At 53.3% G+C, this 56955-nt stretch carries 59 protein-coding genes and 1 tRNA gene (1 of these 60 cut by a window edge); 44 read left to right on the plus strand and 16 right to left on the minus strand.

Annotated features, from left to right (window positions below; genetic code table 11):
• The first annotated feature begins 53 nt into the window (after positions 1-53).
• Positions 54-129, plus strand: a tRNA-Gly gene (locus J4613_RS06860).
• Positions 130-398: 269 nt separating this feature from the next.
• Here J4613_RS06860 and queG read toward each other — a convergent pair.
• A complete protein-coding gene (gene queG, locus J4613_RS06865) occupies positions 399-1538 on the minus strand; it encodes a tRNA epoxyqueuosine(34) reductase QueG (RefSeq protein WP_023137590.1) in 1140 nt (379 codons plus the stop codon).
• Here queG and nnr point away from each other — a divergent pair.
• From nnr to J4613_RS06975, 22 genes are all read left to right on the plus strand, one after another.
• Positions 1537-3084 (plus strand): bifunctional ADP-dependent NAD(P)H-hydrate dehydratase/NAD(P)H-hydrate epimerase, encoded by a 1548-nt coding sequence (gene nnr / locus J4613_RS06870; RefSeq protein WP_000968675.1) that lies wholly within the window; start codon positions 1537-1539, stop codon positions 3082-3084. The two genes, queG and nnr, sit on opposite strands and share 2 nt — an antisense overlap.
• Positions 3056-3517, plus strand: coding sequence for a tRNA (adenosine(37)-N6)-threonylcarbamoyltransferase complex ATPase subunit type 1 TsaE (gene tsaE, locus J4613_RS06875; RefSeq protein WP_000981984.1), 462 nt, complete (start codon positions 3056-3058; stop codon positions 3515-3517). Before nnr ends, tsaE begins: the two co-directional genes overlap by 29 nt.
• 16 nt (positions 3518-3533) lie before the next feature.
• Positions 3534-4856, plus strand: a complete 1323-nt coding sequence (gene amiB / locus J4613_RS06880) for an N-acetylmuramoyl-L-alanine amidase AmiB (RefSeq protein WP_000640354.1) — start codon at positions 3534-3536, stop codon at positions 4854-4856.
• A gap of 9 nt (positions 4857-4865) precedes the next feature.
• A complete protein-coding gene (mutL, locus tag J4613_RS06885) occupies positions 4866-6722 on the plus strand; it encodes a DNA mismatch repair endonuclease MutL (RefSeq protein ID WP_001122550.1) in 1857 nt (618 codons plus the stop codon).
• A complete protein-coding gene (gene miaA, locus J4613_RS06890; protein ID WP_001000737.1) occupies positions 6715-7665 on the plus strand; it encodes a tRNA (adenosine(37)-N6)-dimethylallyltransferase MiaA in 951 nt (316 codons plus the stop codon). Before mutL ends, miaA begins: the two co-directional genes overlap by 8 nt.
• Positions 7666-7747: 82 nt before the next feature.
• Entirely contained in the window at positions 7748-8056 is a 309-nt protein-coding gene (hfq, locus tag J4613_RS06895; RefSeq protein WP_001051875.1) for an RNA chaperone Hfq, read from the plus strand.
• Positions 8057-8127: 71 nt separating this feature from the next.
• Positions 8128-9408: a ribosome rescue GTPase HflX gene (gene hflX / locus J4613_RS06900; protein WP_000460338.1), complete on the plus strand. Its 1281-nt coding sequence runs from the start codon at positions 8128-8130 to the stop codon at positions 9406-9408.
• 214 nt (positions 9409-9622) lie between these two features.
• Positions 9623-10882, plus strand: coding sequence for an FtsH protease activity modulator HflK (hflK, locus tag J4613_RS06905; protein WP_000312505.1), 1260 nt, complete (start codon positions 9623-9625; stop codon positions 10880-10882).
• Between the two features lie 2 nt (positions 10883-10884).
• A complete protein-coding gene (hflC, locus tag J4613_RS06910) occupies positions 10885-11889 on the plus strand; it encodes a protease modulator HflC (RefSeq protein WP_001232418.1) in 1005 nt (334 codons plus the stop codon).
• 78 nt (positions 11890-11967) lie between these two features.
• Entirely contained in the window at positions 11968-12165 is a 198-nt protein-coding gene (locus J4613_RS06915) for a DUF2065 family protein (protein WP_001089290.1), read from the plus strand.
• 102 nt (positions 12166-12267) lie between these two features.
• Positions 12268-13566, plus strand: a complete 1299-nt coding sequence (purA, locus tag J4613_RS06920; protein ID WP_000527960.1) for an adenylosuccinate synthase — start codon at positions 12268-12270, stop codon at positions 13564-13566.
• A 207-nt stretch (positions 13567-13773) separates the two neighbouring features.
• On the plus strand, positions 13774-14199 hold the full coding sequence (gene nsrR, locus J4613_RS06925) for a nitric oxide-sensing transcriptional repressor NsrR (protein WP_001177632.1): 426 nt from the start codon (positions 13774-13776) through the stop codon (positions 14197-14199).
• Positions 14200-14236: 37 nt separating this feature from the next.
• Positions 14237-16675, plus strand: a complete 2439-nt coding sequence (gene rnr, locus J4613_RS06930) for a ribonuclease R (protein WP_000076357.1) — start codon at positions 14237-14239, stop codon at positions 16673-16675.
• Between the two features lie 90 nt (positions 16676-16765).
• Complete coding sequence (gene rlmB, locus J4613_RS06935; protein ID WP_001293274.1) at positions 16766-17497, plus strand: 23S rRNA (guanosine(2251)-2'-O)-methyltransferase RlmB; 732 nt, start codon at positions 16766-16768, stop codon at positions 17495-17497.
• Positions 17498-17628: 131 nt separating this feature from the next.
• On the plus strand, positions 17629-18033 hold the full coding sequence (locus tag J4613_RS06940) for a YjfI family protein (RefSeq protein WP_000312604.1): 405 nt from the start codon (positions 17629-17631) through the stop codon (positions 18031-18033).
• 14 nt (positions 18034-18047) lie between these two features.
• On the plus strand, positions 18048-18746 hold the full coding sequence (locus J4613_RS06945; protein WP_000511981.1) for a PspA/IM30 family protein: 699 nt from the start codon (positions 18048-18050) through the stop codon (positions 18744-18746).
• The gene (locus tag J4613_RS06950) at positions 18746-19816 is read left to right on the plus strand and encodes an ion channel (protein ID WP_079802107.1); all 1071 of its coding nucleotides are present in this window, start codon (positions 18746-18748) and stop codon (positions 19814-19816) included. The genes J4613_RS06945 and J4613_RS06950 overlap by 1 nt, the downstream gene beginning before the upstream one ends.
• Positions 19789-20472, plus strand: coding sequence for a YjfK family protein (locus J4613_RS06955; protein WP_000090290.1), 684 nt, complete (start codon positions 19789-19791; stop codon positions 20470-20472). Before J4613_RS06950 ends, J4613_RS06955 begins: the two co-directional genes overlap by 28 nt.
• 17 nt (positions 20473-20489) lie before the next feature.
• Positions 20490-20888, plus strand: coding sequence for a DUF350 domain-containing protein (locus J4613_RS06960; RefSeq protein WP_000547737.1), 399 nt, complete (start codon positions 20490-20492; stop codon positions 20886-20888).
• Positions 20889-20897: 9 nt separating this feature from the next.
• A complete protein-coding gene (locus tag J4613_RS06965; RefSeq protein WP_111742508.1) occupies positions 20898-21536 on the plus strand; it encodes a DUF1190 domain-containing protein in 639 nt (212 codons plus the stop codon).
• Positions 21537-21538: 2 nt separating this feature from the next.
• Positions 21539-22702, plus strand: a complete 1164-nt coding sequence (locus J4613_RS06970; protein ID WP_000943948.1) for a glutathionylspermidine synthase family protein — start codon at positions 21539-21541, stop codon at positions 22700-22702.
• 84 nt (positions 22703-22786) lie between these two features.
• Positions 22787-24409 (plus strand): isovaleryl-CoA dehydrogenase, encoded by a 1623-nt coding sequence (locus tag J4613_RS06975; protein ID WP_052935873.1) that lies wholly within the window; start codon positions 22787-22789, stop codon positions 24407-24409.
• A 44-nt stretch (positions 24410-24453) separates the two neighbouring features.
• On the opposite strand, the gene yjfN is transcribed toward J4613_RS06975, so the two are convergent.
• Together yjfN and bsmA are read right to left on the minus strand one after the other, a co-directional pair.
• Positions 24454-24729, minus strand: a complete 276-nt coding sequence (gene yjfN, locus J4613_RS06980; RefSeq protein ID WP_001518964.1) for a DUF1471 family protease activator YjfN — start codon at positions 24727-24729, stop codon at positions 24454-24456.
• Between the two features lie 130 nt (positions 24730-24859).
• Complete coding sequence (gene bsmA / locus J4613_RS06985; protein WP_052934716.1) at positions 24860-25189, minus strand: biofilm peroxide resistance protein BsmA; 330 nt, start codon at positions 25187-25189, stop codon at positions 24860-24862.
• 183 nt (positions 25190-25372) lie between these two features.
• Here bsmA and yjfP point away from each other — a divergent pair, with 183 nt between their 5' ends.
• Positions 25373-26122 carry an esterase gene (gene yjfP, locus J4613_RS06990; RefSeq protein ID WP_052934715.1) on the plus strand — a complete coding sequence of 250 codons (750 nt, stop codon included), beginning with the start codon at positions 25373-25375 and terminating at the stop codon, positions 26120-26122.
• Here yjfP and ulaR read toward each other — a convergent pair.
• Both ulaR and ulaG read right to left on the minus strand, forming a co-directional pair.
• A complete protein-coding gene (gene ulaR / locus J4613_RS06995; RefSeq protein WP_000133618.1) occupies positions 26119-26874 on the minus strand; it encodes an HTH-type transcriptional regulator UlaR in 756 nt (251 codons plus the stop codon). The two genes, yjfP and ulaR, sit on opposite strands and share 4 nt — an antisense overlap.
• 104 nt (positions 26875-26978) lie before the next feature.
• Positions 26979-28043, minus strand: a complete 1065-nt coding sequence (gene ulaG / locus J4613_RS07000; protein WP_000049161.1) for an L-ascorbate 6-phosphate lactonase — start codon at positions 28041-28043, stop codon at positions 26979-26981.
• 361 nt (positions 28044-28404) lie between these two features.
• Here ulaG and ulaA point away from each other — a divergent pair, with 361 nt between their 5' ends.
• From ulaA to J4613_RS07030, 6 genes are read left to right on the plus strand one after another with little or no spacing between them, the layout of a single operon-like run.
• Positions 28405-29802, plus strand: a complete 1398-nt coding sequence (ulaA, locus tag J4613_RS07005; RefSeq protein WP_000404873.1) for a PTS ascorbate transporter subunit IIC — start codon at positions 28405-28407, stop codon at positions 29800-29802.
• A gap of 15 nt (positions 29803-29817) precedes the next feature.
• Entirely contained in the window at positions 29818-30123 is a 306-nt protein-coding gene (ulaB, locus tag J4613_RS07010; RefSeq protein WP_000218358.1) for a PTS ascorbate transporter subunit IIB, read from the plus strand.
• Positions 30124-30132: 9 nt separating this feature from the next.
• Positions 30133-30597, plus strand: coding sequence for a PTS ascorbate transporter subunit IIA (gene ulaC / locus J4613_RS07015; RefSeq protein ID WP_000776531.1), 465 nt, complete (start codon positions 30133-30135; stop codon positions 30595-30597).
• A 13-nt stretch (positions 30598-30610) separates the two neighbouring features.
• Positions 30611-31261 (plus strand): 3-keto-L-gulonate-6-phosphate decarboxylase UlaD, encoded by a 651-nt coding sequence (gene ulaD, locus J4613_RS07020; RefSeq protein WP_000056761.1) that lies wholly within the window; start codon positions 30611-30613, stop codon positions 31259-31261.
• A gap of 9 nt (positions 31262-31270) precedes the next feature.
• Positions 31271-32125 (plus strand): L-ribulose-5-phosphate 3-epimerase UlaE, encoded by an 855-nt coding sequence (gene ulaE / locus J4613_RS07025; protein WP_000949531.1) that lies wholly within the window; start codon positions 31271-31273, stop codon positions 32123-32125.
• Entirely contained in the window at positions 32125-32811 is a 687-nt protein-coding gene (locus J4613_RS07030; RefSeq protein WP_001170771.1) for an L-ribulose-5-phosphate 4-epimerase, read from the plus strand. Before ulaE ends, J4613_RS07030 begins: the two co-directional genes overlap by 1 nt.
• A 128-nt stretch (positions 32812-32939) precedes the next feature.
• On the opposite strand, the gene yjfY is transcribed toward J4613_RS07030, so the two are convergent.
• Positions 32940-33215 (minus strand): DUF1471 family protein YjfY, encoded by a 276-nt coding sequence (gene yjfY, locus J4613_RS07035; protein ID WP_023195975.1) that lies wholly within the window; start codon positions 33213-33215, stop codon positions 32940-32942.
• Positions 33216-33408: 193 nt separating this feature from the next.
• Between yjfY and J4613_RS07040 the strand changes: the two genes are divergently transcribed.
• The 6 genes from J4613_RS07040 to J4613_RS07065 all read left to right on the plus strand — a co-directional run bounded on the left by J4613_RS07040 (position 33409) and on the right by J4613_RS07065 (position 36199).
• Positions 33409-33615 (plus strand): hypothetical protein, encoded by a 207-nt coding sequence (locus J4613_RS07040; RefSeq protein ID WP_001541376.1) that lies wholly within the window; start codon positions 33409-33411, stop codon positions 33613-33615.
• 70 nt (positions 33616-33685) lie between these two features.
• The gene (rpsF, locus tag J4613_RS07045) at positions 33686-34081 is read left to right on the plus strand and encodes a 30S ribosomal protein S6 (RefSeq protein WP_001216673.1); all 396 of its coding nucleotides are present in this window, start codon (positions 33686-33688) and stop codon (positions 34079-34081) included.
• A gap of 6 nt (positions 34082-34087) precedes the next feature.
• Positions 34088-34402, plus strand: a complete 315-nt coding sequence (gene priB / locus J4613_RS07050) for a primosomal replication protein N (protein WP_001519453.1) — start codon at positions 34088-34090, stop codon at positions 34400-34402.
• Positions 34403-34406: 4 nt separating this feature from the next.
• Positions 34407-34634 carry a 30S ribosomal protein S18 gene (rpsR, locus tag J4613_RS07055; protein ID WP_000135199.1) on the plus strand — a complete coding sequence of 76 codons (228 nt, stop codon included), beginning with the start codon at positions 34407-34409 and terminating at the stop codon, positions 34632-34634.
• Positions 34635-34675: 41 nt separating this feature from the next.
• Positions 34676-35125, plus strand: coding sequence for a 50S ribosomal protein L9 (gene rplI, locus J4613_RS07060; protein WP_001196059.1), 450 nt, complete (start codon positions 34676-34678; stop codon positions 35123-35125).
• A 147-nt stretch (positions 35126-35272) separates the two neighbouring features.
• Positions 35273-36199: a DMT family transporter gene (locus tag J4613_RS07065; protein WP_000381075.1), complete on the plus strand. Its 927-nt coding sequence runs from the start codon at positions 35273-35275 to the stop codon at positions 36197-36199.
• Between the two features lie 49 nt (positions 36200-36248).
• Here J4613_RS07065 and J4613_RS07070 read toward each other — a convergent pair whose 3' ends face one another.
• A complete protein-coding gene (locus J4613_RS07070) occupies positions 36249-36884 on the minus strand; it encodes an OapA family protein (protein ID WP_001119448.1) in 636 nt (211 codons plus the stop codon).
• A 219-nt stretch (positions 36885-37103) separates the two neighbouring features.
• On the opposite strand from J4613_RS07070, the gene fklB reads away from it, so the two are divergent.
• Entirely contained in the window at positions 37104-37724 is a 621-nt protein-coding gene (fklB, locus tag J4613_RS07075) for an FKBP-type peptidyl-prolyl cis-trans isomerase (RefSeq protein ID WP_000235161.1), read from the plus strand.
• A 295-nt stretch (positions 37725-38019) separates the two neighbouring features.
• The gene (gene cycA / locus J4613_RS07080; protein WP_000228322.1) at positions 38020-39429 is read left to right on the plus strand and encodes a D-serine/D-alanine/glycine transporter; all 1410 of its coding nucleotides are present in this window, start codon (positions 38020-38022) and stop codon (positions 39427-39429) included.
• Positions 39430-39540: 111 nt separating this feature from the next.
• Here the strand turns inward: cycA and ytfE are convergent, their stop codons facing one another.
• The 3 genes from ytfE to J4613_RS07095 all read right to left on the minus strand — a co-directional run bounded on the left by ytfE (position 39541) and on the right by J4613_RS07095 (position 42200).
• Positions 39541-40203 (minus strand): iron-sulfur cluster repair protein YtfE, encoded by a 663-nt coding sequence (gene ytfE / locus J4613_RS07085; protein WP_000331471.1) that lies wholly within the window; start codon positions 40201-40203, stop codon positions 39541-39543.
• Between the two features lie 102 nt (positions 40204-40305).
• Positions 40306-41271: a DMT family transporter gene (locus J4613_RS07090; protein ID WP_000623275.1), complete on the minus strand. Its 966-nt coding sequence runs from the start codon at positions 41269-41271 to the stop codon at positions 40306-40308.
• Positions 41272-41351: 80 nt separating this feature from the next.
• Positions 41352-42200, minus strand: coding sequence for an SDR family oxidoreductase (locus J4613_RS07095; RefSeq protein WP_000560615.1), 849 nt, complete (start codon positions 42198-42200; stop codon positions 41352-41354).
• 87 nt (positions 42201-42287) lie between these two features.
• Between J4613_RS07095 and J4613_RS07100 the strand changes: the two genes are divergently transcribed.
• Positions 42288-42674: a helix-turn-helix domain-containing protein gene (locus J4613_RS07100; protein WP_001201297.1), complete on the plus strand. Its 387-nt coding sequence runs from the start codon at positions 42288-42290 to the stop codon at positions 42672-42674.
• A 57-nt stretch (positions 42675-42731) separates the two neighbouring features.
• Here J4613_RS07100 and J4613_RS07105 read toward each other — a convergent pair whose 3' ends face one another.
• The gene (locus J4613_RS07105; protein ID WP_111742506.1) at positions 42732-44675 is read right to left on the minus strand and encodes a bifunctional 2',3'-cyclic-nucleotide 2'-phosphodiesterase/3'-nucleotidase; all 1944 of its coding nucleotides are present in this window, start codon (positions 44673-44675) and stop codon (positions 42732-42734) included.
• A gap of 267 nt (positions 44676-44942) precedes the next feature.
• Here J4613_RS07105 and cysQ point away from each other — a divergent pair, with 267 nt between their 5' ends.
• Positions 44943-45683: a 3'(2'),5'-bisphosphate nucleotidase CysQ gene (gene cysQ, locus J4613_RS07110; protein ID WP_000893398.1), complete on the plus strand. Its 741-nt coding sequence runs from the start codon at positions 44943-44945 to the stop codon at positions 45681-45683.
• On the opposite strand, the gene J4613_RS07115 is transcribed toward cysQ, so the two are convergent.
• Positions 45673-46230, minus strand: coding sequence for a YtfJ family protein (locus J4613_RS07115; RefSeq protein WP_000175301.1), 558 nt, complete (start codon positions 46228-46230; stop codon positions 45673-45675). The genes cysQ and J4613_RS07115 overlap by 11 nt on opposite strands.
• A 326-nt stretch (positions 46231-46556) precedes the next feature.
• Between J4613_RS07115 and J4613_RS07120 the strand changes: the two genes are divergently transcribed.
• Complete coding sequence (locus J4613_RS07120; RefSeq protein WP_000689229.1) at positions 46557-46763, plus strand: DUF1107 domain-containing protein; 207 nt, start codon at positions 46557-46559, stop codon at positions 46761-46763.
• Between the two features lie 84 nt (positions 46764-46847).
• On the opposite strand, the gene J4613_RS07125 is transcribed toward J4613_RS07120, so the two are convergent.
• Together J4613_RS07125 and msrA are read right to left on the minus strand one after the other, a co-directional pair.
• Positions 46848-48191 carry a hemolysin family protein gene (locus J4613_RS07125; protein WP_000934974.1) on the minus strand — a complete coding sequence of 448 codons (1344 nt, stop codon included), beginning with the start codon at positions 48189-48191 and terminating at the stop codon, positions 46848-46850.
• Positions 48192-48373: 182 nt separating this feature from the next.
• The gene (msrA, locus tag J4613_RS07130; protein WP_000051472.1) at positions 48374-49012 is read right to left on the minus strand and encodes a peptide-methionine (S)-S-oxide reductase MsrA; all 639 of its coding nucleotides are present in this window, start codon (positions 49010-49012) and stop codon (positions 48374-48376) included.
• A gap of 212 nt (positions 49013-49224) precedes the next feature.
• Here msrA and tamA point away from each other — a divergent pair, with 212 nt between their 5' ends.
• Genes tamA through J4613_RS07145 form a run of 3 tightly spaced genes read left to right on the plus strand, consistent with a single transcriptional unit; the run spans position 49225 to position 55081 of the window.
• A complete protein-coding gene (gene tamA, locus J4613_RS07135) occupies positions 49225-50958 on the plus strand; it encodes an autotransporter assembly complex protein TamA (RefSeq protein WP_001120230.1) in 1734 nt (577 codons plus the stop codon).
• Complete coding sequence (gene tamB / locus J4613_RS07140; RefSeq protein WP_000060826.1) at positions 50955-54734, plus strand: autotransporter assembly complex protein TamB; 3780 nt, start codon at positions 50955-50957, stop codon at positions 54732-54734. Before tamA ends, tamB begins: the two co-directional genes overlap by 4 nt.
• Before the next feature lie 2 nt (positions 54735-54736).
• Positions 54737-55081: a gamma-glutamylcyclotransferase gene (locus J4613_RS07145; RefSeq protein ID WP_001219167.1), complete on the plus strand. Its 345-nt coding sequence runs from the start codon at positions 54737-54739 to the stop codon at positions 55079-55081.
• Positions 55082-55134: 53 nt separating this feature from the next.
• Here J4613_RS07145 and J4613_RS07150 read toward each other — a convergent pair whose 3' ends face one another.
• Together J4613_RS07150 and J4613_RS07155 are read right to left on the minus strand one after the other, a co-directional pair.
• Entirely contained in the window at positions 55135-56343 is a 1209-nt protein-coding gene (locus J4613_RS07150; RefSeq protein ID WP_000200803.1) for an MFS transporter, read from the minus strand.
• Positions 56340-56955, minus strand: the 3' portion of a protein-coding gene (locus J4613_RS07155; RefSeq protein ID WP_000977208.1) for a metallo-dependent hydrolase. 548 nt of this gene lie beyond the right edge of the window; only the last 616 of its 1164 coding nucleotides appear in the window; its start codon lies off the right edge, out of view; its stop codon occupies positions 56340-56342. Before J4613_RS07155 ends, J4613_RS07150 begins: the two co-directional genes overlap by 4 nt.

Here is a 56955-nt window from a genome sequence, read left to right on the forward strand (position 1 = left end):
CTCAGGCGAGTGAAGGCAGCCAACGCAGTAGCGGTTCGAAAGACGAAGATTATGCGGGAATAGCTCAGTTGGTAGAGCACGACCTTGCCAAGGTCGGGGTCGCGAGTTCGAGTCTCGTTTCCCGCTCCAATTCTTATCTACAGTAAAATTATCCACAACGAATATCGCGTTGGGGCACGTTTTGTTCCGCTTTCGTCAGATCCTTGTAAACAGACTTATCCACAGGGCGGCCCATTACTCCTGGAATGCAAAAAATTATACCTGACGCGTAGAATTTCTATAATTTACTGAAAAATATAGAAAAAATAAGATTTCAAAACGTTAGCGTTATTGTCTGTTCCTTTTTTCCCTCTTGAATCGCAATGTGTTTTTATTTTTATACACAGCCTGTGAATAATTCAGGCATCGCGCACCAGCCCTTTTTCAATCACCCTGACCAGACGCTGTTTTTTCGGTAGCTGCACTTCAATGATGCAGGCGTTGCGCTTTTCAATTTGTTGCGCAATCGCCCATTCGATATGCTCATCAAGAAGTGGATGCTCACCCTTGCGGCTTTCCAGCGCCGTAATGACGGCATTACTACACGGCGCATTCCCCAGCGCGACGGCAACATTGCGCAGCCAGCGTAAATGACCAATGCGCCGAATCGCAGAACCTTCAGTGACTTTCAGAAACTGCGCTTCGCTCCAGCTAAACAACTCAACCAAATCTGGGTTATGCAGCGCCTTGCGTGGGCTAAAATCTGCTTCGTCGGTCAACTGAGAGTAACGATTCCACGGACAGATAAGCTGGCAGTCATCGCAGCCGTAAATACGGTTGCCTATCAGTGGGCGAAATGCTTCCGGAATAGCGCCTTCCAGCTCAATGGTGAGATAAGAAATACAGCGCCGCGCGTCCACCGTATACGGTTCGACAATCGCCCCGGTCGGGCAAATGGTCATACAGGCGACGCATTTGCCGCAACCTTCCTCGACCGGCTGGTCGACCGGCAGCGGTAAATCAATCAGCAATTCCCCCAGGAAAAAGAATGAGCCCGCCTCCCGATTAAGGATAAGTGAGTGCTTACCCGTCCAGCCAAGTCCGGCTTTTTCCGCTAATGGGCGTTCAAGAATAGGCGCAGAGTCGACAAACGGTCTAAAATTCAGCGAACCGCAGTACTGCTGGATCTGCTCGCCCAGTTTTTTAAGGCGGCTGCGTAACAGCTTGTGATAATCACGCCCCAGCGCATATCGGCTAACGTAGCCCAGCGTGGGATCCTTCAACGTACTGGCAAACGCGGCGTTGGCGGGCAGATAGTTCATGCGCACGCTGATGACACGTAGCGTACCGGGTAAGAGTTCATGAGGCCGGGCGCGCATCATACCGTGGCGCGCCATCCATGCCATCTCGCCGTGGTATTGTTTGTCCAGCCACGCCTGCAGCGCAGGTTCGGATGCGCGCAGATCGGTATCAGTAATACCGACCTGCTGAAAGCCCAGCTCCAGCCCCCACTGCTTAATATTTTGCGCTAACTGATTGAGATCGAGGGGCTTTGACATGATGGACCATAACATGAAGAAAAACCCTGTAAGTATACCACACTCCATTTGGCCCGCCGATGACATCAAACGGCTGGAACGCGACGCGGCGGATGCCTTCGGACTCACACTCTATGAATTGATGCTGCGCGCTGGCGACGCGGCATTTCGGGTAGCCCGTGACAGTTATCCTGACACCCGACACTGGCTGGTGTTGTGTGGTCATGGCAACAACGGCGGCGATGGTTACGTCGTGGCGCGACTAGCGCAAGCGGCGGGCATTAGCGTAACGTTGCTGGCGCAGGAGAGCGACAAACCGTTGCCTGAAGAAGCGGCGCAGGCGCGCGATGCCTGGCTGAATGCCGGCGGCATCATCCATGCTGCCGATATTATCTGGCCGGAAGCGACGGATCTGATTATCGACGCGCTGCTTGGCACCGGCATAGCCCAGGCACCGCGCGACCCGGTAGCCGGTCTGATTGAACAGGCGAACGCCCATCCTGCGCCGGTTGTCGCCGTCGATATCCCGTCAGGTCTGCTGGCGCAAACGGGCGCCACGCCTGGCGCGGTGATAAGCGCCGCGCATACGGTCACGTTTATCGCCCTGAAACCAGGCCTGCTGACCGGCAAAGCGCGTGACGTTACCGGCATATTGCATTATGACGCGTTGGGACTGGAAGGCTGGCTGGCGAGCCAGACGCCGCCGCTCCGGCGTTTTGACGCGACGCAGTTGGGGCAATGGCTAACGCCGCGTCGACCGACCTCGCATAAGGGCGATCATGGTCGTCTGGCGATTATTGGCGGCGACCAGGGAACAGCGGGCGCAATTCGGATGGCTGGCGAGGCGGCGCTGCGTACGGGGGCTGGGTTGGTCAGAGTACTGACTCGCGGTGAAAACATCGCGCCGTTGCTGACGGCCCGCCCGGAACTGATGGTACATGAACTCACGCCTCAGTCGCTGGAAGAGAGCCTGACCTGGGCTGACGTTGTGGTGATCGGCCCGGGGCTTGGACAGCAGGAATGGGGCAAAAAAGCCTTACAGAAAGTAGAAAACGTCCGTAAACCTATGCTGTGGGATGCGGATGCGTTGAACCTACTGGCAATCAATCCTGATAAACGTCACAATCGCGTGATTACGCCGCATCCGGGAGAGGCTGCCCGCCTGTTAGGATGTTCTGTGGCAGAAATTGAAAGTGATCGCTTACTTTCAGCACAGCGTCTGGTAAAACGGTACGGAGGCGTGGTCGTGTTAAAAGGCGCAGGAACGATTATTGCCGCTGAACACCACCCTCTGGCTATCATTGACGCTGGTAATGCAGGGATGGCGAGCGGCGGGATGGGCGATGTCCTGTCCGGCATCATCGGCGCATTGCTCGGACAGAAGTTTACCCCGTATGATGCGGCATGTGTGGGATGTGTGGCTCACGGCGCGGCGGCGGACTTACTGGCAGCGCGTTATGGCGCTCGCGGCATGTTGGCGACCGATCTTTTTACTACGCTGCGGCGTATTGTTAACCCTGATGTGATTGACGTAAACCATGATGAATCGAGTAATTCCGCTACCTGACGAACAGGCGACGCTAGACCTGGGGCAACGGGTAGCCAACGCCTGTGATGGCGCGACCGTTATTTATCTGTATGGCGATTTAGGTGCCGGTAAAACGACGTTTAGCCGGGGATTTTTACAGGCGTTAGGCCATAACGGTAATGTAAAAAGCCCCACCTATACGCTGGTAGAGCCTTATGCGCTTGATAACATGATGGTATATCACTTCGACTTATACCGTCTTGCGGACCCGGAGGAGCTGGAGTTTATGGGCATTCGCGATTATTTCGCCAACGACGCCATTTGTCTGGTGGAGTGGCCGCAACAAGGTAAAGGCGTTCTCCCCGACCCGGACGTCGAAATCCATATTGATTACCAGGCGCAGGGGCGTGAGGCTCGCGTAAGCGCGGTATCCTCATCGGGTCATTCGTTACTGGCGCGTTTAGCCGATTAGCTATAAAGGTGGCGGGATGATTTATCGCATCAAAAATGCCGTAATAGCAGCCTTAATCCTGCTGTGCGCGCAGGCGGGCGCCGCCAGTCTCTCTGATATTCAGGTGTCCAACGGCGAGCAGCAGGCGCGCATTACGCTGAGTTTTATCGGCGAGCCGGAATATGCTTACTCACAGGACGGTAAACGTACCGTGGCGCTGGATATCAGGCAGACCGGCGTGATTCAGGGGCTGCCGCTTCAGTTTAGCGGTAACAATCTGGTGAAAACGATCCGTGCCGGAACGCCGAAAGATGCGCAATCTTTACGGTTGCTTGTCGATCTGACGGAAAATGGTAAAACCGAGGCGGTGAAGCGGCAAAACGGCGGCAACTATACGGTCATTTTCACCATTAATGCCGATGTTCCGCCGCCACCACCACCGCCTGTCGTCGCGAAACGGGTTGAAAGCGCGCCCCGCCCGACGGAGCCTGCCCGTAATCCGTTTAAATCTTCTGATGATCGCCTGACCGGCGTAACCAGCAGCAATACCGTTACGCGGCCTGCGGCGCGCGCGTCAGCAGGCGCTGGCGATAAAGTGGTGATTGCTATTGATGCCGGGCATGGAGGTCAGGACCCCGGCGCAATAGGTCCGGGCGGTACGCGCGAGAAAAATGTCACCATCGCCATCGCGCGTAAGTTACGCACATTACTGAATAACGATCCGATGTTTAAAGGCGTGCTGACGCGTGACGGCGACTATTTTATTTCGGTGATGGGGCGGTCTGACGTGGCGCGTAAGCAAAACGCCAACTTCCTTGTCTCTATTCATGCGGATGCCGCGCCAAATCGCGACGCCACCGGCGCCTCCGTCTGGGTATTGTCCAATCGTCGCGCGAACAGCGAAATGGCAAACTGGCTTGAGCAGCATGAGAAGCAATCCGAACTGTTAGGCGGCGCTGGCGATGTGCTGGCGAACAGTCAGTCAGACCCTTACCTGAGCCAGGCGGTACTGGATTTGCAATTCGGTCATTCGCAGCGGGTAGGGTATGATGTGGCGACGAACGTACTAAGCCAACTCGACGGCGTGGGGTCGCTGCATAAACGTCGCCCGGAACACGCGAGCCTGGGCGTGTTGCGTTCGCCGGATATCCCGTCCATTTTGGTGGAGACGGGCTTTATCAGTAATCACGGCGAAGAGCGATTGCTGGCGAGCGACCGCTATCAGCAGCAGATTGCTGACGCTATATACCGGGGGTTGCGTAAGTACTTTGCAGCGCATCCGATCCAGTCTGCGCCGCAGGGCGGCCCAGGCCAGACGGCCAGTACCAACCAGCCTGGCGCCATAACCGCCGCGAATTAAGGAGATTTCATGCCGATTCAGGTTTTGCCGCCGCAGCTTGCGAACCAAATCGCCGCTGGCGAAGTGGTGGAACGCCCTGCGTCGGTTGTTAAAGAGCTGGTAGAGAATAGTCTGGATGCAGGCGCCACCCGCGTTGATATCGATATCGAGCGTGGCGGCGCGAAGCTTATTCGTATTCGTGACAATGGCTGCGGCATTAAAAAAGAGGAGCTGGCGCTGGCGCTGGCCCGTCATGCCACCAGTAAAATCGCCTCGCTTGACGATCTGGAAGCGATTATCAGTCTGGGATTTCGCGGCGAAGCGCTGGCCAGTATCAGTTCGGTCTCGCGTTTGACGCTAACGTCGCGCACGGCGGAGCAGGCGGAAGCCTGGCAGGCGTATGCGGAAGGGCGCGACATGGACGTGACGGTAAAACCCGCCGCGCACCCGGTCGGCACCACCCTGGAAGTTCTGGATCTCTTTTATAATACGCCCGCCCGGCGCAAATTCATGCGTACCGAAAAAACGGAATTTAATCACATCGATGAGATCATCCGTCGTATTGCATTGGCCCGTTTTGACGTCACGCTTAACCTGTCGCACAACGGCAAATTGGTACGGCAGTATCGCGCTGTCGCAAAGGACGGGCAAAAAGAGCGCCGGTTAGGCGCCATCTGCGGCACGCCGTTTCTCGAACAGGCACTGGCGATCGAGTGGCAGCATGGCGATCTGACCCTGCGCGGCTGGGTCGCCGATCCGAATCACACCACCACGGCGTTAACGGAGATCCAGTACTGCTATGTGAATGGCCGCATGATGCGCGACCGCTTGATCAACCATGCCATTCGCCAGGCCTGTGAAGATAAACTGGGCGCGGACCAACAGCCTGCGTTTGTGCTGTATCTGGAGATTGACCCGCATCAGGTGGATGTCAATGTTCATCCCGCCAAGCACGAAGTGCGTTTTCATCAATCCCGGCTGGTGCACGACTTCATCTATCAAGGGGTGCTGAGCGTCCTGCAACAGCAGACGGAAACGACGCTGCCGTTGGAGGAGATTGCGCCAGCGCCGCGGCATGTCCCGGAAAACCGTATCGCCGCCGGGCGCAACCATTTTGCTGTACCCGCCGAGCCAACTGCGGCGCGCGAGCCCGCGACACCGCGTTATTCCGGCGGCGCATCGGGCGGCAACGGCGGGCGTCAGTCCGCGGGTGGTTGGCCGCACGCTCAGCCAGGTTATCAGAAGCAGCAGGGCGAGGTTTATCGCGCGCTTTTACAGACGCCGGCGACGAGCCCCGCGCCGGAGCCGGTTGCGCCTGCGCTTGACGGACATAGCCAGAGTTTTGGTCGCGTACTGACGATAGTCGGCGGTGACTGTGCGTTGCTGGAACACGCGGGGACTATCCAGCTCTTGTCGCTGCCGGTTGCGGAGCGTTGGCTGCGTCAGGCGCAGCTTACACCGGGTCAAAGTCCGGTTTGCGCGCAGCCGTTGCTGATTCCGCTGCGTTTAAAAGTGAGCGCCGATGAAAAAGCCGCGCTGCAAAAAGCCCAATCTTTGTTGGGAGAATTGGGTATTGAATTTCAGTCAGATGCGCAGCATGTGACCATTCGGGCAGTGCCTTTACCCTTACGACAACAAAATTTACAAATCTTGATTCCTGAACTGATAGGCTACCTGGCGCAACAGACCACATTTGCAACGGTCAATATTGCACAATGGATAGCGCGTAATGTGCAGAGCGAACATCCGCAGTGGTCGATGGCGCAGGCCATATCGCTGCTGGCGGATGTTGAGCGGCTATGTCCGCAGCTGGTAAAAGCGCCGCCGGGTGGCCTGTTACAACCTGTTGATTTACATTCGGCGATGAACGCCCTGAAGCATGAATGATGTAAGCAAGGCGAGCCTGCCTAAGGCGATATTTTTGATGGGGCCGACGGCCTCCGGCAAAACGGCGCTGGCGATAGAACTGCGTAAAGTTTTGCCAGTAGAGTTGATAAGCGTTGATTCCGCCCTCATTTATCGGGGAATGGATATTGGCACGGCTAAGCCGAATGCCGATGAGCTGAAAGCGGCGCCGCATCGACTGCTGGATATACGCGACCCGTCGCAGGCGTATTCGGCGGCGGATTTTCGCCGCGACGCGTTAGAGCAAATGGCGGAGATCACCGCTGCGGGGCGTATCCCGCTGTTAGTGGGCGGTACCATGCTGTATTTTAAGGCATTGCTGGAAGGGTTATCGCCGCTGCCTTCAGCAGATCCGGAAGTCAGATCCCGGATAGAGCAGCAAGCAGCGGAGCTTGGATGGGAGGCGTTGCATCAGCAACTTCAGGAGATAGATCCGGTTGCCGCCGCGCGAATTCATCCAAATGATCCGCAAAGACTTTCCCGGGCACTGGAAGTTTTTTTCATTTCGGGTAAAACTTTAACGGAGCTAACGCAAACGTCAGGAGACGCGCTACCGTACCAGGTGCATCAGTTCGCTATCGCCCCGGCGAGCCGTGAACTGCTCCATCAGCGCATTGAACTGCGTTTTCATCAGATGTTGGCTTCAGGTTTTGAAGCAGAAGTCCGGGCGCTTTTTGCCCGAGGAGATTTGCATACGGACTTGCCTTCCATCCGTTGTGTGGGATACCGCCAGATGTGGTCATACATTGAGGGCGAAATCTCATATGATGAAATGGTTTATAGAGGTGTTTGCGCCACGAGACAGTTGGCGAAGCGCCAGATGACCTGGTTGCGCGGTTGGGAAGGGGTGCGCTGGCTTGACAGTGAGAATCCCGATCGGGCGCGAAAAGAAGTATTACAGGTTGTTGGTGCTATCGCAGACTGAATGTGTACAATTGAGACGTATCGTGCGCAATTTTTCAGAATCGAAAGGTTCAAAGTACAAATAAGCATATAAGGAAAAGAGAATGGCTAAGGGGCAATCTTTACAAGATCCGTTCCTGAACGCATTGCGTCGGGAACGTGTTCCAGTTTCTATTTATTTGGTGAATGGTATTAAGCTGCAAGGTCAAATCGAGTCCTTTGATCAGTTCGTGATCCTGTTGAAAAACACGGTCAGCCAGATGGTTTATAAGCACGCGATTTCTACTGTTGTCCCGTCTCGCCCGGTTTCCCATCACAGCAACAATGCCGGTGGCGGCGCCAGCAATAACTACCATCACGGTAGCAACGCGCAGGGTTCTACTGCGCAACAGGACAGCGAAGAGACTGAATAAGTTCACGCGCTGTTTATCCATGTCGGGGGCGTCGGATAATCGCCCCCGCTGGTTATTAAGAGGGTTTACGCTTGTTTGACCGTTATGATGCCGGTGAGCAGGCGGTACTGGTACACATCTATTTTTCGCAAGACAAAGATATGGAAGACCTCCAGGAGTTTGAATCTCTGGTCTCTTCCGCCGGTGTCGAAGCAATGCAGGTGATTACCGGTAGCCGTAAAGCACCGCACCCGAAGTACTTTGTAGGTGAAGGTAAGGCAGTTGAAATTGCGGAAGCCGTGAAAGCGACTGGCGCAGCGGTCGTATTGTTTGATCATGCATTGAGTCCAGCCCAGGAGCGAAACCTGGAGCGTTTGTGCGAGTGCCGGGTTATCGATCGCACCGGTCTTATCTTAGATATTTTTGCCCAACGTGCGCGTACCCATGAAGGTAAGTTGCAGGTTGAGCTGGCGCAGCTACGCCATCTGGCTACGCGTCTGGTGCGTGGCTGGACCCACCTTGAACGTCAGAAAGGCGGGATTGGTTTGCGCGGTCCGGGTGAAACCCAGCTCGAAACCGACCGTCGTTTACTGCGTAATCGCATTGTGCAGATTCAGTCGCGCCTGGAGAAAGTTGAGAAGCAACGTGAGCAGGGGCGGCAGTCGCGCATCAAGGCCGACGTTCCGACGGTATCGCTGGTGGGCTATACCAACGCCGGAAAATCCACCCTTTTTAATCAGATCACTGAAGCGCGGGTCTATGCGGCAGATCAGCTATTTGCGACGCTGGACCCCACGTTACGTCGTATTGATGTAGCGGATGTCGGTGAAACCGTTCTGGCGGATACGGTAGGCTTTATCCGCCATTTACCGCACGATCTGGTGGCTGCCTTTAAAGCTACCCTGCAGGAGACGCGTCAGGCGACGCTGCTGCTGCATGTGGTCGATGCGGCGGATGTTCGTGTGCAGGAAAACATCGAGGCGGTAAACACCGTTCTCGAAGAGATTGACGCTCACGAAATCCCCACCTTAATGGTGATGAACAAAATCGATATGCTGGACGACTTTGAACCGCGTATCGACAGAGATGAAGAGAATAAACCCATCCGCGTTTGGCTTTCAGCGCAAAGCGGCGTGGGGATACCACAGCTTTTTCAGGCTTTGACGGAGCGTCTTTCCGGCGAGGTGGCGCAGCATACGCTGCGTTTGCCGCCGCAGGAAGGGCGTCTGAGAAGCCGGTTTTATCAGCTTCAGGCAATAGAAAAAGAGTGGATGGAGGAAGACGGTAGCGTCAGTCTGCAGGTACGAATGCCGATTGTCGACTGGCGTCGCCTCTGTAAACAAGAACCGGCGTTGATCGAATACGTGATCTAGACGCGAAGTCATTCAGGTCGTATTGAGGCGGTAGCTGAGAGAATCTCAGGGGCTCACAACGAAGTGACCTGGGGTAAAAAAGCCGCCACTCAAGACGCAGCCTGAAAGATGATGTCTGTAACGGCGGTTCGTCTGAAGCATGGAGTAATTTCGCCTTATCCTCTGAGGTCGAAAGACAACGGGGATCACCGCATAACAAATATGGAGCACAAACATGGCGTGGAATCAGCCCGGTAATAACGGACAGGACCGCGACCCGTGGGGAAGCAGCAAACCTGGCAGCAACTCTGGGGGAAATGGAAACAAAGGTGGCCGCGATCAGGGACCTCCCGATCTGGATGATATCTTCCGTAAGCTGAGTAAAAAACTCGGTGGTTTTGGGGGCGGTAAAGGCACCGGTTCCGGCGGCGGTAGCTCATCGCAAGGCCCGCGTCCGCAACTGGGAGGCCGTATTGTCGCCATCGCCGCGGCGGCAGTAGTCATTATCTGGGCGGCCAGCGGTTTTTATACCATTAAAGAAGCCGAGCGTGGCGTTGTGACGCGTTTTGGTAAATTCAGCCATCTGGTAGAGCCAGGTCTGAACTGGAAGCCGACATTTATTGACGACGTCACGCCGGTGAACGTCGAAGCGGTGCGCGAACTGGCGGCGTCAGGCGTGATGCTGACGTCTGATGAAAACGTCGTGCGCGTTGAAATGAACGTGCAATACCGCGTCACCGATCCGCAGAAATATCTGTTTAGCGTGACCAGCCCGGACGATAGCCTGCGTCAGGCCACTGACAGCGCGCTGCGTGGCGTCATTGGTAAATACACGATGGATCGCATCCTGACCGAAGGCCGTACCGTTATTCGTAGCGATACCCAACGCGAGCTGGAAGAGACTATCAAACCGTACAACATGGGGATTACCCTGCTGGACGTGAACTTCCAGGCTGCGCGCCCGCCGGAAGAGGTGAAAGCCGCCTTTGACGACGCGATTGCCGCACGTGAAAACGAGCAGCAGTACATTCGTGAAGCGGAAGCGTATACCAACGAAGTTCAGCCGCGCGCCAACGGTCAGGCGCAGCGTATTCTGGAAGAGGCACGCGCCTATAAAACCCAGACTATCCTGGAAGCGCAGGGTGAAGTCGCCCGGTTTGCGAAGATTTTGCCGGAATATAAAGCCGCGCCGCAGATTACGCGCGAGCGTCTGTATATTGAAACGATGGAAAAAGTGCTGAGCCATACCCGTAAAGTACTGGTTAACGACAAGAGCGGTAATTTAATGGTGCTGCCGTTAGATCAGATGCTGAAAGGCGGGAATGCGCCGGCGGCAAAGAGCGACAATAGCGCCAGCAACCTGCTGCGCCTGCCGCCGTCCACAAAGTCTAACGCCAGCGGAGCAAGCAACACGTCGTCCTCAAATCAGGGCGATATTATGGACCAACGCCGCGCGAATGCGCAGCGTAACGACTACCAGCGTCAGGGGGAATAACGATGCGTAAGTCAGTTATTGCGATTATCATCATCGTGCTGGTAGTGCTCTACATGTCCGTCTTTGTGGTCAAAGAGGGCGAGCGCGGCATTACGCTGCGTTTTGGTAAAGTTCTGCGTGACGATGAGAACAAACCGCTGGTTTACGCGCCGGGTCTGCACTTTAAGATCCCGTTTATTGAATCAGTGAAAATGCTTGATGCGCGTATCCAGACGATGGATAACCAGGCCGATCGCTTTGTGACTAAAGAGAAGAAAGACCTGATTGTCGACTCCTACATCAAATGGCGTATCAGCGACTTTAGCCGTTACTATCTGGCGACCGGCGGCGGCGATATTTCGCAAGCCGAAGTGCTGTTAAAACGTAAGTTCTCGGACCGTTTGCGTTCTGAGATTGGTCGCCTGGACGTAAAAGACATCGTGACCGATTCTCGTGGTCGTCTGACTCTGGAGGTGCGCGACGCGCTGAACTCCGGTTCAGCCGGTACCGATGATGAAGTAGCGACCCCGGCGGCGGATGATGCGATTGCCGAAGCGGCGGAACGCGTCACGGCGGAAACCAAAGGTAAAGTACCGGTCATCAACCCGAACAGTATGGCGGCGTTGGGTATCGAAGTGGTCGATGTGCGTATTAAGCAAATCAACCTGCCGACCGAGGTTTCTGAGGCGATTTACAACCGTATGCGCGCCGAGCGTGAAGCGGTCGCGCGTCGTCATCGTTCACAAGGTCAGGAAGAAGCGGAAAAACTGCGTGCGGCTGCTGACTATGAGGTGACGAAAACTCTGGCGGAAGCCGAGCGTCAGGGGCGTATCATGCGTGGTGAAGGTGATGCTGAAGCCGCGAAGCTGTTTGCCGACGCGTTCAGCCAGGACCCTGATTTCTACGCGTTCATTCGTAGTCTGCGCGCTTACGAGAAGAGCTTCGAAAGTAATCAGGACGTGATGGTACTGAGCCCGGACAGCGATTTCTTCCGCTACATGAAGACACCGAGTTCGACGACACGCTAAAATAGCGTCAGCGGTTTTAGACCAGCAAAACCACCGCATCCAAAGGATGCCGGTGGTTTTCTTTTATAAGGGCGATAAATGAATTCAACAATCTGGTTGGCGCTTGCTCTGGTATTAGTCCTCGAAGGGCTGGGACCGATGCTGTATCCCGGCGCATGGAAAAAAATGGTTTCGGCACTGGCGCAACTGCCGGAAAATGTTTTACGTCGTTTTGGCGGCGGACTTGTGGTCGCGGGAGTTGTGGTCTACTACATGTTGAGGAAAACGATTGGCTGAACAAAAAGTGGTCGGATTTGCCGCAGATTGAGTGCAAAAAGTGCTGTATATCTGAAAAAGCGATGGTAGAATCCATTTTTAAGCAAACGGTGATTTTGAAAAATGGGTAACAACGTCGTCGTACTGGGCACCCAATGGGGTGACGAAGGTAAAGGAAAGATCGTCGATCTTCTGACTGAACGGGCTAAATATGTTGTACGCTACCAGGGCGGTCACAACGCAGGCCATACTCTCGTAATCAACGGTGAAAAAACCGTTCTCCATCTTATTCCATCAGGTATTCTTCGCGAGAATGTAACCAGCATCATCGGTAACGGTGTTGTGCTGTCTCCAGCCGCGCTGATGAAAGAGATGAAAGAACTGGAAGACCGTGGCATCCCCGTTCGTGAGCGTCTGCTGCTGTCTGAAGCCTGTCCGCTGATCCTTGATTATCACGTTGCGCTGGATAACGCGCGTGAGAAAGCGCGTGGCGCGAAAGCGATCGGCACCACCGGTCGTGGAATCGGGCCTGCTTATGAAGATAAAGTGGCACGTCGCGGTCTGCGTGTTGGTGACCTTTTCGACAAAGAAACCTTCGCTGAAAAACTGAAAGAAGTGATGGAATATCACAACTTCCAGTTGGTTAACTACTACAAAGCTGAAGCGGTTGATTACCAGAAAGTTCTGGATGATACGATGGCTGTTGCCGACATCCTGACTTCTATGGTTGTTGACGTTTCGGACCTGCTCGACCAGGCGCGTCAGCGTGGCGATTTCGTCATGTTTGAAGGTGCGCAGGGTACCCTGCTGGATATCGACCACGGTACTTATCCGTACGTAACTTCTTCTAACACCACAGCAGGTGGCGTGGCGACCGGTTCCGGCCTGGGCCCGCGTTATGTTGATTACGTTCTGGGTATCCTCAAAGCTTACTCCACTCGTGTAGGTGCAGGTCCGTTCCCGACCGAACTGTTTGATGAAACCGGCGAGTTCCTCTGCAAGCAGGGTAACGAATACGGCGCCACTACCGGCCGTCGTCGTCGTACCGGCTGGCTGGACACCGTTGCCGTTCGTCGTGCGGTACAGCTGAACTCCCTGTCTGGCTTCTGCCTGACCAAACTGGACGTGCTGGATGGCCTGAAAGAGGTGAAACTCTGCGTGGCTTACCGTATGCCGGATGGTCGCGAAGTGACTACCACTCCGCTGGCAGCTGACGACTGGAAAGGTGTAGAGCCGATTTACGAAACCATGCCGGGCTGGTCTGAATCCACCTTCGGCGTGAAAGATCGTAGCGGTCTGCCGCAGGCGGCACTGAACTACATCAAGCGTATTGAAGAACTGACCGGCGTGCCGATTGATATTATTTCTACCGGCCCCGATCGTACTGAGACGATGATTCTGCGCGACCCGTTCGACGCGTAAATCTGGTACGCCTGGCAGATATTTTGCTTGCCGGGCTAACAGTGTGATACATTGCTGTGTCGGGTAAGCCATTACGCTATCCGACACAGTGTTAAATCCTCGCTTTTTTCCTTCCCCGAACTGAAATAAATTAGCGACACAGCTTGTGGCTGGTTTATCATCAATACAGATAAGTTATATCCCGTTTTCCCTTTTCCTGAGGTTGATGTGCAGTTAACGAGTTTCACCGATTACGGCTTACGTGCGCTAATCTATATGGCGTCGTTACCAGATGGACGAATGACCAGCATTTCTGAGGTGACAGAAGTCTACGGCGTGTCCCGTAATCATATGGTCAAAATTATCAATCAGCTTAGCCGGGCGGGCTTTGTCACCGCCGTTCGGGGAAAAAATGGCGGTATCCGCCTGGGTAAACCGGCTAATACTATTTGTATTGGCGATGTGGTGCGTGAGCTGGAACCCTTATCACTGGTCAACTGTAGCAGCGAATTTTGCCACATCACCCCTGCCTGTCGTCTGAAACAGGCGCTTTCTAAGGCCGTGCAGAGTTTTCTCAAGGAGCTGGATAACTACACGCTTGCCGATTTGGTTGAAGAGAATCAACCGCTTTATAAATTATTACTGGTGGAGTGAAGTAAACTTCATTAGAGATGACAATGGAGGAACCTCAATGTCACAAGATCCTTTCCAGGAACGCGAAGCAGAAAAATACGCGAATCCTATCCCGAGCCGGGAATTTATCCTCGAACATTTAACGAAACGTGAAAAACCGGCCAGTCGCGAAGAACTGGCCGTAGAACTGAATATTGAAGGCGAAGAGCAGCTTGAAGCCTTGCGTCGCCGCCTGCGCGCGATGGAGCGCGACGGACAACTGGTCTTTACCCGCCGCCAGTGCTATGCGCTGCCGGAACGCCTCGACCTGCTGAAAGGCACCGTGATCGGTCATCGTGATGGTTACGGTTTCTTACGTGTCGAAGGCCGCAAAGACGATCTGTATCTTTCCAGCGAGCAGATGAAAACCTGTATTCATGGCGATCAGGTGCTGGCGCAGCCGCTGGGCGCCGATCGTAAAGGTCGCCGCGAAGCGCGTATCGTCCGTGTACTGGTACCGAAAACCAGTCAGATAGTCGGGCGTTATTTCACCGATGCGGGCGTCGGCTTTGTAGTGCCGGACGACAGCCGTCTCAGCTTCGACATTCTTATCCCGCCAGAAGACGTCATGGGCGCGCGGATGGGGTTCGTGGTCGTGGTTGAACTGACCCAACGTCCAACTCGCCGTACTAAAGCGGTAGGGAAAATCGTCGAAGTGCTGGGCGACAATATGGGCACCGGTATGGCGGTTGATATGGCGCTGCGTACCCATGAAATACCTTACATCTGGCCGCAGGCGGTAGAGCAGCAGGTCGCCGGGCTGAAAGAAGAGGTGCCGGAAGAGGCGAAAGTCGGTCGTGTCGATCTGCGCGATTTGCCGCTGGTCACTATTGATGGCGAAGATGCCCGTGACTTTGACGACGCGGTTTACTGTGAGAAAAAACGCGGCGGCGGCTGGCGTTTGTGGGTCGCTATTGCTGACGTGAGCTATTATGTACGGCCGCCAACGCCGCTGGATCGCGAGGCGCGCAATCGCGGCACGTCGGTTTACTTCCCGTCACAGGTTGTCCCAATGTTGCCGGAGGTGCTCTCCAACGGTCTGTGTTCGCTAAACCCGCAGGTTGACAGGCTGTGTATGGTCTGTGAAATGACCATCTCGGCGAAAGGTCGGCTGACCGGCTACAAATTCTATGAAGCGGTGATGAGCTCCCATGCGCGTCTGACCTATACCAAAGTCTGGCATATGCTGCAGGGCGATCAGGATCTGCGTGAACAATATGCGCCGCTGGTGAAGCATATTGAAGAGCTGCACAACCTCTACAAAGTGCTGGATAAAGCGCGTGAAGAGCGCGGGGGGATCTCGTTTGAGAGCGAAGAGGCGAAGTTTATCTTTAACGCCGAACGTCGCATTGAGCGTATCGAACAGACCCAGCGTAATGACGCGCATAAGCTTATCGAAGAGTGCATGATCATGGCGAATATCTCGGCGGCGCGCTTTGTCGAAAAAGCTAAAGAGCCGGCGCTATTCCGTATTCATGATAAGCCCACCACCGAAGCGATCACCTCATTCCGCTCCGTACTGGCGGAGCTGGGGTTGGAGCTGCCGGGCGGAAATAAACCGGAACCGCGCGATTATGCCGAACTGCTTGAATCGATTGCCGACCGGCCGGACGCCGAAATGCTGCAAACTATGCTGCTGCGTTCAATGAAGCAGGCGATTTACGATCCGGAAAACCGCGGGCACTTTGGGCTGGCGTTGCAGTCTTATGCGCACTTTACCTCGCCGATTCGCCGCTATCCGGATCTTTCTTTGCACCGCGCCATTAAGTACCTGCTGGCTAAAGAGCAAGGGAACAAGGGCAACACCACAGAAACGGGCGGTTATCACTACTCGATGGAAGAGATGTTGCAGCTCGGCCAGCACTGTTCGATGGCGGAACGCCGCGCTGATGAAGCGACGCGTGATGTCTCCGACTGGCTGAAATGTGACTTTATGCTGGATCAGGTAGGCAACGTCTTTAAGGGCGTGATTGCCAGCGTCACCGGTTTCGGCTTCTTTGTCCGTCTTGATGAACTGTTTATCGATGGGCTGGTACACGTTTCCTCACTGGATAATGATTACTATCGCTTCGATCAGGTAGGGCAACGTCTGATTGGCGAATCCGGCGGACAGACATATCGCCTGGGCGACCGGGTCGAGGTACGCGTCGAAGCGGTGAATATGGACGAACGGAAAATTGACTTTAGCCTGATCTCCAGCGAGCGCGCACCGCGTAACGTCGGCAAAACGGCGCGTGAAAAAGCGAAAAAAGGTGAAAGTAAAAACGCCGGTAAACGTCGTCAGGTAGGTAAAAAAGTTAACTTCGAGCCTGATAGCGCCTTCCGCGGCGAGAAAAAAGCGAAGCCGAAAGCAGCGAAAAAAGACGCGAGAAAAGCAAAAAAGCCATCGGCTAAAACGCAGAAAATAGCCGCAGCGACCAAAGCGAAGCGTGCGGCTAAGAAAAAAGCGGCAGAGTGAGCAATACCCTCTTCAAACAGAAGAGGGTGAATTATCTGTAGGCCGGGCAAGCGTAGCGCCCCCGGCAAAACGTAAACAATGAGTACATTAATGAGCGAAATGATTTACGGCATCCACGCAGTGCAGGCCCTGCTGGAGCGCGCCCCTGAACGTTTTCAGGAAGTCTTTATTTTAAAAGGCCGTGAAGATAAACGTCTGTTGCCGCTGATTCACGCCCTTGAGTCCCAGGGCGTGGTTATCCAGCTGGCAAACCGCCAATATCTCGACGAGAAAAGCGACGGTGCCGTGCATCAGGGCATTATCGCTCGTGTGAAACCAGGCCGGCAGTATCAGGAAAACGATCTGCCGGATCTGATCGCATTACACGATCGCCCTTTTTTGTTGATCCTCGATGGCGTCACCGATCCGCATAATCTTGGCGCCTGTCTGCGCAGCGCCGATGCTGCAGGCGTACATGCGGTAATCGTGCCGAAAGACCGCTCCGCGCAACTTAACGCGACGGCGAAGAAAGTCGCCTGCGGCGCAGCGGAAAGCGTGCCGTTGATCCGCGTCACCAACCTGGCGCGCACGATGCGCATGTTGCAGGAAGAGAATATCTGGATTGTCGGGACGGCGGGCGAGGCTGACCATACGCTGTATCAGAGCAAAATGCCTGGCCGCATGGCGCTGGTCATGGGCGCAGAAGGTGAAGGTATGCGTCGTCTGACCCGTGAGCACTGCGATGAGCTGATCAGCATTCCTATGGCCGGTAGCGTGTCGTCGCTGAATGTCTCTGTGGCGACCGGGATTTGTCTGTTTGAAGCCGTTCGCCAGCGCACCTGATGCTGATAGTATTTTTTAAGAAAAAACCATCCATAATCGGATGGTTTTTTTTTATCTTTGACTGGTAATATAAAAAGCAAAACCTACCCTGTAATTTCTTTTATTTATAAAAATGAGATAGAGATAAAAATATGGCATGGACTCCACGGACGCTGGCGGATGCATTAAACAACATCGCCGAATTAGATATTGATATAGAAAATAATGAATCTTCATTAATAATAAAAATGAATGATTATGGCGATTTACCACTGGCGGTTTTATTTACCTCGCAACAAATAGTTATCGAGACTTATATCTGTCCGGTAAATACGATTAGAGATACCGCGGAATTTAATCTTTTCTTACTGAGAAATCAGAAGGTTTTACCGCTGTCTTCGGTCGGTATTACCCAGGTAAAACAGGAGGAATATTATGTCGCTTTTGGCGCGCTGTCGTTAAATTCGTCGCTTGCCGACGTGATGCTGGAAATCACCACGCTTGTAGAAAATGCGTTGGATATCGCTGAAATAACACAAGTCTATTCACAGGAATAATACAGGCGGCTTACATGGGAATTTTAAAAAGTTTGTTCACGTTAGGTAAATCATTCGTTGCTCAGGCAGAGGAAGCCATTGATGAAGCACAGGGTGTACGTATGCTGGAGCAGCATATTCGCGACGCAAAAGCCGAGCTGGATAAAGCGGGTAAATCCAGAGTGGATTTATTGGCGCGGGTGAAGCTAAGCCATGACAAGCTGAATGATTTACGTGAGCGTAAAGCCAGCCTTGAAACACGGGCGTTGGCGGCAATGAGTAAGAATGTCGACGCCGCTTTACTCAACGAAGTGGCGGAAGAAATAGCCCGTCTGGAAAATGCCATTCTTGCCGAAGAACAGGTGCTGACTAATCTGGAAGCCTCTCGCGATGCGGTGGAGAAGGCCGTAACGGCGACAGGCCAGCGGATTGCGCAGTTTGAGCAGCAACTTGAAGTGGTTAAGGCGACAGAAGCCATGCAGCGCGCGCAGCAGGCGGTGACGACCTCGACCGTCGGAGCCGCGTCGAATGTGTCTACGGCGGCGGAGTCGCTTAAACGTTTACAAACGCGTCAGGCTGAACGCCAGGCCCGGCTGGATGCCGCCGCGCAGCTGGAAAAAGTCGCCGATGGACGCGACCTGGATGAAAAACTGGCGCAGGCGGGTATTGGCGCAACCAATAAAAGCAATGCTCAGGATGTGTTGGCGCGTTTACAGCGTCAACAAGGCGAATAATGCTCTTTACGTGGATTGTCAAAACCTGCCAGCGTCATTTGTCCAGACTGACCTGGCCCGCTTTGCTGGGCCTGTTTATCGGGCAGTATCTGCTTTGTTATCTGGTGCTGCGCCTGTTGCGCGAAAGCGCGTTGGTGAGCCAGTTAAGCGATTTTATCTATTACTGCTCGGTGGTGGGTTCCACATTAGGTTTTGGCGATCTTAGCCCGCAGACGGCGCCAGGACGTCTGTTCACCGCGCTGTGGCAAATTCCGGTTAGCGTCGGGTTGTTCGGCGCGTTAATGGGAAAAGTGATTGCGCAGGTACAGGGAATGTTAGCGAAAGGAATAACGGGCATGGGCGATTATCGCCATTTACACCATCATATGCTGGTGATTGGCTGGCGGGGTCATCAAACCGAAAAGATGATCTCATTGCTGCTATATGACAAGCGGCGTGCCTTTGAACGGGTTCTGCTGTGCGAACTGGAAGATATTCAGCATCCGCTGCCGGGTAATAACTGGGTGGATTTTATCCGCATCAGCAACTTTAACGATCCGCAGGAACACCAGCGCATGGGGCTGGAGCAGTGCCAGAGCGTGATTATTTTCGCTCGTACCGATGAGCAGACCTTCACGGCGGCGCTCTCGCTGGCAGACTATGTACCCGCGCAGTGCCATATTGTGGTTTATCTGGAAGACGAGCGTTATGCCGGATTACTGGAAACCCACTGCTCGCGCATGGAGATAGTCCGTAACCTTTCCGCTGAACAACTTTCCCGTTCCATTCAGGACCCAGGATCATCGCAATCTGTCGCTTCCATTATGAATCCGATGCTGGGCGATACCGGATTCGCGCTGCCTGTCCCGGCTTCTGTCGCGCCTATGCGATACGGCGCGCTAATGCGTTATATGAAGCTTCATCATGACGCGACGGTGCTGGGGATCAGTCACTGCAAGAATGGTCGTGGTATGGAATTGAATCCGGTGATTTCAACTGAAGTCAGAGGCGGTATGTGGCTACATCTGGTCGGTAATAATCGCATTCTGGCTGAAGAGGTCGCATGGCAAGAGATAGAGGTTCCCCTATGATGCAATTTTTTCAGCGTTTGCTCGGTAAAACAAGCGCGCCAGCGCCGATTCGCGGACCATTAGGATTACATCTTAACGCCGGTTTCACGCTGGATACGCTGGCATTCCGGCTACTGGAGTCGTCGTTGCTGGTGGCGCTACCAGGTGAAAAATACACTGTCGCGGCAGCGAGTCGCATAGATTTAGGCGGCGGCAGTCAGATTTTTCGCTACTACACCTCTGGCGATGAGTTTCTACAAATTAACACCACTGGCGGCACGGATGTTGACGACATTGATGACATCAAACTTTTTGTATATGAGGAAAGTTTCGGTATTAACGAGGAACGTCACTGGCGTTCAGCCATTGCGCCAGCGGCAATAGGGCCGATGACGCTCAACTGGCAAGAACGGCGCTGGCAGCGTTTTTTTAACCATGAAGAGCCGGGCAATATTGAACCTGTCTACATGCTGGAAAAGGTTGAAAATCAGCAGGCAGAGAAATGGGACGTTCACAATTTTACGATGGGCTTCCAGCGCCAGGTGACGGATGACGCCTGGGAGTATCTTCTATTGAACGGGGAAGAATCATTTAACGAGCGCGGTGAGCCTGAATGGGTGTTTTCACGCGCCCTTGGCGTGGATATCCCGCTCACTTCACTGACGGTTATTGGTTAAGCACATACAGGGAAATTATGCATATACTGGACGCATTACTGGCTTTCTGCGCCTATTTTTTTATTGGCGCGGCAATGGTCATTGTATTTCTTTTTATTTACTCAAAGATAACGCCGCATAATGAATGGCAGCTGATAAAAAATAACAATACTGCGGCATCGCTGGCCTTTAGCGGTACGTTGCTGGGCTATGTCATCCCCTTATCCAGCGCGGCGATAAACTCGGTCAGTATCCCGGACTATTTTGCCTGGGGCGGCATTGCGCTGGTGATTCAACTGCTGATTTATGGTTGCGTAAGGTTATACATGCCTACGCTGAGCGAAAAAATTATTCATCACAACGTGGCGGCGGGGCTATTTATGGGAACCGCAGCGCTGGCTGGCGGTATTTTTAACGCTGCCTGTATGACATGGTAACGGAAGATCATGGCAAAAAAACGAAAATCCAGAAGCACATCCGGCGTAGGCCATTCGGCAATAAGACGAATAGCTGAACCGGTCAATCCCTTTGAGCGGCAACGAAATCGCTACACGCCAAAATGCCTGACGCTGGCGATTATGGGTGGAGCGGCCTTTTTTCTCCTGAAAGGGTGCGGTGATGGCGGCAATACTGACAACGACGGCGATGGGACGTTTTACGCCACGGTGAACGACTGTATTGACGATGGCAATAGCGCCAGCGTTTGCGCTGACGGCTGGAATAATGCGAAAACAGAATTTTACGCTAATGTGCCTAAGCAATTGACGCAGGAGCGCTGTCAGACGCAGTTTGGCGATTGCTACTTTGATATTACCGAGCGGAGCTGGGTTCCGGTATTAAGCGGCTTTTTACTCAGCCGCGCGATTCGTCAGAACCGTGATGAACAATACATCTATAGCAGCGGCGGTTCATCTTATGTCTCCCGTCCCGTCTGGCGCACCACATCCGGCGACTATGCGTGGCGCAGCGGCACAGGGAAAAGCGATACCGCGACCAGCCCTAGTTATATCACACGGAAAGCGTCCACCGTCTCCCGCGGCGGCTATGGCCGTTCTTCCAGCGCCCGCGGACACTGGGGAGGCTAACCATGCTACGACATAACGTACCGGTACGCCGGGATCTGGATAAGATCGCCTGCGATCACGGTTTTGACTTTCATGTTATCGATAACGAAATTTACTGGGATGAAAGCCGGGCCTACCGTTTTACATTACGGCAAATTGAAGAACAGATCGAAAAACCGACCGCAGAGCTTCATCAGATGTGTCTGGAGGTTGTCGAGCGGGCCGTCCGGGATGAGCAGATCATGCAGCAGCTGGCGATCCCGCCATTGTACTGGGATGTCATCGCCGAAAGTTGGCGCAGCCGCGATCCTTCGCTTTACGGGCGGATGGATTTCGTCTGGTGCGGCAAAGATCCGGTTAAATTGCTGGAATACAATGCGGATACGCCGACGTCGCTCTATGAGTCCTCCTACTTTCAATGGCTATGGCTGGAGGATGCCCGTCGTAGCGGCGCCATCCCGCGTGATGCCGATCAATACAACGCGATACAGGAGCGGCTGATCGCCCGCTTCAGCGAGCTGTACAGTCGGGAACCGCTCTACTTTTGCTGTTGTGAAGATACCGACGAAGATCGCACGACGGTGCTGTACCTTCAGGATTGCGCGCAGCAGGCGGGGCAGGAAACGCGATTTATCTATATTGAAGAACTGGGGCTTGGCGTAGGCGGCGTGCTGACCGATCTGGACGATAACGTGATTCGCCGCGCCTTTAAGCTCTACCCGCTGGAGTGGATGATGCGCGACGACAACGGCCCGCTGTTGCGAAAACGTCGTGAGCAATGGATTGAGCCATTGTGGAAAAGTATTCTGAGTAACAAAGGGCTGTTGCCGTTATTGTGGCGCTTTTTCCCTGGCCATCCGAATCTGCTGCCGGCCTGGTTTGAGGGCGAAAAATCGCTCGCAGCGCCAGGTGAAAGCAGCGTGCGGAAGCCGATTTATTCACGTGAAGGCGGCAACGTCACGATTTTCGACGAGCGGCAAAATGTTATCGATCATGCCGACGGCGACTACGCTGACGAGCCGATGATTTACCAGGCGTTTCAGCCTTTGCCGCGCTTTGGCGATAGCTATACGCTGATTGGCAGTTGGATCATTGACGATGAAGCCTCCGGGATGGGGATTCGCGAGGACAATACGCTAATTACCAAAGACACTTCCCGTTTCGTCCCACATTATATTGCCGGTTAATCATACTTTTGTGATCTTGCTCCGGCGTCAATGGCGCAGTCATGACCATACTTGACTTCAGCGCCATTGAAGGAGGGAGACACCATGTCCTGGCAAACACATACCGTTTTTAATCAACCAGCTCCGCTCAATAACAGTAACTTATTCCTGTCTGATGGCGCGCTGTGTGAAGCGGTTTCCCGGGAAGGCGCGGGATGGGATAGCGATCTTCTCGCCAGCATTGGCCAACAACTGGGAACGGCGGAATCACTGGAACTGGGGCGTCTGGCGAACGCGCATCCTCCTGAGTTGCTACGTTACGATCCCCAGGGACAGCGTCTGGATGACGTTCGCTTTCATCCCGCCTGGCACCTGTTGATGCAGGGGCTTTGCGCTAATCGGGTACATAACCTGGCCTGGGAGGAGGAGGCAAGGGCGGGAAGTTTTGTCGCCCGGGCGGCGCGTTTTGTATTACATGCTCAGGTAGAAGCGGGAACACTCTGTCCTGTCACGATGACCTTTGCCGCGACACCGTTGCTATTGCAGATGCTTCCCGCCACTTTCCATGACTGGCTGGTGCCGCTGCGCAGCGATCGCTACGATTCGCATTTGCTGCCGGGCGGGCAAAAGCGGGGTCTGCTCATCGGCATGGGAATGACGGAAAAGCAGGGCGGATCTGACGTACTCAGTAATACGACCCACGCGGAGCGGCTGGCGGATGATTCATATCGGCTGGTGGGACATAAATGGTTTTTCTCTGTGCCGCAAAGCGATGCGCACCTCGTGTTGGCGCAGGCAAAAGGAGGACTATCCTGTTTCTTTGTGCCGCGTTTCCTGCCAGACGGGCAACGGAACTCTGTTCGTCTTGAACGCCTGAAAGATAAACTCGGTAATCGATCTAATGCCAGCGCCGAAGTCGAGTTTCAGGATGCCGTCGGCTGGCGGCTGGGAGAAGAGGGCGAAGGGATTCGGCATATCTTAAAGATGGGCGGTATGACGCGTCTTGACTGCGCGCTCGGGAGTCATGGCTTAATGCGGCGCGCATTTTCAGTCGCCATTTACCATGCTCATCAGCGTCAGGCTTTTGGTAAGCCGCTGATCGATCAACCGTTGATGCGACAAACCTTAAGTCGTATGGCGCTATGCCTGGAGGGGCAGACGGCGCTTTTGTTTCGGCTGGCGCGCGCCTGGGAGCAACGTCGCGAGGCGAAAGAGGCATTATGGGCGCGATTATTCACGCCAGCGGCGAAATTCGCCATCTGTAAGCAGGGAATCCCTTTTGTGGCTGAGGCGATGGAGGTTCTCGGCGGGATGGGGTATTGCGAAGAGAGCGAACTCCCGCGCCTGTACCGTGAAATGCCGGTGAACAGTATCTGGGAAGGTTCCGGCAATATCATGTGTCTGGATGTACTTCGGGTGCTGACAACACAACACGGCGCCTATGACGTATTGAGTGAAGCTTTTGCGGAAGTCAAAGGTCAGGATCGCCATTACGACCGCGCGGTACGCCAGCTACAGCAACGTTTACGCAAACCGGACGAAGCAATGGGCAGAGAGATTACGCAGCAGCTTTTCTTGCTGGGATGCGGAGCGGAAATGCTGCGTCATGCCTCGCCGCCGCTGGCGCAAGCGTGGTGTCAGATGATGCTGGATACACGCGGCGAAATGCCGCTGCCTGCCCAGGTGCAAAATGATTTACTGTTAAGGGCGACCGGGGGACTGCGGTAACGTTTGGCCTGTAGTACATGCCATCCGGCGCGAGCCACGCGGCATCAGGCATAGAGTATCGCCTGTACGCGCCAGTTATCCGACTGTTGTTCTTCATACATTTGAATAATTCTGTACCAGGACGCACCCTGTTCATCGGCTTTGAGGGCGATAATCCGCTCCACATCCTGTGGGTTTCCTGCAACATTACTGACCGAGATCAGGCCGATTTCATTCAGACCCGTTACGCAGTCAGCACTGGCGAATTCGGCAGACTGTGCCGTCGTACTCACCAGTCCGGCAGAAAGCAGCAGTGAGGATAAGGCAAGTTCTTGTTTCATCGTCAGCTCCTTATTACATACCCCGCATTTAACAGGACGCTCCATCACGGTAAACCTGTTTGTTTATTGTGCACAGGTAAACGCATAGGGGCGCAAAGCAATGTAAAACTGACTAAAAATCAATCTACTGTTATTGACGATACAAAATGGCTTGTGAATACCACTGGCCGGTTACAACCGTTTCATCAACCATTAAGATAACGTAATAATCGGCTTTCGCAGCGACGGCTTTCGCTCTGATTTCATCTATTGCATCATCCGGGGAGCCCCGAACCAGCGCGCTTACGGTCCCCATCCGCTGTAGTCCTTGCGTTTGATCGCGACGGATTTCCTGCGGGTGATCGGCGACAGGCGGCGCAGATTGCGGCGTACCCTGCAGCACGCTACACGCGCTTAATAACAGCGCTGCTATCAATGAAGCAAACCGACGCATAACTCTATCTCGTTTCCTGATAATCATAGTGTAATGCCTTATTGATTTCCCTTTAGGGGGAATGTTCCCGAAGTGTTACCTGTCACGCGATTTTCGAATGAAAACGTTGCGAAAGCGTAACCCAGTTCTCAAACATTATGAATTATTGCGCTATCCATAAACTTGCGTTAAGTATTTCTCCGTGGCATACCGGATAAAAAGGAGAGAATAATGATAGCGATTGAAACACGACAATTAGCCGGAGGCGTCGTACTACATGCCTTCCCGGAAGGGAAACGCGCCGTGCCGCTTCCCTGTGTGGTGTTCTATCATGGCTTCACCTCCTCCAGCCTGGTTTATAGTTATTTTGCCGTTGCCCTGGCACAGGCAGGATTCCGGGTAGTCATGCCGGATGCGCCGGAGCATGGCGCTCGCTTCGGCGGCGACTCACAGGGACGAATACACCGATTCTGGCAGATTCTGCACCAAAACATGCAGGAATTTACGACGTTACGTGCGGCGATTCAGGCGGAAAACTGGCTACTTGACGGGCGGTTGGCGGTGGGCGGCGCATCCATGGGCGGTATGACGGCGCTGGGCATTATGACGCGTCACCGAGAGGTAAAATGCGGGGCCAGTTTAATGGGGTCGGGCTATTTTACCGGGCTCGCCCGGACGCTTTTCCCGCCGTTATCCCCGCAGAACCCGGCACAGCAGGCGGAATTCGACAGTATCATTGCGCCGCTACGTGAATGGGAAGTCACACACCAGTTAGAGCGACTGGCCGACAGGCCGCTTCTGTTGTGGCATGGTCAGGAGGATGACGTGGTGCCTGCTATCGAAACCTTCCGGCTCCAGCAGGCACTCGCCGCGGCGAAGCTGGATAAGCATGTGACCTGTTTATGGGCCGCAGGCGTGCGGCATCGCATTACGCCAGAAGCGTTGTCGGCGACGGGAGCGTTTTTCCGACAGCATCTTTAAACGCGGAGTATGCTTACACCCTGGGCTTCAAGCTGTTGCAAAACCTGCGGATTGGCATTTTTGCCGGTAATCAGCATAGCGATCTGATCGGCGCGGCTGAACAGCATTCCCGCGCGCTCGCCAATTTTACTGCTATCGACCAGCGCGACCAGTTTCCCGACGACGCTGAGCATTTTTTGTTCCGCCATGGCGGTTAGCATATCGGTCTTGTACAGGCCATCCGCAGTTAAGCCCTTTCCGCTGGTAAACATCCAGTGGCCAGCATAGAGACTGTTTTCACTTCCCTGCGGGCTCAGGGTAATCGACTGGCTTTTGTTGTACTGACCCCCCATGATAATCACGCTGTCATGCTCTTGATCGATCAGATAATTCGCCAGCGGCAGATAGTTGGTAATGATCTGTACCGGCTTCCCGCACATTTCGCGCCCCAGCAGGAAAGCGGTGGAGCCGCAGTTAATCACTACGCTTTCACCCGGGTTTACCAGCTGCGACGCCGCTTTCGCGATGCGTACTTTTTCATCGTGGTTTTGCGCCTGGTGCAGATTCATCGGCGTCCAGCGGGGCCGCTGTTGGGTTATGGCCTCTGCGCCGTTGCGCACTTTTTTAAGTTTCCCGCTTTCGTCTAGCTTGTTGATGTCGCGGCGCGCTGTCGCCGGGGAGATCCCCAGACGCTCAATCACGTTTTCGACGGTAACAAAGCCCAACTGTGCCAGCATATCCAGCAGTATTTGATGTCTTTGTGCTTCAGTCATGAGCTATTCCGATACAAATTGATTTGAAAAGATGATATTTGAAATAGCCTGGAAATACTAAAGTAAATGGAAAAAATGCCGGGTAATCCCGGCATGATATCGACTCACAGGAAGGATTTGAACGGTAGATCGGGTTCAATGGTAAAGCAATCGTCAAACCCACGCGGATAGTGGTATTCGAAATTGTCTTTATCCAGCGGCCAGGTAAACTTGCCGCCAACCTGCCAGATAAACGGTTTAAAACCATACTTCAGGCGATCTTTCTTCATTTCCCATAGCACGCGGATCTCTTGCGGATCGGCCTGGAAGTTCGACCAGATATCGTGATGGAACGGGATCACCACTTTGGTATTCAGCGATTCCGCCATGCGTAAAATATCCGCGCTGGTCATTTTGTCCGTAATACCGCGCGGGTTTTCACCGTAAGAACCGAGCGCGACATCAATTTGATGTTCGTTGCCGTGTTTCGCGTAGTAGTTGGAATAGTGAGAATCGCCGCTGTGATAGAGATTGCCGCCCGGCGTTTTAAACAGATAGTTAACCGCGCGTACATCCATGCCGTCCGGCAGTACGCCAGCGGCTTTCTGATCGGCGGGCAGGGTGATTAATGCGGTGCGGTCAAAGGCATCAAGCGCGTGAATTTCAATATCTTTCACTTTCACGACATCGCCCGGTTTTACCACGATGCAGCGTTCTTTCGGCACGCCCCAGCCAACCCATAAATCCACGCAGGTCTGCGGGCCGATAAACGGAACATCATCGGCGCAATTCTGCATTACGGCAGCCGCGACATTGACGTCAATGTGATCGTTATGGTCGTGGGTCGCCAGTACGGCGTCAATCTGACGGATAGCGAAAGGATCGAGAACAAACGGCGTGGTGCGCAGGTTAGGCTGTAATTTTTTGACGCCAGCCATACGCTGCATCTGATGGCCGGTTTTCATCAACGGATTACCGTGGCTCTGTTTACCGGTACCGCACCAGAAATCGACGCATACGTTAGTGCCGCCTTCAGATTTTAGCCAGATACCGGTACAGCCCAGCCACCACATAGCGAACGTACCCGGCGCGACCTGCTCTTGCTCAATCTCTTCGTTCAGCCAGCTTCCCCACTCCGGAAACGTGCTCAGAATCCATGATTCACGCGTGATGCTTTGTACTTTACTCATCGCATTTACCTTCATGTTTGTTCAAAATAGTTCAAAACGTGATTTGTTTTGATTAATTCTGACACTATTTTCTCAAGAAGGCAATGGGCTATTTTTTGACTTTTGGGTAGGGGATAACGCAGTCAGGAGAAAATTTAATCTTGCCTGGCGTCATGGGGATGTAGCCATCTTTATGATTTTACTTATTTAATGAAAAAATGAGTTACCTATAAGTAAACCATGTATTAAGTGCGCTAATTATTTGCGCGCTACGTCACATTTAATCAAATTCAATCTTGTTGTGATTACTTTTGAAAATTACAGTGAAGGGACATTATCCTGAGCGCCTGTGACTCAGCAACCTCGTCTACCGGAGATCGTTATGGAGATCCTCTACAACATCTTTACCATTTTCTTTAATCAGGTAATGACCAATGCCCCGCTATTACTGGGTATTGTGACCTGCCTGGGCTATATCCTGCTGCGTAAAAGCGTCAGCGTGATCATCAAAGGGACGATCAAAACCATCATTGGCTTCATGCTGCTACAGGCCGGGTCCGGCATTCTGACCAGCACCTTTAAACCGGTGGTGGCGAAAATGTCTGAGGTCTACGGCATCAACGGCGCGATTTCCGATACCTATGCTTCGATGATGGCAACGATCGAACGGATGGGTGATGCGTATAGCTGGGTAGGCTACGCGGTGTTGCTCGCGCTGGCGCTGAATATTTGTTACGTCTTGTTGCGACGCATTACCGGTATTCGCACCATCATGTTGACCGGGCACATCATGTTCCAGCAGGCGGGGCTGATTGCGGTCTCTTTCTATATCTTCGGCTATTCCATGTGGACCACCATTATCTGCACGGCGATACTGGTTTCCCTGTACTGGGGTATTACCTCCAACATGATGTACAAGCCGACTCAGGAAGTGACGGACGGCTGCGGTTTCTCCATCGGTCACCAGCAGCAGTTTGCTTCCTGGATTGCCTATAAAGTCGCGCCGTTCCTGGGCAAAAAAGAGGAAAGCGTTGAAGACCTCAAACTGCCGGGCTGGCTGAACATTTTCCATGACAACATCGTCTCCACGGCGATTGTAATGACCATCTTCTTTGGTGCCATTCTGCTCTCTTTTGGTATCGATACCGTACAGGCGATGGCGGGTAAAACCCACTGGACAATCTATATCCTGCAAACCGGTTTCTCCTTTGCGGTGGCGATCTTCATCATCACCCAGGGCGTGCGTATGTTTGTCGCCGAGCTCTCTGAGGCCTTTAACGGTATCTCCCAGCGTCTGATTCCGGGCGCAGTACTGGCGATTGACTGCGCCGCTATTTATAGCTTCGCGCCTAACGCGGTGGTCTGGGGCTTTATGTGGGGCACCATCGGCCAGCTGATTGCGGTTGGCATCCTGGTTGCCTGCGGCTCCTCGATCCTGATTATTCCTGGCTTTATCCCGATGTTCTTCTCTAACGCCACTATCGGCGTGTTCGCTAACCACTTCGGCGGCTGGCGTGCGGCGCTGAAGATTTGTCTGGTGATGGGGATGATCGAAATCTTTGGTTGCGTCTGGGCGGTGAAACTCACGGGGATGAGCGCCTGGATGGGTATGGCGGACTGGTCGATTCTGGCACCGCCGATGATGCAGGGCTTCTTCTCCCTCGGTATCGCCTTTATGGCCGTCATCATTGTAATTGCACTGGCTTATATGTTCTTCGCTGGCCGCGCACTGCGCGCAGAAGAAGATGCAGAAAAACAACTGGCAGAACAGTCTGCTTAATAAGGAGTTTTGATTATGACCGTACGTATTCTGGCTGTGTGTGGCAACGGACAGGGCAGTTCCATGATCATGAAAATGAAAGTGGACCAGTTTTTAACCCAATCAAACATTGACCACACGGTAAACAGCTGCGCGGTTGGCGAGTACAAAAGCGAGTTGAGCGGCGCGGATATCATCATCGCTTCTACCCATATTGCAGGCGAAATCAGCGTGACCGGCAACAAATATGTGGTTGGCGTGCGCAACATGCTGTCGCCTGCGGATTTTGGCCCGAAACTGCTGGAAGTGATCAAAGAACATTTCCCGCAAGACGTGAAGTAAGGATGCAACATGAAATTACGTGATTCACTGGCGGAGAATAATTCTATCCGCCTGCAGGCTGAAGCGAATACCTGGCAGGAAGCCGTCAAGATCGGCGTCGATTTACTGGTAGCTGCCGACGTGGTGGAGCCGCGCTATTACCAGGCCATTCTGGATGGCGTTGAGCAGTTTGGCCCCTATTTTGTGATTGCCCCCGGCCTGGCGATGCCGCATGGCCGCCCGGAAGAAGGGGTGAAGAAAACCGGTTTTTCGCTGGTGACCCTGAAAAAGCCGCTGGAGTTCAACCACGAAGATAACGACCCGGTCGATATTCTGATCACCATGGCGGCAGTAGACGCCAATACCCATCAGGAAGTAGGCATCATGCAGATCGTTAATCTGTTTGAAGACGAAGCTAATTTTGACCGTTTACGCGCCTGCCGTACCGCGCAGGAAGTCCTGGATCTCATTGACCGCACCAACGCGGCAGCTTAAGAAGGAATTGAAAATGTCATTACCAATGTTGCAGGTCGCGCTGGACAACCAGACTATGGATAGCGCCTATGAAACCACTCGCCTGATTGCCGAAGAAGTCGACATTATCGAAGTGGGCACCATTCTGTGCGTGGGCGAAGGCGTGCGTGCCGTTCGCGACCTGAAAGCACTCTATCCGCACAAAATCGTGCTGGCGGACGCCAAAATTGCCGATGCCGGTAAAATCCTCTCCCGTATGTGTTTCGAAGCCAACGCGGACTGGGTGACCGTGATTTGCTGTGCGGATATCAACACCGCAAAAGGCGCGCTGGATGTGGCGAAAGAGTTCAACGGCGACGTGCAGATCGAACTGACCGGTTACTGGACCTGGGAACAGGCGCAGCAGTGGCGTGATGCGGGTATTCAGCAAGTGGTTTATCACCGCAGCCGTGACGCGCAGGCCGCAGGCGTGGCGTGGGGTGAAGCGGATATTACCGCGATTAAACGGCTGTCCGATATGGGCTTTAAAGTGACCGTGACCGGCGGACTGGCGCTGGAAGACCTGCCGCTGTTCAAAGGCATTCCGATCCATGTCTTTATCGCGGGGCGCAGCATTCGCGATGCCGAATCGCCGGTAGAAGCCGCACGGCAGTTCAAACGCTCCATTGCCCAACTGTGGGGCTAAGGAGCGGCTATGCTGTCGAAACAAATTCCGCTCGGCATCTATGAAAAAGCGCTCCCTGCCGGGGAATGCTGGCTGGAGCGCCTGCGGCTGGCGAAAACGCTGGGTTTTGACTTCGTTGAAATGTCGGTGGACGAGACCGACGCCCGACTGGCGCGGCTCGACTGGAGTCGCGAGCAGCGCCTGGCGCTGGTGAGCGCGGTTGCTGAAACCGGCGTGCGCGTGCCGTCCATGTGTCTGAGCGCGCATCGTCGTTTTCCGCTCGGTAGCGAAGATGACGCGGTACGGGCGCAGGGGCTGGAGATTATGCGTAAAGCGATTCAGTTTGCGCAGGACGTCGGGATTCGCGTCATTCAACTGGCGGGGTACGACGTTTACTATCAGCAGGCCAACGACGAAACGCGTTGCCGCTTCCGCGATGGGTTAAAAGAGAGCGTTGATATGGCCAGCCGCGCCCAGGTGACGCTGGCGATGGAGATCATGGACTACCCGCTGATGAATTCCATCAGTAAAGCGCTGGGCTATGCTCACTACCTCAATAACCCGTGGTTCCAGCTCTATCCGGATATCGGCAATCTGTCTGCCTGGGATAACGACGTACAGATGGAGCTACAGGCGGGAATCGGGCATATCGTCGCGGTACACGTCAAAGATACTAAACCCGGCGTGTTCAAAAATGTGCCGTTTGGCGAAGGCGTGGTGGATTTCGAGAGTTGTTTTGCAACGCTCAAACAGAGTGGCTATTGCGGGCCCTATCTGATTGAGATGTGGAGCGAAACAGCAGAGAACCCGGCGGCAGAGGTAGCGAAAGCGCGTGACTGGGTGAAAGCGCGCATGGCCAGCGCCGGTCTGGTGGAGGCAGCCTAATGCAAAAGCTCAAGCAGCAGGTATTTGACGCTAACATGGATTTGCCCCGTTATGGACTGGTGACGTTTACCTGGGGCAACGTCAGCGCTATCGATCGCGAACGCGGATTGGTGGTGATTAAGCCAAGCGGTGTCGCCTATGAAACCATGAAGGTAGATGACATGGTGGTGGTGGATATGGATGGCAAAGTGGTGGAGGGACGTTATCGTCCTTCTTCCGATACCGCTACCCATCTGGCGCTGTATCAACGCTATCCGTCGCTTGGCGGCGTCGTTCATACCCACTCCACCCACGCCACGGCATGGGCGCAAGCGGGGATGGCTATTCCGGCGCTCGGTACCACGCACGCGGACTATTTCTTTGGCGATATTCCTTGTACCAGAGCGTTAAGCGAAGAAGAAGTGCAGGGCGAGTACGAGCTGAACACCGGTAAGGTGATCATCGAAACGCTGGGCGAGGTGGAACCGCTGCATACGCCAGGTATTGTCGTGTATCAACACGGGCCGTTCGCCTGGGGGAAAGATGCGCACGATGCGGTACATAACGCGGTCGTCATGGAGGAAGTGGCACGAATGGCGTGGATTGCGCGCGGTATTAACCCGGCGCTGAATCCCATCGACGATTATCTGATGAACAAGCACTTCATGCGTAAGCATGGCCCGAATGCGTATTACGGGCAGAAGTGAAGTATGAGCTCCGGAATGTGAATATTATCGGGATGTCACAGGTCTAATTCCGGAGCCATCTTTCCGCGAAAAAAGCCCCCTGTTCAGGGGGCAAATCAACTATGGTTTTTTCGTTGGTTTTCCTGATGCTAGCGATAAATATTCGCGCTGGCGTGTATATTGCCATTGCTACCCGGTTCCCGGATAAATATGACGTGATAATACATTGCGTTTCGCACGTCGGCCTCTTCATTCAGCGCCAGATTGGCTTCACTTTCCGTGGCGAAGTTATGGTTGATGTAGATTACGCCTAAGCTGCGCACATCATCCATATTTCTGGCCTGATGATTATTTAACTCGACGGCTGCCGTTGCAGTTATGCCAGGCAAAAGCGCAGCCAGAAATAACATTATCCGGGCTCGCATAGAGTACCTCCTCAGCAGCGCGGTCTGGTTGGCGATATCCCCCTTTAGTGAATCGCTTCTGGTTTAATTTTAACCATAACCCGCCGCAGAGATGGCGACCTTTTCTGATGCTGTTGTTCAAAAAATTATTGCATTGTCGTTTTTTACCTGATTAACAACCCATTGATGTATGCCGCCATGTTTAAGAAATCCTGTGTGGCAAAAAAGTGCGCTGACCACAGTGTCAATTTCTCTGCCGCAACAGGCCGTTTATAGTGGCATGCGATATGAAGTTAATATCTCAGCAGCAAAATGTGACGGGACAGGCGTTACGTTCGGCACGATAAATAATTGTACAATCACCTTGAGTTTGCCCGCAGGCGCCAGTATTATAACGCGTCATTTTTCAGCCGACCTTTAACACGTTCCTTGCCTCCATGGGCCGCGGCTGACCCAGACAGGAGGCTGAATAATCCGTAAGGAGCAATTCGATGCGTCATTACGAAATCGTTTTTATGGTCCATCCTGACCAGAGCGAACAGGTTCCGGGCATGATCGAGCGTTACTCTGCTGCCATCACTGGCGCAGAAGGCAAGATCCACCGTCTGGAAGACTGGGGCCGCCGTCAGCTGGCTTACCCGATCAACAAACTGCACAAAGCGCACTACGTTCTGATGAACGTTGAAGCGCCGCAGGAAGTGATCGATGAGCTGGAAACTACCTTCCGCTTCAACGATGCCGTTATCCGCAGCATGGTTATGCGTACTAAGCACGCTGTTACCGAAGCTTCTCCGATGGTTAAAGCGAAAGACGAGCGCCGTGAGCGTCGCGATGATTTCGCTAACGAAACCGCAGATGATGCTGAAGCTGGGGATTCTGAAGAGTAATTTCTGATGACCAACCGTCTGGCGTTGTCCGGCACCGTGTGCAGGGCCCCCCTTCGAAAGGTCAGTCCATCAGGAATTCCGCATTGCCAGTTCGTGCTTGAGCATCGTTCTGTGCAAGAGGAAGCCGGCTTTCACCGGCAGGCGTGGTGCCAAATGCCCGTTATTGTTAGCGGACACGAAAACCAGGCCATTACTCACAGTATAACGGTCGGCAGCCGCATAACCGTTCAGGGGTTTATTTCTTGCCACAAGGCAAAGAACGGTCTGAGCAAAATGGTTCTGCATGCCGAGCAGATTGAATTGATAGATTCTGGAGACTAGCCATATGGCACGTTATTTCCGTCGTCGCAAGTTCTGCCGTTTCACCGCGGAAGGCGTTCAAGAGATCGACTATAAAGATATCGCTACGCTGAAAAACTACATCACCGAAAGCGGTAAGATTGTCCCAAGCCGTATCACCGGTACCCGTGCAAAATACCAGCGTCAGCTGGCTCGCGCTATCAAACGCGCTCGCTACCTGTCTCTGCTGCCGTACACTGATCGCCATCAGTAATCGGTCACGGTCCATTAATACGACTTTGAGAGGATAAGGTAATGCAAGTTATTCTGCTTGATAAAGTAGCAAACCTGGGTAGCCTGGGTGATCAGGTTAACGTTAAAGCGGGCTATGCTCGTAACTTCCTGGTACCAAAGGGTAAAGCTGTTCCGGCTACCAAGAAAAACGTTGAATACTTCGAAGCACGTCGCGCTGAACTGGAAGCTAAACTGGCTGACGTTCTGGCTGCTGCAAATGCACGCGCAGAGAAAATCAACGCCCTGGAAACCGTTACTATCGCGTCTAAAGCAGGCGACGAAGGTAAACTGTTCGGTTCCATCGGTACTCGCGACATCGCTGACGCTGTGACTGCGGCTGGCGTTGACGTGGCTAAGAGCGAAGTTCGTCTGCCGAACGGCGTTCTGCGTACCACTGGCGAACACGAAGTGAACTTCCAGGTTCACAGCGAAGTATTCGCAAAAGTTATCATCAACGTGGTTGCTGAGTAATCAGGCATTCTCGTTTTTGCTAGCAACGAAACGTCGGCCCAGCGCCGACGTTTTGCTTTTTTAACCCCATCGCTTTTCGACTGGCTATCTCCCCCTCTTTTCGCGATAATCAAAAATAAAACATTATTTTAATTTCTTGGTGAAAGAATGGATACCCAACGCCAGGCCTCCCCGTTTGCCCGCAAAAACGTCGTTTATGTGTGTGCCGCATTTTGTTGCCTGCTATGGGGCAGCGCTTATCCAGCCATCAAAAGCGGTTATGACCTCTTTCAGATAGCCACCGACGATATCCCTTCTAAAATTGTTTTTGCTGGTTATCGTTTTTTGTTTGCGGGTGGGTTGCTGCTACTGTTCGCGCTGCTTCAGCGTAAACCGATTGGTCGGTTTCGTCCGCGCCAGTTTGCTCAGTTAACGTTACTGGGGCTGACTCAGACGTCGCTGCAATATCTCTTTTTCTATATCGGCCTTGCGTTCACCTCCGGCGTGAAAGGCTCAATCATGAACGCGACAGGCACATTCTTCAGCGTATTGCTGGCGCACTTTATTTATCAGAACGACCGATTGAGCTACAACAAAACGCTCGGCTGTATTCTGGGCTTTGCGGGCGTCATGGTGGTGAACGTCAGCAACGGCCTGGATTTCAGCTTTAATCTGCCGGGAGAAGGCTCCGTGGTGCTGGCGGCGTTTATTCTTTCTGCGGCCACGTTGTATGGCAAACGTCTCTCGCAGACGGTCGATCCGATGGTCATGACTGGCTATCAATTGGGGATTGGCGGTCTGGTACTGGTCATTGGCGGTTACGTTTTTGGCGGTACGCTGACGATACATGGCTTCTCATCAGTGGCGATTTTAGTCTACCTGACGCTGCTCTCGTCGGTCGCTTTTGCGCTATGGAGCATTTTACTCAAATATAACCGTGTGGGGATGATTGCGCCGTTTAACTTTCTGATCCCGGTTTCCGGCGCGGCTCTTTCGGCTATTTTTCTCGGCGAGAATATATTGGAGTGGAAATACATGATTGCTCTGGTGCTGGTATGTTCGGGGATTTGGTGGGTGAATAAGGTGAAGCGGTAATGCTTCACCTGAACGAATAGGGTACAGGCGGGATAAGGCGTAGCCGGCGTTACTGTGCGCGAATAAAACTGCCGTCAGGCTGACGCGTAAACAGCACCTGTTGACCGTTATCGCCATCTATCGTTAAACCTGTCACCACCCCGCTGGCATTCTGGCGAATTTTAATCATTTGACCATTTTTGAGATTACTCAGCGGTTTGCCAGCGCCTTCTACCTGCGCCATTGCATAAACGTCTGTCGGGGGCAGCCCGTGGTCACGGAACAGTTGCGCCAGAGTTTTACCAGACTCTACCCGGTACGAGCGCCACTGTTGACCGATGCCGCTATCCTGCTGGAAAGGCTGCGTCTGCGGCTGGTTTTGTTCTTCCGGCTGGCCTTCCTGGATAGGTTCCGGCGCAACGGGCGCCACCTGATCCGGATCGTTTTGCGGCGCGACCAGCTGCGCCTGAAGCTGGGCCTCCGTCGGCGGCTGTGATTGCGATTGCAGATCCAATTGCGCTTCCCGCGTGACGACAGGTGAGTCGCTGGTCTCGCTGGCGGGCAGCAGGAAACCGATCACCAGCACGATAGCGGCAATGATAATGCCACGACGATGCATAGGCGGCAGCGGTTCCATGATGCGAAAATTATCCGGCGCGTGCCAGATTTTCGCCAGGGTTGGTTTTAATTCAAAGCGCCCGGGCATGGTTTACCTCCTGCTCCGCATCTCGTTCCTTAATCATAGAGTATAGATGGCTAACGCTATGATACTGGTAGTGCTATCCGCTTTCGTGACATCAATACGGATAATCTATTGTTTCTTTTTCCCTGCGATTTGTCATCCTCCCTGAGACAAAGTTTTACCAGAAGAAGCGTGGCTGTTATGCTGCCCGCTACTTTTTTGATATCCGATGAAGGAAAAATAATGGCCACCCCGACTTTTGACACTATTGAAGCGCAAGCGAGCTACGGCATTGGTTTGCAGGTAGGGCAGCAGCTCAGCGAATCCGGTCTTGAAGGGCTGTTGCCTGAAGCGCTGGTTGCAGGCATTGCTGATGCGCTGGAAGGTAAACACCCGGCGGTTCCTGTTGATGTGGTGCATCGTGCGCTGCGTGAAATTCATGAGCGTGCGGACGCGGTGCGTCGTGAGCGTTTCAAAGCGATGGCGGCCGAAGGCGTGAAATACCTGGAAGAAAACCGCGAAAAAGACGGTGTGAACAGTACTGAATCTGGTTTACAGTTCCGCGTTCTGACGCAGGGCGAAGGCGCGATTCCGGCGCGTACCGACCGCGTACGCGTGCATTACACCGGTAAGCTTATTGATGGCACCGTATTTGACAGCTCCGTCGCGCGCGGCGAACCGGCTGAATTCCCGGTAAATGGCGTGATCGCCGGCTGGATTGAAGCGCTGACTCTGATGCCGGTAGGTTCCAAATGGGAACTGACTATCCCACAGGAGCTGGCCTATGGCGAGCGTGGGGCCGGGGCATCTATTCCGCCATTCAGCACCCTGGTGTTTGAAGTGGAACTGCTGGAAATTCTGTAAGCGCCCCGGGTTTGCCGGATGACGGCGTAAACGCCTTATCCGGCAACCCTGACTTCAGTAGATGCCAATATTTTATTTTGCAAATGGCGTCGTTACGTGTATTTTTGTGAGCTAATTCGCATTATCAAAGTGATATAACACTCATTTTAAACATAAAATTAACATTGTATTTGAATCTTAGTATTCATCCCGCCGATTCTTACCTAATATCGATGAGTCCTGATAACAGGATCGTCGTATCATAGACCAAAGGCCGTAGAGCCCGCACAACACAGACAGGTACAGGAAGAAAAACATGGTAGATCAGGTAAAAGTCGCAGCCGACGAACAGGCTCCGGCTGAACAGTCGCTACGGCGCAATCTTACAAACCGTCATATACAGCTTATCGCTATTGGCGGCGCTATTGGTACCGGTCTGTTTATGGGATCGGGTAAAACGATCAGTCTCGCCGGACCGTCGATCATTTTTGTGTATATGATCATCGGTTTTATGCTTTTTTTCGTGATGCGCGCCATGGGGGAATTGCTGCTCTCGAATCTGGAATATAAATCGTTTAGCGATTTTGCTTCCGACCTGCTTGGCCCCTGGGCGGGATATTTCACCGGCTGGACGTACTGGTTTTGCTGGGTGGTGACCGGTATGGCTGACGTGGTGGCGATTACCGCCTACGCGCAGTTCTGGTTTCCCGGCCTTTCCGATTGGGTCGCCTCGCTGGCGGTAGTGATCCTGCTGCTAAGCCTCAACCTCGCCACCGTTAAAATGTTTGGTGAAATGGAATTTTGGTTTGCTATGGTCAAAATCGTCGCCATTGTGGCGTTGATTGTGGTCGGGCTGGTGATGATTGCGATGCACTTTAAATCGCCGACAGGCGTTGAAGCGTCTTTCGCGCATCTGTGGAATGACGGCGGCTGGTTCCCGAAAGGTATTAGCGGGTTCTTTGCCGGTTTCCAGATTGCAGTGTTCGCTTTCGTGGGCATTGAGCTGGTTGGTACTACCGCCGCAGAAACTAAAGATCCGGAAAAATCGCTGCCGCGCGCGATTAACTCAATACCGATCCGTATCATCATGTTCTACGTCTTTGCGCTGATTGTCATTATGTCGGTGACGCCGTGGAGTTCCGTGGTGCCGGATAAGAGCCCGTTTGTTGAGCTGTTTGTACTGGTGGGTCTGCCTGCCGCTGCGAGCGTGATCAACTTTGTCGTGCTGACCTCGGCGGCGTCTTCCGCCAACAGCGGCGTCTTCTCGACCAGCCGTATGCTGTTTGGCCTGGCGCAAGAAGGCGTGGCGCCAAAAGCGTTCGCTAAGCTATCGAAACGCGCGGTACCGGCGAAAGGCCTGACCTTCTCCTGTATCTGCCTGCTGGGCGGCGTGGTTATGCTGATGGTCAACCCGAGCGTGATTGGCGCATTCACCATGATCACTACGGTTTCGGCTATCCTGTTTATGTTTGTCTGGACCATCATTCTGTGTTCATACCTGGTGTACCGCAAAAAGCGCCCCCACCTGCATGAGAAATCCATCTATAAGATGCCGCTCGGTAAGCTGATGTGCTGGGTCTGTATGGCGTTCTTTGCGTTCGTGCTGGTATTACTGACGCTGGAAGACGATACGCGCCAGGCGCTGATCGTGACGCCGCTGTGGTTTATCGCGTTGGGTCTGGGCTGGCTGTTGATAGGTAAGAAACGGATGGCGGGAATGCGTTAATTGTTTTGCCCGGTGGCGCTGGCGCTTACCGGGCTTACAGCGTAGCGTTGATTTGTAGGCCGGATAAGGCGCAGTTTACAGCCGCCATCCGGCAAAATGCCCGGCTGGCGATTATTCCCCGGCCAGTGCGCGTGGGAACAGCACGTTATTCTCCAGGCTGATGTGCTCCATCAGATCATCAATCATCTCATTAATGCCGTTATACATCGCTTTCCAGGTGGTGCAGGCTTCTGGCGGCGGCGTTACATTTTGGGTGACGTGTTTGATGACGTCTACCAGCTCTCCCGCCTCGTCATGCTCGCTTTCCATTACGCTTATCGGGCCCGTTGCCTGGCGACCCATACCCTGTTTGATCATTGGGAACAGGATCTGTTCTTCTTTCATCATATGGCTGGAAAGCTCTTCATGCAGCGCGGTGAGATATTTTGTCAGGCCGCGTGGGACGTTTGGCTTATCCGCGTGAACGCGTTCCACTTTGGTTGCCTGCAGAATAAGCTCCGGCAGTTGTTCGCGATGTCGGTCATGATAGCGAACAACGATATGGTCAATAATGTCCGCCAGCGGAACGGCGCGCCAGTCTTTTTCGATGGGCTGTTCAGCCAATTGCGCCAGTTGCGCTTCAATGATGTCAATATCGACGTCGTGACGCGCGGCGGCGCGTGCCAGCGTCTGTTTTCCACCGCAGCAGTAATCCATATCGTACTGGCGAAACAGCGCCGATGCGCGGGGAATAGAGAGCGCCAGTTCGCCTAAAGGTTGATCGCGATAAGCCATAGCCGTTACCTCATTTGCAATAATATAAGTTGTATTATAAATGCATCTTTAAGGCGAGGCTATAACACTTTCGGGGTGCGTATAATTTAAGCGAGTATGAAATTAGCGTTCCGTGACCGGAACGACGGTCGCTTTTTCCGGTTTCGCTCTCACGGCAATGACCACGCCCGCCACCAAGAGCGCAATGCCGCTTAACGTCAGGAATGGCGGGATTTCCTGGCGCAGAATGAAGGTATAGAGCAGTCCCGCCAGCGTTTCAAAAACAATCAGCGGCCCTAAAATCACGGTTGGCAATTTTTGGCTGGCGATATTCCAGCACAACGCGCCCACCCAGGAACACAGCACCGCGATGGCGATCATCAGACCGATAAACAGCGCGGGATGCGGGCCAAAGGGCAGGGTAAACAGCGGTTTCTGGATACTCAGCCACAGACAGACCGCCGCATAGCCGATTAACGAGACCGGCAGCGTAACCAGCGCCTGCGCCGTTGCCCACATCATGGGATGTTTGTCGGGATTTTCCCGCAGCCAGCGGGCGTTGCGCAGCGCATACCATGCCCAGCACGCTACGGAAATCAGCGCCAGCACAATGCCTGAACCATAGCGCCAGCCGCTAACATCGGACAATCCCTGGCTAAGTTCAGCAATATTGACGCACAGCAGGCCAAAACCGATAAGCGCCAGCGCGGGCGCTAAACGCCGCCAGGATAATCTGCCGTCTCGTTGGCTATAGAGAACGTTAGCGAAAAGCGGAATGACGACCGGCAATGTCCCGATGATCATCGTCGAAACCGGCGCGCCGGTTCGCTGAATAGCGCTGGCGAGGCAGGCGTAATAGATTACATTGCCCATCAGAGTCAGCGACAGGGCGGTGAACCAGTCTTTACGCGTCAACTGGCGTAACCGCGTGCGGCCTAACCAGGCAATCGGCAGGGCAATCAGCCCCAGCGCCAGATAGCGTCCCATTGACTGTAAGAGGGCCGGGTAATCCGGCACGATTAACGGGCCGACGAAAATCAATCCCCACATTAGCCCTGCCAGCAGGGCGTATAGCACGCCGCTAATCATCAGATTCTCCTCATAAACCGTTCCGTCATTATCAGAGAAGGTCTATGAGGATGCCACATAAATTAACTAAATTTTAACACTTACAGTACGGAGCGAAGGCTTTCTGTGAGCGTCGTCGTCGGGCGACCGATGAGTTTACGCAGCGTATGGCTGTCATCAAACAAGCCGCCTTTCGCCGCGCCAGCGTCAGAATTGGCCAACATATCCGCCAGTCCGTCAGGCAGGCCTGCGCCTTTTAACGCGGCGGCAAAATCGACTTCGCTCAGGTTCTGGTAGACGATTTTTTTTCCGCTCTGATGAGTAAGTTCATCCGCCAACTGGCGTAATGTCCAGGCGTCATCACCCGCCAGCTCGTAGACATTCCCGGCGTGACCCTCTTCACGGATGACGCGCGCGGCGGCGGCGGCATAGTCAGCGCGCATTGCGGAGGCGATTTTCCCTTCTCCCGCTGCGCCAATAAAGACGCCATGCTTCAGCGCGGCAGGGACGCTCGCCAGGTAGTTTTCCGTATACCAGCCGTTACGTAATAGCGTGTGAGGAATACCTGACTCAGCCAGCATTTTTTCCGTTTCAATATGTTCATCGGCGAGCGCCAGCGGCGATTTATCCGCATGTAGCAGGCTGGTATAGGCGATGAATTTCACCTTCGCGGCAATGGCGGCCTGAATAACGTTGCGGTGCTGCGCGGTGCGTTGTCCCACTTCGCTGGATGATATAAGCAGCAGTTTATCAACGCCCTGTAAGGCGGTTGTCAGCGCGGCTTCGTTAGCGTAATCCGCCTGGCGAACGGCAATCCCGCGCTGACTGAGCGGGGCGGCTTTTTTCGGGTTACGGACGATCGCGACGAGGTGGCTGGCGGGCGTCGTTTTTAGCAGGTTTTCAATAACGTGTTGGCCCAGTTGGCCCGTTGCGCCAGTGATAGCAATCATGGTGAACTCCTCAGTGTTGGTCTTGTGTTTTATTACGCTACCACCTAAACTTACTTTTAGTAAGTACGTACAAAAAGGTAAGTATCAATGCGCGCTCATACTCTTTCCCGGCAGTTGCGTGAAGGCAATCTCTTTGCTGAACAGTGCCCGTCCCGTGAGGTGTTAAAACATGTCACCAGTCGCTGGGGCGTACTGATTCTGGTGGCGTTACGCGACGGTACACACCGTTTTAGCGACCTGCGCCGCAAGATGGGAGGCGTGAGTGAAAAGATGCTGGCGCAGTCGTTACAGGCGCTTGAACAGGACGGATTTCTTAACCGGGTGTCATATCCAGTTGTTCCGCCGCATGTGGAGTACAGCCTGACGCCGCTTGGCGAGCAGGTGAGCGATAAAGTCGCCGCGCTGGCGGACTGGATAGAACTGAATTTGCCGCAGGTATTGGCGCAGCGGGAGCGTTTATCAGATGGCGGCTAGCGCTTTATTCGGCCTGCCAGTCAGGCCGAATAAACGCAGCGCCATGCGGGACTCACGTTACTTGCTCAAATCCACCTGATAAATGGCAAAACCGATATCATCGACAGCAACCTTCTTCATCGGATACTGTTCTTTCGCTTTAATGAAGGCAGCGGCTTTATCGCCTGGCGATGTTTCAAAGCGGATATCCAGCGCCGTATCGCTGTGGATTGGCGCCAGACGCCAGTTATTATCCGCCGCCGGATGGATTTCGCCCGCGCGTTTTGACTCTGCGCCAATCCATGCCGCCAGCACGGCGCGATTTTCATCCGGAGACGCAAAGGCGATATGGCTGTCGCCCGTGCCGGCAAACTTGCCGCCGTAAGCGCGATAGTTATTCGTGGCGACCAGGAACGTAGCGTTCGGGTCGACAGGCTTACCGTTAAAGGTCAGGTTTTTAATACGTTCCGCCTGCGGATTCACCATCTGGCATTCGCCATCATAGCGGGCGGGCTGTGACACATCGATTTGATAATTCACGCCGTCAATGACATCGAAATTATAGGTGCGAAAGCCATCCCAATTGATCAACGATTGCGGTTTGTTGCTGTGAATATCAATCTGATTAAATTGTCCGGCAGAACATTCCAGCCACTCTTTTACCTCCTTGCCGCTGGCTTTCACCACCACCAGCGTATTCGGATAGAGATAAAGATCCGCGGCGTTACGGAAGGTCAACTGGCCTTTTTCCACTTCGACAAAACTGGCAGGATCGTTCTTACGCCCGCCAACTTTAAACGGCGCGGCGGCGGACAGCACCGGCAGTTTCGCCAGATCCGGATCGCCCTGAATAAAGTGTTCCACATACGCTTTTTGCGCGTTATTCACCACCTGTACGGTAGGATCGTCCTGCACCAGAGCAAGATAACTGTACATATTATCGGCGGATTTACCGATGGGCTTGCTGACAAACTCGCGGGTGGCATCGTGATCGGCTTTCAGAATACCGACCAGCTTACTGTCTTCCGCCGCCAGCGACTTTTTAGCGGCGGCGTCATAGATAGGCCGCGCTTCCGCTTTCGCCTGCGTAACCTGCCATTTGCCGCTGTCGTTATTGAGCACCAGATCGACCACTCCCAGATGGTCGCCCCACATGCCAGGCATTACCGCAGGAATGCCGTTAAGCGTACCTTTGGCGATATCCGCGCCTTTGATGTCGGCAAAATCTTTACCGGGGAAGACGGCGTGAGCGTGGCCAAACATAATCGCGTCGACGCCAGGAACTTCGCTGAGGTAATAAACCGAGTTTTCCGCCATGCTGTGGTACGGATCGGCAGAAAGGCCTGAGTGAGCAATGACTACCACGATATCAGCGCCTTTCTCGCGCATTTCGGGCACATATTTCCGGGCGGTTTCCGTAATGTCATTGACGGTAACTTTGCCGCTCAGGTTCGCTTTATCCCAAATCATGATTTGCGGCGGAACAAAGCCGATATAGCCGATTTTCAGAGTTTGCGGGTGGCCGTCTTTATCAATAACGCTCGTCTCTTTAATCAGATAAGGCGTAAAGAGCGGCTTTTGGGTTTTAACGTCGATAATATTGGCGTTAACATAAGGGAATTTCGCGCCAGCCAGCGCGTTATGCAGATAGTCCAGACCATAATTAAACTCATGGTTGCCGAGGTTTCCAACCGCGTAATCCAGAGTGTTGAGCGCTTTATAGACCGGGTGAACATCACCGTCTTTGAGCCCTTTTGCCGCCATATAATCGCCCAGAGGGCTCCCCTGAATCAGGTCGCCGTTATCCACCAGCACGCTGTTTTTGACTTCATTTCGGGCGGCATGAATCAAACTTGCGGTACGTACCAATCCGAATTTTTCGGTTGCGGTATCCTTGTAATAATCGAAATCCATCATGTTGCTATGTAAATCAGTAGTTTCCATGATACGGAGATCGACGGTGGCCGCATTCACGCTGGCGGCGATCAGCGTAGCCAGAAGCGTTGCACTAAACTTAATCATCAGAGGCACCTTTTAAGAACGCAATAGAAAAGCCGGATAGTGAAAAATAGCGATGGTAAACAGTGAAACTCGATATCGTTCCGACCGTCGCCAGAAGAAGGCGAAACCGCCCCATCCGGCCGATTTTTTGCGAGTGTTCACAGAAGGGGGAATCATGCCATGAAAGGTATTATCAAAACCGCAGACGGTATCACAGTTGGCGGAACCCTTAACGATCGGGTATAAGTAAAACAACGAGTTAACGCCCCTGTCATAAAGAGGTGGAGAATGTTAGAACAAGTATGCCAGCTTGCACGGAACGCGGGCGATGCCATTATGCAGGTTTATGATGGAGCCAAACCGATGGAGTACGCCCGCAAGCAGGACGATTCTCCAGTCACTGCGGCGGATATCGCCGCACATACCGTGATTCTCGAAGGGTTACGCACGCTCACGCCGGATATTCCGGTGCTTTCAGAAGAAGATCCGCCCGCCTGGGAAGTGCGCCAGCACTGGCAGCGTTACTGGCTGGTCGATCCGCTCGACGGCACCAAGGAGTTCATCAAGCGCAATGGCGAATTCACGGTCAATATCGCGCTGATTGAGCAGGGCAAACCGGTGTTGGGCGTGGTCTATGCGCCGGTGCTGAAAGTGATGTACTACGCGGCGGAAGGTAAGGCCTGGAAAGAGGAGTGCGGGGTGCGTAAGCAGATTCAGGTCCGGGATGCCCGCCCGCCGCTGGTGGTGATTAGCCGTTCGCATACGGATGATGAACTCACCGAATATCTCCAACAGCTTGGCGAACATCAGACAACCTCTATTGGTTCCTCGCTGAAATTCTGCCTTGTGGCGGAAGGCCAGGCGCAGCTTTACCCCAGATTTGGGCCGACCAGCGTCTGGGACACTGCCGCAGGTCATGCCATTGCCGTTGCAGCCGGGGCGCACGTTCACGACTGGCAGGGAAAAACGCTGGACTATACCCCTCGTGAATCGTTCCTTAACCCCGGCTTCCGGGTGACTATTTACTGAGGAGCTTATGCAGCAGGTCGACCACCTGCTGTACCTCTTGCTGGGTTAACGCGCCATCTTTCACCCATTGAACCCGACCGTCTTTGTCAAGCACGATGACGGCGGACCCCTCTTCTTTTAATTGCCAGGCGTTACGCGCCACGCCATTGCTGTCGACAATAAATTGCGACCACGGGTAGAGCTTTTTATTACTTTCTATACTGCTACGCACGAACATACCGGAGCCTGGGATCGCATCATCGGTGTTCACAATTGTGGTCGTCTGGTATCTGTCATGTGGGAGCTTGGCTGATTTAATCGCTTCAATCAGCGTGGCGTTTTTTTCCTTCGCTGACGTTCGACCCGCAATGTGCAGCAGGACGCGCACTTTTCCCGCCAGCTGCGCGCTATTCCAGTTTTTATAACTAAACTCATCTTTATTCAACGTCAGTTCGCCACGATCGGCAATGCCTACCGGCGGCACCCGTTGGTTATCTTCAAGGTTATGCGCACAAGCCATTATGGGGAGTAGCAGACACGACATCGCCAGAATTTTACGTAGGGTCATGGTCATTCCTTCTTTATTTTTTTGCAGGTGATCCGACCACTTTGGGCCGATAGTTAATCATATGTGCGATTGATGCTTTTTCCCGCAAAGGGGATGCCAGTTTGCGGGCGGGCGCACACTTCCTGTGAAAAATGAAGGCATATACTGAGAAAAATGAGCTGATGTTTAGATAATTCTGAATAACTGTAATCAAAAGGTAAATATACTTATGCACACTGGAAACGACGTAGATATGGTCTATAGTCATATGGCATTAAAATTTGCGCCTTAAAACTGTTGGGCCGATTGTGGCACCGCAAGGGCGTAATACTCTGCAGGAGACAACAATGAAAATTTTCCAACGCTACAACCCGCTACAGGTGGCGAAGTACGTGAAGATCCTGTTCCGTGGACGGTTATATATCAAGGATGTTGGCGCTTTTGAGTTCGATAAGGGTAAGATTCTTATCCCAAAAGTGAGAGACAAGCAGCACTTGTCTGTGATGTCTGAAGTTAACCGTCAGGTTATGCGTCTGCAAACTGAGATGGCGTAACCAAAAGTGCTATGCAGTAGGTTAAAAAAGTAAAAAAAAACGGCTCCTGAATCAGGAGCCGTTGATGTTTCTGGCAAACGTATTTCAGGCCGCGCTGTCTTCTTTACCTTGCGCATCGGGCAGTTTCGGCGCCGGTACGTTGCTTTTATTGTCGAGGCGCGTCACCAGCAACTGATCGATACGGTAGTTGTCGATATCCACCACTTCAAATTTGTAGCCGGAAAACTTCACCGAATCAGTGCGTTTTGGGATCTTGCGCAGCATAAACATCATAAAGCCGCCAATGGTTTCATAGTTGCCGGATTGCGGAAACTCATCGATATCCAGCACGCGCATGACGTCGTCAATCGGCGTGCCGCCGTCAACCAGCCAGGAATTTTCATCGCGCGCCACAATTTGCTCTTCCAGTCCCTGGCCGACCAGGTCACCCATTAGCGTGGTCATCACATCGTTCAGCGTAATGATACCGACGACCAGTGCGTATTCATTCATAATGACCGCGAAATCTTCGCCCGCCGTTTTGAAACTTTCCAGCGCCTCAGAAAGGGTCAGCGTATCCGGCACAATCAAGGTATTGCGAATTTGCACGCCGCTATTCAGCGCCATACTTTGGTTCGCCAGCACGCGATTCAGCAGATCTTTGGAGTCTACATAGCCGATGATGTGGTCGATATCTTCATTACACACCAAAAATTTTGAGTGCGGATGTTCGGCGACCTTTTTCTTCAGGCTTTGTTCGTCTTCGTGCAGATCAAACCAGATGATACTTTCGCGCGACGTCATAGAAGACGGTACGGTGCGAGATTCAAGTTCAAACACATTTTCAATTAGTTCGTGCTCTTGCTTGCGCAAGACGCCCGCCAGCGCGCCGGCTTCCACCACTGCGTAAATATCATCAGAAGTAATGTCGTCTTTCCGCACCATTGGAATTTTGAACAGGCGGAAGATGTTGTTTGCCATGCCGTTAAACAGCCACACCAGCGGGCGAAAAACGAACAGGCAGAAGCGCATCGGGTTGATGATACGCAAAGCCACAGCTTCTGGCGCAATCATACCGATGCGTTTCGGGGTTAAATCCGCGAACAGGATAAACAGCCCCGTCACCAGCGAGAAAGAGAGAATAAAGCTCAGCTGCTCGGAGAGTTCTGGCGACATATAGTGCGAGAAGAGGGCGGAAAAGGCGGGCGAAAATGCCGCATCGCCGACGATACCGCCAAGAATAGCGACGGCGTTCAGGCCAATTTGCACAACGGTGAAAAACATGCCGGGATTTTCCTGCATTTTCAATACGCGTTGTGCGTTGATACTGCCTTCATCAGCTAATAACTTAAGTTTAATCTTACGTGATGCGGCAAGCGAGATCTCGGAGATGGAGAAGAACGCACTTACAGCGATCAGGCAGAATATAATGAATATACTGTTTAACATATCTTATCCGGCGAAACGCCAGATCCTCGGAAGGGAAGTTTATAAATCCGTGTGGTAACGTTTAATGAAAACCGGCTCGTAGCAGTGAGCCGATAAGTTCAGGGCTAGTATAGCGTAAGCTACTGTAAAGTCGCCAGAGGGTTCATTTTCAACTCCGACAAGTTCCCCCTACGCCTGCGTCGTCACGCGTCAGGCGGCAGGCAAACGCCGATCCCGCCAATCCCGCAGTAACCGTATGGATTTTTGTGCAGATACTGTTGGTGTTCATCCTCGGCGTAGTAAAACGGCGTCGCATGGGCGATTTCCGTGGTAATAGGGCGATGGTCTCCGGCGGCGGTCATTGCCGACTGAAAGCGCTCGCGACTGGCGTGAGCGGCGGCATTCTGTTCCGGCGTTAAGGGATAAATCGCAGAACGGTATTGCGTACCGTGATCGTTACCCTGTTGCATCCCCTGCGTCGGATCGTGATTTTCCCAGAAGGTCTGTAAAAGCTGCTCATAACTGATAACGGCAGGATCGTACACTATCCGTACCGCTTCGGCATGGCCGGTCTGCCCGGAGCAGACTTCCCGGTAGGTTGGATTAGGCGTGTAACCGCCTGCATACCCTGCCGCGGTGCTATATACGCCGGGCAATTGCCAGAATAAACGTTCTACGCCCCAGAAACAGCCCATAGCGAAGTAGGCGATCTCCATCCCGGCAGGGACATTGGTCATAGAGTGTTCATTTACCGCATGCAGAGTGGCGATCGGCATCGGGGTGTTGCGTCCTGGTAACGCATCTGCTTGAGTAACCAGATGTTTTTTATCAAATAAACTCATGAGCTATTCTCCCGAAAGCGTTAATTGGCGTTAAGGTTGTAACGAGACGCATCTTTGCACACAATAACAACATTAATGTATCTGGATTTAACCATAAGAAATATTTTGGCAGTCGTCTGCTTTTCAATCGAAATTGTTGATTTTATGTTAAGCCGCGGAGCGGTAGTGTGATTTTTTCCAGGGGTGGGAATAGGGGATATTCAGGAGAAAATGTGCCACATATCCGTCAGTTATGTTGGGTTAGCTTACTGTGCCTGAGCAGTTCTGCGGTAGCCGCAAATGTTCGTCTGAAAGTCGAAGGGCTATCCGGAGAGCTGGAAAAAAACGTTCGCGCACAGCTCTCTACGATTCAGAGCGATGAGGTGACGCCGGATCGGCGCTTTCGCGCCCGAGTTGATGATGCGATTCGCGAAGGGCTTAAAGCGTTAGGCTATTACGAACCCACTATCAAATTCGACTTGCTTCCACCGCCTGCGAAAGGACGGCAGGTATTAATCGCCAGGGTTACGCCCGGCCAGCCGGTGTTGATTGGCGGTACAGAAGTCATTTTACGCGGCGGCGCGCGTACGGACAAAGATTATCTGGCCTTACTGAAAACGCGTCCGGCAATCGGCACGGTGCTCAACCAGGGGGACTATGACAATTTTAAAAAGTCGTTAACCAGCGTGTCGCTACGCAAAGGCTATTTCGACAGCGAATTCATTAAAAGTCAGTTGGGAATTGCTCTGGGCCGTCATCAGGCGTTTTGGGATATTGATTATGATAGCGGTGAGCGCTATCGCTTCGGGCCTGTCACCTTCGAAGGTTCGCAGATTCGTGATGAATATTTACAAAATCTGTTGCCGTTTAAAGAGGGTGATGAGTACGAATCGAAAGATTTGGCGGAACTAAACCGCCGACTTTCCGCTACCGGATGGTTTAATTCTGTCGTGGTGGCGCCGGAATTTGAGAAATCGCGTAAAACAAAAATTCTGCCGTTAAAAGGCGTGGTATCGCCGCGAACCGAAAACACGATTGAAACCGGGGTGGGGTACTCCACCGACGTCGGGCCGCGCGTGAAAGCGTCGTGGAAAAAACCGTGGATGAACTCTTACGGTCATAGCCTGACCACCAGCACCAGTATTTCTGCGCCGGAACAGGTGCTGGATTTTAGTTATAAAATGCCGCTGCTGAAAAACCCGCTGGAGCAATACTATCTGGTACAGGGCGGTTTTAAACGTACCGATTTGAATGATACGGAGCAGGACTCGACCACGCTTGCCGTGTCGCGTTACTGGGACCTTTCCAGTGGTTGGCAGCGGGCGATTAACCTGCGCTGGAGTTTCGACCACTTTACCCAGGGGAACGTCACCAATACCACCATGCTGTTCTACCCGGGCGTGATGATCAGCCGAACCCGCTCGCGAGGGGGACTGATGCCAACCTGGGGCGATTCGCAGCGCTATTCAGTAGACTATTCGAATACGGCCTGGGGCTCCGACGTGGATTTCTCCGTGCTGCAGGCGCAAAACGTCTGGATTCGGACTTTGTACGATCGCCACCGTTTTGTGATGCGCGCCAATTTGGGCTGGATAGAAACCGGTGATTTCGACAAAGTTCCGCCGGATTTACGTTTCTTCGCCGGGGGCGACCGCAGTATTCGCGGCTATAAATACAAATCTATTTCGCCTAAAGATAGCGACGGCAATCTTAAAGGCGCCTCAAAACTGGCAACCGGATCGCTGGAGTACCAGTATAACGTCACTGGCAAATGGTGGGGGGCAGTGTTTGTCGATAGCGGCGAGGCGGTGAGTGATATTCGCCGTAGCGATTTCAAAACCGGGACCGGGGTCGGCGTGCGCTGGGCGTCGCCGGTTGGGCCTATCAAACTCGATTTTGCCGTACCGGTCGGCGACAAAGACGAACACGGTTTACAGTTTTATATCGGTCTGGGGCCTGAATTATGAGTTTATGGAAGAAAATAAGCCTCGGCGTGTTGATTTTCATTGTGGTGTTACTGGCGAGCGTTGCGTTTCTGGTCGGGACGACGACGGGGCTGCATCTGGTATTCAGTGCGGCGAACCGCTGGGTGCCGGGGCTGGAGATTGGGCAGGTCACCGGCGGCTGGCGGGACTTATCGTTAAAAAATATCCGCTATGAGCAGCCGGGCGTTGCGGTGAATGCGGGCGAAATTCATCTGGCCGTCGGGCTTGATTGCCTGTGGCGCAGTAGCCTGTGCGTCAATGATCTGGCGCTAAAAGACATTAATGTCGCTATCGACAGCAAAAAAATGCCACCCTCCGAACCGGCGCAAGAAGAGGAAGAAAGCGGACCGCTGAACCTCTCCACGCCCTGGCCCATCACGCTGTCGCGCGTGGCGTTGAATAACATCAATATCAAGATTGATGACACTACCGTTTCGGTGCTGGATTTTACCTCCGGGCTGGCATGGCAGGAGAAAAACCTGACCCTGAAACCGACGCGGCTTCAGGGATTGCTGATCGCGCTGCCGAAGGTCGCTGACGTGGCGCAGGAAGAGGTGGTTGAACCCAAAATCGAGAAACCTCAACCGGATGAAAAGCCGCTTGGCGAAACGCTAAAAGATCTGTTTGCAAAACCAGTAATGCCGGAGATGACCGATGTTCACCTGCCGCTCAATCTGAATATCGAGTCATTTCGCGGCGAGCAGCTACGCATCACCGGCGATACCGATCTGACGGTGCGCACGATGCTGCTTAAAGTCAGCAGTATCGACGGTAATATGAAGCTGGATACTCTGGATATCGACGCCAACCAGGGCACGGTGAAAGCCTCCGGTACGGCGCAGCTCGCCAATAACTGGCCGGTTGATATTACGCTCAACAGTACGCTGAATATCGATCCGCTAAAGGGTGAAAAGATAAAACTCAAGGTCGGCGGCGCGTTACGCGAACAACTGGAGGTCGGGGTGAACCTTTCCGGGCCGATGGATGTCGCGCTTCGCGCCCAGACGCGGCTGGCGGAGGCCGGTTTACCGCTCAATCTTGAAGTCGTCAGCCAACGCATTGCCTGGCCATTGACGGGTGATACCCAGTTTCAGGCTGACGATCTGAAGCTCAAACTGAGCGGTAAGATGACCGACTATACGTTGTCGATGCGAACCGCCGTGAAAGGACAAGATATTCCGCCGGCGACCATTACGCTGGATGCTAAAGGGAATGAGCGGCAGATTAATCTCGATAAACTCACCGTCGCCGCTCTGGAGGGAAAAACCGAACTGAAAGCGCTGGTGGACTGGCAGCAGGCGATTAGCTGGCGTGGCGAACTGACGCTGAATGGCATCAATACCGCTAAAGAGATCCCGGATTGGCCCGCGAAGCTTAACGGCGTCATGAAAACCAAAGGCAGCCTCTACGGCGGCACCTGGCAGATGGATGTCCCGGAGCTCAAGCTGACCGGCAATGTGAAGCAGAACAGCGTTAACGTCAACGGGACGCTAAAGGGCAACAGCTACATGCAGTGGACGATCCCGGGGCTGCACCTTGCGCTGGGCCCAAACAGCGCCGATATAAAAGGCGAGCTTGGCGTTAAGGAGCTGAATCTTGACGCCGCCATCGATGCGCCGGGGCTGGATAATGCGCTGCCAGGACTGGGCGGCATGGCAAAAGGAATCGTTAAAGTCCGCGGTACGGTAGAAGCGCCGCAGCTGTTGGCGGATATCACCGCCCGCGGTCTGCGTTGGCAGGAGCTGTCTGTCGCCCAGGCGCGCATTGAGGGCGATATTAAATCCACCGATCAGATAGCGGGCCATCTCAACGTTCGCGTAGAGCGGATTTCGCAGCCCGACGTTAACATCAATCTGGTGACGCTTGACGCCAAAGGCAGCGAGAAGCAGCATCAGCTACAGCTCCGTGTTCAGGGAGAACCGGTATCCGGTCAACTTTCCCTGACAGGCAGTTTTGATCGCGAGGCGGCGCGCTGGAAAGGGACAGTAAGCGACACCCGTTTCCAGACGCCAGTGGGGCCATGGTCGTTGACCCGCGCGATTGCGCTGGACTACCGTAATAAAGAACAGAAAATCAGTATCGGGCCGCATTGTTGGCTGAACCCGAACGCCGAGCTGTGCATCCCGCAAACCATTGATGCGGGCGCCGCAGGACGGGCGGTGGTCAATCTCAACCGCTTTGATCTGGCGATGCTGAAGCCATTTATGCCTGATACCACGCAGGCCAGCGGGATCTTTAGCGGGAAGGCGGACGTGTCGTGGGACACCACCCAGGAGGGATTGCCGCAGGGGAAGGTCACGCTTTCCGGTCGTAATGTGAAGGTCACGCAGACCGTCAATGACGCGCCATTACCGGTCGCGTTTGAGACGCTGAACCTCAGCGCCGATCTGCACAATAATCGCGCCGAGCTGGGATGGCTGATTCGCCTGACGAACAATGGTCAATTCGATGGCCTGGTGCAGGTAACCGATCCTCAGGGGCGGCGCAATCTCGGCGGTAACGTCAACATGCGCAATGTCAATCTGGCGATGGTCAACCCTGTCTTTTCGCGCGGCGAAAAAGCGGCGGGAATGTTAAACGCCAGGCTACGTCTGGGCGGCGATGTGCAAAGCCCGCAGTTGTTTGGTCAGTTGCAGCTTAGCGCGCTGGATATTGACGGTAATTTTATGCCGTTTGAGATGCAGCCGAGCCAGCTCACCATGAACTTTAGCGGGACGCGTTCGACACTCGCCGGTATCGTGCGAACACAACAAGGGCAAATTAACCTGAACGGTAACGCCGACTGGAGTCAGATTGACAACTGGCGCGCGCGGGTGACGGCGAAAGGCAGCCGGGTGCGGATTACCGTTCCGCCGATGGTGCGCCTGGATGTCTCGCCGGATGTGGTCTTTGACGCGACGCCTTCGCTGTTCACGTTGGATGGGCGTGTGGACGTTCCGTGGGCACGAATTGTGGTGCACGACCTGCCGGAGAGCGCGGTCGGCGTCTCCAGCGATGTGGTTATGCTCAATAATGACCTGCAACCAGAAACGCCGCAGACAGCGTCTATTCCCATCAACAGTAATCTGACGGTCCACGTCGGCAACAACGTGCGCATCGACGCCTTCGGGCTTAAAGCGCGTTTGACCGGCGATTTGAAAGTCGCGCAGGATAAGCAGGGGCTGGGGCTGAATGGTCAAATCAATATTCCTGACGGCCGATTCCGCGCCTACGGCCAGGACCTGCTTGTCCGTAAAGGCGAGCTGCTGTTCTCCGGCCCGCCGGATCAGCCGCTGCTCAATATCGAAGCGATCCGTAACCCTGACGCCACCGAAGACGATGTCATTGCGGGTGTGCGCGTCACAGGCACTGCTGATGAACCCAAAGCGGAAATCTTCTCCGATCCGGCGATGCCGCAGGCTGAAGCGCTTTCTTATCTGCTGCGTGGGCAGGGGTTGGACAGCAATCAGAGTGATAGCGCAGCAATGACCTCCATGCTTATTGGCCTGGGGGTTGCGCAAAGTGGTCAGGTTGTGGGTAAAATCGGAGAGACATTCGGTGTAAGTAATCTGGCGCTGGACACGCAAGGGGTGGGCGATTCGTCCCAGGTTGTGGTCAGCGGCTATGTACTGCCGGGTCTACAGGTGAAGTATGGTGTAGGGATATTTGACTCTCTGGCGACGCTCACGTTACGTTATCGCCTGATGCCTAAGCTATATCTGGAAGCAGTGTCTGGCGTAGATCAGGCACTTGATTTGCTCTATCAGTTTGAGTTTTAGCAATGCGAATATTTGTCTATGGCAGTTTACGACAGAAACAAGGCAACAGTCACTGGATGACCAATGCCCAATTGCTTGGCGATTACCGTATCGATAACTACCAGTTGTATAGTCTGGGCCACTATCCAGGCGCAGTTCCGGGAAACGGAGCGGTATACGGTGAAGTTTATCGAATTGATAACGCCACGCTGGCCGAACTTGATGCTTTGCGCACCAGGGGCGGTGAATACGCACGCCAGTTAATCCAGACGCCTTACGGCAGCGCATGGATGTATGTATATCAACGTCCTGTTGATGGGTTAACTCTGATTGAAAGCGGTGACTGGTTAGACAGAAACCAGCCCTGAACTGAACACGCCACCCTCGGGTGGCGTTGTTTTTTACATTCTGGCTGATGGCGTTAACGCCGGGCATGGTGAGCTCTTATTCTGCCGTAAATCAATAATGACGCGCCGCCCAGGATAACAATGCATCCGAGAACCATAAATCCCTGCATATAGCTGCCGGTTGTCCGGTAAAAATAGCCGACCATTAGGCCTGCCAACGTACCGCCGCCGCCGGCGCCGATGCCATTAATAATACCGGAGGCTGGGCCAATCGCATGGGGTTTAACGTTCGACTGGATAATCGACCAGATATTGGGGGTAAAGCTGGCGGCATAATAACCCATCGCCAGGGTAATGAGCGTGATTTTAAAGCCCGGCGCATCGACAAATGGCAGGAGAAATAACATCACGCCGGGGATTAGTAGGCCCAGTGAAGCAATAAGTACACGCTTTTGTGTCTTATCACTGATCCATGAGATAGGGATTGCCAGTATAACCGCAGTCAGATAAGGCAGAGAACTGACCAATGCTTTACTGAATCCGGTATAGCCGAGAGAATTGACAACCATGGGTATCCATAACGTAATTCCCCAGAACAACATCCCTTGAGTGATGTAGGTAAAAATAAGAAGTAGGAAGGGGGTTCCGCCCAGCGATTCCAGGGTAAGTTTAGTTTTCTCTGTTGGCGCCGGCGCACGATAATAAGGCGCTTCTTCCTGTTTTTTCAGCATTGTTATATAAAGTGGAACAACAACAACAATGCCGATCACACCAGTGATAATAAAAACATTTCGCCAACCGAAGGCAGCATCCAGCGGGGACAAAATCATAAATCCCAGGCCTAATGCCAGGAACTGTCCATAATACTGGATAATACTATTCGCCTGCGTCCGTTCTTTGTCTGAAAACCAGTCGCTGGCGAAGCGGGACTGCTGCGGCCAATAAATGCCTTCGGTAATGCCAAGCACCAGCCGACAAATCAAAATAACGTACACTGACGAGGTAAATCCGACAAAAACGGTCGCAATCGACCAGATTAGCACCATCAGAATGACTATTTTTTTCGGATCGTATCGCTGGGTAAATACGCCGCCAAAAATATTTGAAAAGGCATAGCCAATAAGAAATATGGTTAATACAATGCTGGCCGTTGCGCCATCAATATTCAGGTCGTGTGTAATCGTAGGTAACGTAACGGAAAGATTAGAACGGTCAAGATAAGCAACAAAAAGGCCGAACATTAATGTCGCGCCGATCCGTAGCCATTTTTGTATTGAGGTCATTTTTCAACTCCGTTTGGCCGCGCGCCAAAATCAATTTGACGAAATAATATCTCACCGGATTTTATGGTCATTTGTGGTACCAGCACATGCGTCCCCGTGAGCGTTTCACCATGAATATCGGCAAATTCAACATGCCTGTTTTTTAATTTAAAGATGGCGATATCGGCAAATGCCCCAGGGGCCAGCGTACCAATTTCTGCTGCCATACCCATTAAAACTGCTGGGGTATGGGTACAGGCGTTAATGACATCGGTAAGCGCGACGCCGAGTGCTAAATATTTCGATAAAATCCATGGTAAGGCGTAAACAGGCCAGGCGAGTTTAGTGATGGTTGAGAGATCGCTACTGATGATATCCGGAAGAAAGCCATTGGCGATGGCCCGGCGTGCCGTGTTCATTGAAAAATGGCTGCGACCATTGGCGGCATCAAATATAACGCCTCTTTCCCTTGCCTGACGGACTTCGGCTAAGACAGCGCCTTCATCAGTAAGAATGGTGCTACCTTTGCCGTGAAACGCATGAGCGATAATATCGCCGCGGCGTAGCAAGGAGACAAGTTCTTTCATGGGAACGACGGGATGAGTCGAGTGTATTGCTACGGGGCACCTTAAA

This window comes from Salmonella sp. 32020114201800008SM (assembly GCF_017572025.1).
Taxonomy (GTDB): Bacteria; Pseudomonadota; Gammaproteobacteria; order Enterobacterales; family Enterobacteriaceae; genus Salmonella; species Salmonella enterica.

Coding starts and splice junctions, on each gene's coding strand:
- hfq (WP_001051875.1), top strand. CDS start 7,748: ATGGCTAAGGGGCAATCTTTACAAGATCCGTTCCTGAACGCATTGCGT.
- mutL (WP_001122550.1), top strand. CDS start 4,866: ATGCCGATTCAGGTTTTGCCGCCGCAGCTTGCGAACCAAATCGCCGCT.
- miaA (WP_001000737.1), top strand. CDS start 6,715: ATGAATGATGTAAGCAAGGCGAGCCTGCCTAAGGCGATATTTTTGATG.
- ulaG (WP_000049161.1), bottom strand. CDS start 28,043: ATGAGTAAAGTACAAAGCATCACGCGTGAATCATGGATTCTGAGCACG.
- ulaD (WP_000056761.1), top strand. CDS start 30,611: ATGTCATTACCAATGTTGCAGGTCGCGCTGGACAACCAGACTATGGAT.
- rnr (WP_000076357.1), top strand. CDS start 14,237: ATGTCACAAGATCCTTTCCAGGAACGCGAAGCAGAAAAATACGCGAAT.
- J4613_RS06975 (WP_052935873.1), top strand. CDS start 22,787: ATGTCCTGGCAAACACATACCGTTTTTAATCAACCAGCTCCGCTCAAT.
- rlmB (WP_001293274.1), top strand. CDS start 16,766: ATGAGCGAAATGATTTACGGCATCCACGCAGTGCAGGCCCTGCTGGAG.
- fklB (WP_000235161.1), top strand. CDS start 37,104: ATGGCCACCCCGACTTTTGACACTATTGAAGCGCAAGCGAGCTACGGC.
- J4613_RS07095 (WP_000560615.1), bottom strand. CDS start 42,200: ATGATTGCTATCACTGGCGCAACGGGCCAACTGGGCCAACACGTTATT.
- cysQ (WP_000893398.1), top strand. CDS start 44,943: ATGTTAGAACAAGTATGCCAGCTTGCACGGAACGCGGGCGATGCCATT.
- J4613_RS07065 (WP_000381075.1), top strand. CDS start 35,273: ATGGATACCCAACGCCAGGCCTCCCCGTTTGCCCGCAAAAACGTCGTT.
- purA (WP_000527960.1), top strand. CDS start 12,268: ATGGGTAACAACGTCGTCGTACTGGGCACCCAATGGGGTGACGAAGGT.
- cycA (WP_000228322.1), top strand. CDS start 38,020: ATGGTAGATCAGGTAAAAGTCGCAGCCGACGAACAGGCTCCGGCTGAA.
- hflK (WP_000312505.1), top strand. CDS start 9,623: ATGGCGTGGAATCAGCCCGGTAATAACGGACAGGACCGCGACCCGTGG.
- J4613_RS06970 (WP_000943948.1), top strand. CDS start 21,539: ATGCTACGACATAACGTACCGGTACGCCGGGATCTGGATAAGATCGCC.
- yjfP (WP_052934715.1), top strand. CDS start 25,373: ATGATAGCGATTGAAACACGACAATTAGCCGGAGGCGTCGTACTACAT.
- nnr (WP_000968675.1), top strand. CDS start 1,537: ATGATGGACCATAACATGAAGAAAAACCCTGTAAGTATACCACACTCC.
- rpsF (WP_001216673.1), top strand. CDS start 33,686: ATGCGTCATTACGAAATCGTTTTTATGGTCCATCCTGACCAGAGCGAA.
- priB (WP_001519453.1), top strand. CDS start 34,088: ATGACCAACCGTCTGGCGTTGTCCGGCACCGTGTGCAGGGCCCCCCTT.
- J4613_RS06945 (WP_000511981.1), top strand. CDS start 18,048: ATGGGAATTTTAAAAAGTTTGTTCACGTTAGGTAAATCATTCGTTGCT.
- J4613_RS07120 (WP_000689229.1), top strand. CDS start 46,557: ATGAAAATTTTCCAACGCTACAACCCGCTACAGGTGGCGAAGTACGTG.
- ulaR (WP_000133618.1), bottom strand. CDS start 26,874: ATGACTGAAGCACAAAGACATCAAATACTGCTGGATATGCTGGCACAG.
- J4613_RS07090 (WP_000623275.1), bottom strand. CDS start 41,271: ATGATTAGCGGCGTGCTATACGCCCTGCTGGCAGGGCTAATGTGGGGA.
- ulaC (WP_000776531.1), top strand. CDS start 30,133: ATGAAATTACGTGATTCACTGGCGGAGAATAATTCTATCCGCCTGCAG.
- yjfN (WP_001518964.1), bottom strand. CDS start 24,729: ATGAAACAAGAACTTGCCTTATCCTCACTGCTGCTTTCTGCCGGACTG.
- rpsR (WP_000135199.1), top strand. CDS start 34,407: ATGGCACGTTATTTCCGTCGTCGCAAGTTCTGCCGTTTCACCGCGGAA.
- J4613_RS06965 (WP_111742508.1), top strand. CDS start 20,898: ATGGCAAAAAAACGAAAATCCAGAAGCACATCCGGCGTAGGCCATTCG.
- hflC (WP_001232418.1), top strand. CDS start 10,885: ATGCGTAAGTCAGTTATTGCGATTATCATCATCGTGCTGGTAGTGCTC.
- J4613_RS07125 (WP_000934974.1), bottom strand. CDS start 48,191: ATGTTAAACAGTATATTCATTATATTCTGCCTGATCGCTGTAAGTGCG.
- bsmA (WP_052934716.1), bottom strand. CDS start 25,189: ATGATTATCAGGAAACGAGATAGAGTTATGCGTCGGTTTGCTTCATTG.
- J4613_RS07145 (WP_001219167.1), top strand. CDS start 54,737: ATGCGAATATTTGTCTATGGCAGTTTACGACAGAAACAAGGCAACAGT.
- ulaB (WP_000218358.1), top strand. CDS start 29,818: ATGACCGTACGTATTCTGGCTGTGTGTGGCAACGGACAGGGCAGTTCC.
- yjfY (WP_023195975.1), bottom strand. CDS start 33,215: ATGCGAGCCCGGATAATGTTATTTCTGGCTGCGCTTTTGCCTGGCATA.
- J4613_RS07150 (WP_000200803.1), bottom strand. CDS start 56,343: ATGACCTCAATACAAAAATGGCTACGGATCGGCGCGACATTAATGTTC.
- tsaE (WP_000981984.1), top strand. CDS start 3,056: ATGATGAATCGAGTAATTCCGCTACCTGACGAACAGGCGACGCTAGAC.
- J4613_RS06950 (WP_079802107.1), top strand. CDS start 18,746: ATGCTCTTTACGTGGATTGTCAAAACCTGCCAGCGTCATTTGTCCAGA.
- J4613_RS07115 (WP_000175301.1), bottom strand. CDS start 46,230: ATGACCCTACGTAAAATTCTGGCGATGTCGTGTCTGCTACTCCCCATA.
- msrA (WP_000051472.1), bottom strand. CDS start 49,012: ATGAGTTTATTTGATAAAAAACATCTGGTTACTCAAGCAGATGCGTTA.
- ulaA (WP_000404873.1), top strand. CDS start 28,405: ATGGAGATCCTCTACAACATCTTTACCATTTTCTTTAATCAGGTAATG.
- J4613_RS07070 (WP_001119448.1), bottom strand. CDS start 36,884: ATGCCCGGGCGCTTTGAATTAAAACCAACCCTGGCGAAAATCTGGCAC.
- rplI (WP_001196059.1), top strand. CDS start 34,676: ATGCAAGTTATTCTGCTTGATAAAGTAGCAAACCTGGGTAGCCTGGGT.
- ulaE (WP_000949531.1), top strand. CDS start 31,271: ATGCTGTCGAAACAAATTCCGCTCGGCATCTATGAAAAAGCGCTCCCT.
- J4613_RS06915 (WP_001089290.1), top strand. CDS start 11,968: ATGAATTCAACAATCTGGTTGGCGCTTGCTCTGGTATTAGTCCTCGAA.
- J4613_RS07030 (WP_001170771.1), top strand. CDS start 32,125: ATGCAAAAGCTCAAGCAGCAGGTATTTGACGCTAACATGGATTTGCCC.
- J4613_RS06955 (WP_000090290.1), top strand. CDS start 19,789: ATGGCAAGAGATAGAGGTTCCCCTATGATGCAATTTTTTCAGCGTTTG.
- J4613_RS07105 (WP_111742506.1), bottom strand. CDS start 44,675: ATGATTAAGTTTAGTGCAACGCTTCTGGCTACGCTGATCGCCGCCAGC.
- queG (WP_023137590.1), bottom strand. CDS start 1,538: ATGTCAAAGCCCCTCGATCTCAATCAGTTAGCGCAAAATATTAAGCAG.
- ytfE (WP_000331471.1), bottom strand. CDS start 40,203: ATGGCTTATCGCGATCAACCTTTAGGCGAACTGGCGCTCTCTATTCCC.
- tamB (WP_000060826.1), top strand. CDS start 50,955: ATGAGTTTATGGAAGAAAATAAGCCTCGGCGTGTTGATTTTCATTGTG.
- amiB (WP_000640354.1), top strand. CDS start 3,534: ATGATTTATCGCATCAAAAATGCCGTAATAGCAGCCTTAATCCTGCTG.
- J4613_RS06940 (WP_000312604.1), top strand. CDS start 17,629: ATGGCATGGACTCCACGGACGCTGGCGGATGCATTAAACAACATCGCC.
- J4613_RS07100 (WP_001201297.1), top strand. CDS start 42,288: ATGCGCGCTCATACTCTTTCCCGGCAGTTGCGTGAAGGCAATCTCTTT.
- J4613_RS06960 (WP_000547737.1), top strand. CDS start 20,490: ATGCATATACTGGACGCATTACTGGCTTTCTGCGCCTATTTTTTTATT.